Source organism: Pseudomonas sp. RA_105y_Pfl2_P56 (assembly GCF_963970845.1).
Taxonomy (GTDB): Bacteria; Pseudomonadota; Gammaproteobacteria; order Pseudomonadales; family Pseudomonadaceae; genus Aquipseudomonas; species Aquipseudomonas baetica_A.
On sequence record NZ_CAXAPL010000013.1, the window covers coordinates 56,078 to 113,748 of the forward strand.

A 57,671-nucleotide genomic window follows, 5' to 3' on the forward strand; every position below is an offset into this window, starting at 1 on the left:
GTCGCTGTACAACCACTGATCGCGACCGAGCACCACGCCCGGACGACCTTCGTTGAACAGTTTGAAATCCAGCGCGGCCCAGAGATTGGTGCCCAGACGCTTGATCGGGAATTCATCGTCGTAATGGGTTTCCACGGCTTTGGTCCAGCGGCCGTTGAGCACCGTTGCATCGGCATTGGTGCTAAAACCGAAAAAGCTGCGCACTGACCACAGACCCAAGACCAGCAGAGTCACCAGGAACAGGGCGATGTAGAAAATGCGTAATGAGCGGGTCATGTCAGATCCCTCAGAACTGGAAGTAAAGGAACGGCGAGAAGCTTTGCGCCGAGAGTTTGAGAATCGAGGCGATGAACAGCAGCAGGATCAAGCCGCGCATCACGTAGCGTGACCAGTCCGCCGTCCAGTAGGCCGCTTGCACCTGGGCTTCAACGCCGACGGTGTAGCCAGGCTCGTGGATGCTCGCCGGGTTTTCGCCGGGGGCAGCCTTGATCATTCCTGGGGTCGCAGCGGCCGGGCCGTCGGTTTCGACGTTGACCGCTGGCTTGGTTTTGACCGGAGGCTGGTTGGTGTACAGATCACGCAGACCGAAGAACGCCAGCGTCACGTAAGCCACCACCAGCGTCGCCACTTGCAGGCCGGTGAGGCTGGCCTGATTGAGTTCCGACAGCGACCAGTCGCCGAAGCTGAACATCGCGCCGTACATGCGCCCGGCAACGTGCAGGTTCTCGGCACGGAAGATCACCCAGCCCATCACCACCAGCAGGAAGGTCAGCGCCCAGCGGATCGGGTTGAGGCTGCGCGGCGAGGTACTCAGGCCCAGCGCTTTTTCAATCGCCAGCCACATGCCGTGCCAGGCGCCCCAAACGATGTAAGTGATGTTCGCGCCGTGCCACAGACCGCCCAAAAGCATGGTCAGGAACAGGTTGCGATAGGTCATCAGCGTGCCTTTGCGGTTACCGCCGAGGGTGATGTAGAGGTAGTCACGCAACCAGGTCGACAGGCTGATGTGCCAGCGGCGCCAGAACTCGGTGATCGACTGGCTGATGTACGGCTGTTTGAAGTTTTCCATGAAGCGGAAACCCATCATCAAACCCAGGCCGATGGCCATGTCGCTGTAACCGGAGAAGTCGAAATACAGCTGCGCGGTGTAGGCCAGCGCGCCGAGCCAGGCATCGCCCGTGGTCGGGTTTTGCAGGGCGAAGCAATGGTCGGCCACCACCGCGAGGGTGTCGGCGATGAAGACCTTCTTGATGAAACCCTGCATGAACCGCGTGCAGCCTTCGGAGAATTTGTCGAGGGTGTGCGTGCGGTTGTTGAACTGGTCGGCCAGGTCACGAAAACGCAACACCGGGCCGGCAATCAGGTGCGGGAAGATCGCCACGAACGCGGCAAAGTCGATCAGGTTGCGCGTGGCCGGGGTGTCGCCGCGATACACGTCGATGATGTAGCTGATCGACTCGAAGATGTAGAACGAGATACCGATCGGCAGCAGTACGTGGGTCAGGATGAACGGCTCAAGACCGACCGAGGTCATCATCGCGTTGATGCTGTCGACGCCGAAGTTGGCGTATTTGAAGTAGCCCAGGATGCACAGATCCACCGCGACGCCGGCCAGCAGCCAGCGCTGGGCCGGTTTGGTACGCACGCCGGCGGCACCGACTTTGAGGCCGATCCAGTAGTTCCACAGCGTCACCGCTGCAAACAGGGCGAGGAAGTCCACGCGCCACCAGGCATAGAACACGTAGCTGGCGATCAGCAGCAGCAGGTTGCGATAGCGTTGCCCGCTCAGGTAGTACAAGCCGAGAAAGATCGGCAAGAACAGAAACAGGAACACGTTGGATGAAAATACCATCCCGATCTCTCCATGTTTGAACCAACAGTCAAGGGCCAAAGCCCCCCCAAACCCCCCGTGAAAATTCAGGGGGCGACATCACTTCACTGTGAGAGCGAGCAAGCCCGCTCCCACAGGGGATTGCATTCCTTCTTACGAACCCTTGTTGCCCTTCTCATGCGCCGGGTCGTAGACCTTGGTCAGGTCGCCACCCAGGCGGAAGGTCTTGAACGGTTGCATCCCGTGCTTCTTCTCCAGCACATCCGCCGAGCAGGTGTAGAGGGTGCAGAACGGTTCGAGCCAAGCGAATTTCATGTCCTCTTTCAGGTCGGTCATGTCCTGTTTTTTGCCGTTCTTCTTCTCGAATTCATCCGGGTTTTTCACCCCGGACAGCACGCGATCAGCCAAGCGTTTCAGTGCGCCATTGTTTTCCTGGCGCAGATCGACACCGTTGACCTGGGCGAAACTGGCGATCATCGCCAGCGGCGGTAGGGCGTAGTTGTGATAGGCGAGGGCGCGTTGCTGGCGCTTGAGTTCGTTCGGCAGGTAGCCGTCGGCGTCGATCTGATTGGCGCCGACCTTGTATTCCTTCACTGCCCAATCGAACAGGTCGCGGCGGTTGGTCGCGACCGACGTCGCCATCACCGACCACGCCGCCCAGTAAGAGTGGTTGTTGGTTTTTTCCAGCGGCAGATTGTCCCAGTCGCTGACCACCTGATCGGCCATTTTGCTGAACCAGGCTTCGATCACCTGCGCTTGCTGCTGATGCTCCGCCAGTGGATGCGAGTCGGAGAATTTCAGGCGAATGTACGAAGAGGCCATGCTGCCCAGCGCCCATTTGCGCATCGATTTGCCGGTGTGGTTGAAGTCTTTCGACATCAAGGCGTCGGACTTGGCCCACGCGGCCAGCCAGTCCAGCGTGCAATCGAGCTGCTCCGGGCGACCATCACGCATGAACTGCATGACGCGTTTGGCGGTGCCGCGTTCCAGCGTGGTGATGTCTTTGGTGGTGTCGCGGAAGGCTTTTTCCGATTGCACATTGAGCGTCGCGCGGGCCTTGTCCGAGCCTTCGTATTTGCTGCGAAATTGCAGCGGGCCGGTGTACGGCGTCGGCATTGCGTCGCAGCCTTCGCTTTTGTCGCTGGTCTTGAATTTATCCACAGGGGCGAAGTAGCCCTGAGGTGGACGCAGTGGCGCCGCGGCCTGAGTCGCCCCGGCGAACATCGCCAGGGTGAGCAGGGATGGCGCAAGCAGGTGTTTGATCGTTCGATTTCGCATAGCAGACCTCATTGCCCGACCTGAGCGGTGTGTTGCCCAGCGCCCGGGAATACGTTGCGTTTGCAGATTTTCGCTTCGACTTTCTGTGGCGCGGTGCCCGCTTCGGGGCCCTGAACTTCGACTGCCAGCAGGTTTTGCGAGCCCCAGTCTTCGTCGGTGCGCAACTCAAAGGCGAAACGACCGTCGGTGTCGGAGGTTTCCGGTTTCTCGATCTTGATGTCCTCGTGGCGACCGTTCATGTACCAGAGGGTGGCTTGCAGGGTTTTCACCGAGGTGTCGGCGAAACGGATGTCGACCTGATGACTGCTGTTTTGCAGGTTCATGTTTTTGCTGTTGACCAGCAGTTCCTGTTTGCTGCCCGGTTTCAGCGTGGTGCTGGCGCTCATCTGAGCGTCTTTGCCTTCGCAGCCGTTATCGAGCAGCGCCATCATCTGGCGGTAGATGGTTTCCTGATCGAGGCGATACAGCGGCGAGAACTCCCAGATGAGAATTTTCGGCGGGCTCTTCTGGAATTCGTCGCTGCCCAGGTACTGCAACATCGAACCTTCCAGACCGCCGCCGGGGAAGGCAACGTTGAGAATGTCGGCACCGATGTCTTCTTGCAGGAAACCGGCGAAGTTGTAGTTCTTGCCGCTGTGAGACGTACCGACCAAGGTGATTTGCGGGTTGCCGGAATCGCCGAACAGATCGCCGTCAGCGGCCTCGCCTTTCGGCTCGGTGGTGAACTGATCCATGTACTGGATCGCGTAACTGGTGCCGCACAGTTGCCCGGCCATGTTATGCAAAGTGCCGGTTTTGCCCATGCGGCCGGACCGCTTGGTCTCGAACTCACGCTTGGGAATGTCGGCGAAGGCCGGGATCTGCTTGACCTTCTCGGCGACGATTTTTGCCGTGCGCTGCGCGCCGTATGGCGTCCAGTGCTGGTCGCCACGGAAATAGAAATCGTGGGCGGGCAGGGTGTCCGGCAGCGATTCGTTGGTCAGCGGCGACAGGTCCGGCACCACGTAGCCCATCTGCGCAAAACGGCCGAGCATGGTCTTGTAGTTGCCCAAAGCCTTCTCGTAATCGAACGCGGCTTTTTCCTGCGGGTTGAGTTTGTTGCGGTTCACCAGGCCCCGGGTCGGTTGATAAACGATCACCAGTTCCACGCCTTTGCTCTTGAACGCATCGTGCAACTGTTGCAGGCGCTTGTAGCCGGCCGGGGTGGTGTTGAATTCGGTGCGCAGGTCTTCCTGAGTCCGGAACAGCCAGTCGCCTTGCGCCTGCACCAGGGTGGTGAAGTTCTGCTGATAACGCGTGGTGTAGTTCTTCGCGTCATGGGCGGCCGGGCACAGGTTGCAGCACGGCTCGGCGGTGAACCTGGGCGGGGTGACACCGGCAGCCTCGTCGGCGCGAGCGCCATTGCTGGCGGCCAGAATGCCCACGGTCAGGGCCGACAGGCTGAGTAATCTGATCAAGTGTGGGTGCATAAAATTATCCTCAGTCCTGCAGTTCGGTCTGGCGTTCGACAGGGTCGATCAGCACGGCTTTCTGCTGGCGCACCAGCAGGTCGAGAATTTCATCCTGGCGCTCGCCGAGGATGCCGTTGAAGCTGATGCCGCTGGATTTGGTCGGCGCCAGCATCGACACGCGATACAGCTCGACACTCAAGGGCGAATCGATCGACAGCGGGCCGCTGCCGTTGGCCGCGAGTTCACCGCCCACCACGATCAGCGAGACCTGGGCGTCGAACGGGTCGAGCTTGATGTCACGGTCGGTGTCGGTCAGGTCTTTGATGTGGCCGTAGACGCCGGTCAGGCCGTTGGCCATGGCGATGTTCTCGTAGAGGCGGATGTTCACGCTGTTACGAATGCGGATGCCGTGGCGCTTGTTGCTGATGACCTTGTTGCCCCACAGCAGGTTGTCGGCGGACTCGTAGAGGGTGATGCCGTCGGTGTGGTTCTTGTAGATCTCGTTGTAGGCCACGATGTTGTTGACGCTGTTACGGTCGATCACCAGGCCCGAGAGGTGGTTGTCGTAGCTTTTGTTGTTGAAGATGAAGCTGTCGTTGACCTCACGGGAAATGATGATCCCGTGCTTCTTCTTCGTGCCGTGAACGGTGTTCTGGGCAATGATCAGGCCGTGCGAACGGTCATGCGGGTCGATGCCGTAGACGATGTTGTCTTTGTAGGTGTTGCCCTTGACCACGAAGTCGCGGGTCTCGTAGCAGTAGAAGCCGTACCACATGTCCGAGAACTCGGAACCGACGATCCAGCCGGTAGGCTCGGGACGCTTGAGTACCTTGGCCATGTTCGGCGTGTACTGGGAAATGCTCACCCCGTACGACTTACTGTTGGCGTAGCCGAAACTGGCCATTTTGCTGTTGACGATGTAGGTCTCGGTGCCACCCCAGGCGAGCAGGAACGGCCGGAATTCCTTCGGCGAACGGAAGGTCGCCGGGCCGTTGTCCTTCTCGCGCCAGCCCGTGACTTTGGTGTCACGCACAAACAACTGGCCGTCGTTGACCAGGAACGAACCGGCCTCTTGCGACAGGCGCAGCTCCTGGGTCTGGCCGTCGATTTCGAGGATGCCTTTACGGCCAACCACGATCGGCAATTTGGCCAGGTACACGCCCGGTGAGGTTTCGCTGAAGTACTGCTTGGGCAGCTTCTGCGCCAACTCTTTGAGGTTCATGTAGCCGTCGTCGACGAAGATCGCCTGCGGGATGCCGTGCTGACGCACCACCCATTCAGCCATTTTGTTGTCGCCGCCGATGAAGTCCTTCAGGGCGTCTTCCTGCATCATCCGGCGCACGCTGATCTTGCCCGGTTGGCTACGGACGATTTTCGCGGCGGCGGCTTCGGCGGTGTAGCCGGAGAGGTCGGGCAGTGTCGGCCTGGCCAGTTCCAGTTCCTCGGTCGGCGCGCTGCTGACGGTATAGGTCTTGGCTTGCTGCAACTCTTTGGCAACGGTGACAGGCTTTGCCGGCGCACCGGTGGCGAAGGCGCCAGCGGAGGACAGCAGCAGGGCGCCGGCCAACAGGCTGAGCGAGCCTTTCCTTGCGTTATTCATGTCGGGCACTCCCTTCGCGGTTTGCATCAGAAGCGCCAGATCACGTCGATGAACGCGCGGTGCATGTACGAATCAACCTGCTTGCCGTAGGCGTCGCCCGGCTTGAACACGCCACCACGCAAACGCACCAGCGCCGAAGGTTCGTCGATCGACTGGCTCAACGCCGCCGGCAACAGGCCTTGCTTGAAGTACTTGGTGACCACCAGATCCATCTCCTGACCCAGATCCTTGTTGCCGTCTTCAAGCGGCAAAGAGGTGCTGGAAAGGATCGCGCCAGTGACGTCGTCGGTGTTGTTTTGCACGGCGTTGATGCCGTTGCTGCCGACCGGTTTGCTACCGTCGACACGCCAGAACTTGTGGTAGATCAGGCTGGCGTCGTACTCGTCGTTGAGCATCCACGAACCGAACAGGGTGGCGGTCTGCATGTTGTTCATTTCGCCACGGAAGGCTTCGCCGAAACGGTGAACGCGCGAACGCGTACCGGTGTAGTTCGAGCGGTTGCTTTCCAGGCCGTTCTGTTCGTAATCGGCACTGGCGCGGGCATACGCGGCACCGACCTGCCATTGCGGATCGAGGCGCAGACGCACACCAATGTCTGTAGCCCAGCCGTTGACGTCATCGCTGCGTTTGGCTTGCGCCGGGCGTGAACCATCGGCGTTGAGGGCGTTGACCGTGTCGCGCTCGCCGCTCATGCCGGTGATGCTGCCCCAGTAGTTGACGGTGTTGGTGTTGCGCCAGTTGTAGGCGTCGCTGTCGGCGGTCAGGCCGAGCCAACTGATGTCGCCGTTCTCGGTCTTGTCCAGCGAGTCGCGGGGCACGCCCGGTTCGGCGTAATCGAGCTTGCCGTCGTCGTGGGTGTGGTGACCGCGAATGCCGACCCATTGCCCCGGTGTCCACTGGTAAGCGGCATCGGCGTAGGCGTGCAGGCGATCCTTGTCTTTGGGCGCCAGCTCTTTGAGGTCGGTGCGGTATTCGCTGAAGCGTTCGGCAACACCGGCGTTGGCGCGCAACAGGGTGGTGTCGAAGGTCCAGTTCAGCGCTTCGATGTTGGTGTCGCGCCATTGGCCGTCGTCATTGCGCAGGCGCTGGCGACCGAACTTGAGCATCTCGCCCGGGTAAGGGGTGAGGCCGCTGTAGCCGACCCAGAACTCGCGCATTGCCAAGTAGTTTTTCTTGGTCTTGCGGTCACCGTTGTCGGTGGTCTGCGTACCTTCGCTGTCGGACTGCTGCAGGGTGTCGGTCTCGATGATGTCGGTCGAGGTCACGGCCTGACCCATGGCGTAGGCGCTCCACGCGCCGCTTTCGCCGTAGACCCACGGACGCAGGTCGAGCCCGAGGCCGTTGACGTCGCCGCCACCGGCGGTGCCGAGGTCGCGGTCGTCTTCGGACTGGCCGGTGATTTTCACTTCCAGGCCGAAGTTTTTGCTTTCAGTCATCGCAGCCAGTGTCGGGCAAGACCAGATCAGCGCGAAAGTGAGGCCAATGCCGGCCTTCACGAATGGATTGAGCTTCATAGTTTTTCCTCGCCGTCTTCTTCTTGCAGGGCGTGCAGTTGCAGCGTGTTCGGGTTCAGGGCACCACGACTGGCCTGCTCTTGCTGCAGCAGGTGCTGGGCTTGGGCCAGATGCTCGGGCGGCAATTGCGCCTCGAGGGTGGCGGCCAGTTCATTGGCTTGCGGGGTGTTTTGCGCCTTGGCCAATTGGCTGAACACATAGGCGTTGACCGGGTCGGGCTGGGTGCCTTTGCCTTGGGAGAACAGTTGGGCGATGGCGAAGTCGGCGCTGTTCTGGCCGTTGCGCGCAGCGGTCAGCAAGTGGTCGAGAGCCTTCTGCGGATAGACCTTGCCCAGGTAACCACGGCGATAGATCTGGCCGAGGTAGTAATCGGCGGCGACTTCGCGGCCGACGGCTTTCTGGAAATGTTCCTCGGCGACTTTCGCATCGGGCGGGACCATTTTGCCTTCGTAGTAGAGCTTGCCCAGCAACAGTTCGGCACGCGGCTGGTCGGCGGCGCGGCCGTTATCCAGGTACTGCATCATCTGATCGATGTCGCCCAGTTCCGGGAAGTCGTAGAGCAATTGCGCAAGCGTCACCCACGATGCCGGGTAGCCCGGAGCAATCGGTTCGAGCAACGACTGCGCGGTTTTTTCGTCGGTCGTGCCCAGGGTCGGATCGGCCAGCACACGGGCGACCGAATCGACGCGTTGAGCGGTGACGGTGCCACGGCTGTAACCGGTCTGCATCTGCTTGATCAGCTCGGCCTGTTGTTCAGGCTGGGCACGTTTCTGATAGACCGTGGCCAGTTCGACGTAGCAGATGTCGGTGGTGTTGAGCGCGGCTTTGCAGATCCTTTCCACGTCATCCAGATGCTGGTCGTAAGTGCCTTGGGTGCGATAGAGCAGCACTTGGGCCAGACCCGCCTCGGGGTAACCGGATTGGCGCCACTGATCGATCTGTTGCTGAGCGTTGATGTTCGGAAAACTGTGCGGGTATTGCAGGTACAGCATCGCCAGCGGGATCAACGTGTTGCCTTCGCCTTGGGCGGCCGCCTTTTTCAGCAGGCTTTCGGCCTCCTGACGCTCGGCTTCGGTGGAACCGGGTTTGGCCACCAGCAAGCGGCCGAGCCGCGCCTGGGCTCGCGATGAAACACTGGCCGCTGCGCGGTAAGTCGCTTCGGCCTGTTTCATTTGCTCGGGGTCGTGGCTGTCGACCTGAATATCAGCCAGGCCCACTTGCGCTTCGCTGTAACCCAGATCGGCCAGTTGCTGATAGTTCTGCGCAGCGGTGGCGGTGTCGCCACGCTTGAGTGCTTCGTTGGCCAGGCGCTGGTCGGGCAGGCCGGCGCAACCGGCCAGACTGACCGCCAATGCCACTGCACACAGCGGCCCCATGTGGGAGCGGGCTTGCTCGCGAAAGCGGTGTGCCAGCCCACATTGATTTTGAATGTTCAACCGCATTCGCGAGCAAGCCCGCTCCCACAAGGGCTGCGGCGTGTTCAACAAAACAGGAATCGTCACAGGCATGTCCTCGACTTAAAGACCGGCAGCCATGGCTTTGTCGATCAGCCAGTTCAGGTTCGGGCCCCGGTCGCTGTTCACTTCCACCGGGCGGCCGGCGAAGCGGCTGTCGAGCGGCTCGTCAGGCTGGATCTGCACGCGGATGTCGGAGGACAGGTCTGCGCTTTTCAGGCTGGTGCTGCTGACAATCTTGCCGGTGCGGGTCTGGTCTTCGCCGGCGATCTGGAAGCTCACAGGCGTACCCGGACGCACGTCGCCGAACTGGCGATAGGAGAACCGCGCATCAACGGTGGCCTGGGTGTTGCGCGGCACCAGTTGGAAGATCACGTCGCCCTTGCTCGCGTATTGACCGTCGGCCACCAGTTGCTGAGCCACGGTGCAGTCGCACGGCGAAGTCAGGGTGCCGGTCATTTGCTTGCCGAACAGTTCCTCGACCTTGGCCGGGGTCAACTGGTCTTCTTCCAGGTGGCCCTTGAGCACGTCAAGCATGCTGGTGCTGAACGTCGCCAGTGGTGCACCTTTGGCGGCGACGCCGTCGGACTTGACCAGGCTCTGCACGGTGCCGTCACGCGGCATGGTGATGTTCATCCCCGGCACGCTGACCAGGCCAGCCTGCGCGTGGCTGACGAAGTACATGCCGTACACCGATTTGAAAATGAAACCGGCGGCGACCAGGCCGACGACAAAAACACCGGCGCTGAACGTCACGGCTTTCAAACGGCCGAACGGCGTCATGCCGGAGCCGCTGTCCTTGACCTTGCGGGCCTTGGTGAAGTTGTCGCGCTGCAGGGTCGCCAGCACTTCACCCATGCTGACGATGTCGCCAGCCAGGTGCGAGGTGATCAAGTGGCGCAGGGTGGAGATATCCTGCGGCTCAAGGTTCTGAAACTGGCAGCCAACGCGACCGCTCGGGCGGTCGTAAGAGCGAACCTGCAGTTCAACGTCCATGGCCAGGCCGAGGTTGTCGATGACAAATTGCAGGCGGGCCTTGTACACCTCGCCGATAGTCAGTGGCAGTTGCCCGGCGTTGAACGCCAGGCCGCCGGCCGAGAGGTCCAGGACCCGCGTTTCAACGGGCGCCCGGTCAGGGCCGAAGAAACGCAGTTTGGCCGGGATTTTCACGCGGGCGTGCTGACGCTGGGCTTCGGATTCATGCACTACATTGGCGTTGACGGCGGTATTCATAGGGGCGATTTCCTTGTTAATTCAAGAGGGGCGGGTCAGACCATCATCAGCAGCACGGCGACGAAAATGCTGCCGGCGGAGAAGGTCATGGTCCGAGACGACCAGGTGTTGAACCAACGTTGAAAGCTGGCGAGATCACGGGTCAGGGACGTGGGCTGGCGAGTCCAGGACTGTTGGTCGAGGCGGAAGAACACGTAGATCTTCACCAGCGCACCGACGATCTGGTTGTAATAAAGAATCGCCGGGTAGGCCGGGCCGATGCGGTGACCGGAGCAGGACAACAGCAAGGTCAGAATCAGGCGGGTGATGCCGATCCACAGCAGGTAAACCAGAATGAATGCAGTGCCGTACTTGAAGCTGGCGATGATCGCCACGGTCAGGCCGAGCAAGGACGTCCACATCGATACGCGCTGATCAAACAGCACCACCGAGGTGAAGGCGCCGAGGCGTTTCACACCCAGACCCAACGCGCGGGAGTTCTGCCGCAGGTTGTTGCCGTACCAGCGGAACATGAGTTTGCGGCTGGCCTTGATGAAGCTCTTTTCCGGCGGATGTTCAACGGTGTTGATCGCCGCGTCAGGCACGTAAAAGGTGTCGTAACCCAGACGCATCAGGCTGAACCAGCTCGACTTGTCGTCGCCGGTCAAAAACTTGAAACGACCCAGGCGCCAGTGCTGCAGCGAGTCGCTCTCCACGTCGGCGATGAATTCCGGGTTGGTCACCACGGTGGCGCGGAACACCGACATGCGCCCGGTCATGGTCAGCACGCGCTTGGACAGGGCCATCGAGCACATGTTGATGTGACGCTGGGCGAAGCGCAGCTTGTGCCATTCGCTCATGATGTAGCCGCCGCGCACTTCGCAGAACTCGTTGGTGGTCAGGCCGCCGACGTTGCCGAACAACTGGAACCACGGCACGGTCTTGCGCACGGTGCCTTCGCCGAGCACGGTGTCGCCATCGATCACGGCGACCACGGCGCGGTCGTCCGGCAGGTGACGGGAGATCGCGCGGAAACCGTAGGCCAGGCCATCACGTTTGCCGGTGCCGGGAATGCGCACGAAGTCGAGCTTGACGCGTTCGGGCGGATTCATCCGCGCCCACAACGCTTTCACCAACAGCTCATCGGACATTTCGACGATCGAGCAGACCACAGTGGTCGGCAGTTCGCAGTCGATGGCTTCGCGGATCACCGAGCTGTAGACCTGCGCGGTGGTGAGCGCGTCGATACGGAAACTGGTGACCATCAGAAACACATGCGAGGGGTCCGCTGCTTTACCCAGCTTGCGCACTTTACGGCGCAGGTGCGGATAAACGATGTAGAGAAAAATCATGCCGCGCACAAAGTGCGTTGCACCCATCGAGTAGCGCCAGATACCCACGGCGCCAATCAGGAAAATGAAGTCCTTCGACTCGGAGTCGAATGTGGACGCGGGCAGCATCAAGGCCAGGCCCATCAGCAGACTCAAATAGAAAAGCCAGCCGGCGGATTGCAGAAAAAAATGTTTGAGCTTGGTCATCAACGTCATCCGAAGGTATTGGAGGCTTCGAGCTGCAAGCCTCGAGCTGTAAGCCGCAGCTCGAGGCTTTTCGCTTAGGGCTGCGTTACCAGCAAATGCCTTCGGTGCGCGTGCCGGCGTCGGTGGCTTTGGCCATGAAACCGACCAGATCGATGACCTGTTTGCCGTGCGGTGCTTGCTGGGCCAGCGAACGGAATTTCTCGTCGCGGTTGCCGAGGATGATCACGTCGGAGTTATCGATGACCGAGTCGAAGTCCGCGTTGAGCAGGGACGACACATGCGGAATCTTCGATTCGATGTAGTCCTTGTTCGCGCCGTGAACACGGGCGTACTCGACGTTGCTGTCGTAGATGCTCAGGTCGTAACCCTTGCCGATCAGCATTTCAGCCAGCTCAACCAGCGGGCTTTCGCGCAGGTCATCGGTGCCGGCCTTGAAGCTCAAACCGAGCAGGGCGACTTTGCGTTTGTCATGGCTTTCAACGATGTCGAAGGCGTTCTGCACTTGCGATTCGTTGCTGCGCATCAGCGAGTTGAGCAGCGGCGCTTCGACGTCCAGGGAGCCGGCGCGGTAGGTCAGGGCACGCACGTCTTTGGGCAGGCACGAGCCGCCGAACGCGAAGCCCGGACGCATGTAGTACTGGGACAGGTTGAGGGTCTTGTCCTGGCAGACCACCTCCATCACTTCACGGCCATCGACGCCGACGGCTTTGGCGATGTTGCCGATCTCGTTGGCGAAGGTCACTTTGGTCGCGTGCCAGACGTTGCAGGTGTACTTGATCATCTCGGCGACGGCGATGTCCTTGCGGATGATTGGCGCGTCGAGTTCTTCATACAGCGCTTGCAGAACGTCGCCCGAAGCCTTGTCGAACTCGCCGATGACGGTCATCGGTGGCAGGTCGTAGTCGGCGATGGCGGTGGATTCACGCAGGAATTCCGGGTTGACCGCGACGCCGAAATCAACGCCGGCCTTCTTGCCGGAGCAGTCTTCCAGGATCGGGATCACCACGTTGGCGACGGTGCCTGGTAGCACGGTGCTGCGAACGACGATGGTGTGGCGGGTGGTTTTTTCTCGCAGGACAAAACCGATCTCGCGGCACACCGCTTCGATGTAGTTCAGTTCCAGATCGCCGTTCTTCTTGCTCGGCGTGCCGACGCAAATCATCGACAGATCGGTGTCACGAATCGCCTCGGCGAAGTTGGTCGTGCCACGCAGACGACCGGTCTGGACACCCTGTGCCAGAAGTTCGCCCAGGCCCGGTTCAACAATCGGCGATTTGCCGGCGTTGATCATGTCGATCTTGTCTTTGGCAACATCGACGCCAACCACGTCATGGCCCCGTGCAGACAGGCAACCGGCACACACTGCGCCAACGTAACCCAAACCAAATATGCTGATGCGCATCGCAATTACCTCTGTATATATCAGGCCGTTAGAGGGCCGGAGTTAATGGTGTTCAGCGTTCATTAGTGCACTCGAAAGTGCGGCATACAGGCGCCACAATGCCGTGTGCAGGCATACTAAGTTTCGAGTGTCTAAATAAGTGCACTCAAGATGTGCGCAACCAGGCCTTGTTGTTATGACGTGCCCTGTTTTGCAGCCAATCTTCATGTTTGAAGATCTTGGTACAGTCGTTTTTACGCGCTTGATCTCAGGTTTAAGCCTTGTGTATCAAGCGGTTGGGTGCTCAGACGAGCACGTTTACAGGGGCGCGGCCATGGCCTTGCAGGGGATGTTAATGGTGCTTATCTCCTGTCCATCAAGTTGCTTTCAGACTAGTTAGTCATCTAGGCAAGTTGCTGTGACAACTTGGTTACATGGCTATCTGCCTGGCGTAAGTTATCTCGTACAAACTCGGCGAGAATCGTTACCGGTGGTATGAGCTATGCATTTGGACATAGTTCCAGCCCGCTCATCGCGAAATCTGAAATTTCTTGAAATATTGTCAAAGATGGCACTAATCTCAATTTGATAGCACTTTCGTTTTCGACCTTTATTAACAGGCGAATAATCACGTTAGATAGTTTTGTGCCACTACCGTGAAAAAATTCAGGTGCCACTACTGAAAAAAATGAAGAGTGTCGAGTGAAACTAATATTAGAAAAGAGGGTGTTGATTTTATGGCGCCATTAAAATGGCGATATCGAGGGAGGGATTTTTGACATCGTGCTCAATGCACGACTCTTTATAGAAAGCGTCGTGCATTGAGCATGCTTTATTCGGGGGCGTGGTCGCGCAAGAACACCAGCGTGTCCGGTTTCGATTGCTCGGTACTGTAGCGATAACCCTGCACATCGAATTGCTTGAGCAGGGCTGGGTCGTTGATTTTTTCCTGGATCACGAAACGGCTCATCAGGCCTCGGGCCTTTTTCGCGTAGAAGCTGATGATCTTGTACTGGCCGTTCTTCTGGTCCTTGAACTCGGTGTTGATGATCCGCGCGTTCAGGGCGCTGCGTTTGACCGCCGAGAAGTACTCGTTGGAGGCCAGGTTGAGCAGCACGTCGTCGCCCTGATCTGCGAGCGCCTGGTTCAGCCATTCGCTGATGCGCGTGCCCCAAAAGGCGTACAGATCCTTGCCACGGGCGTTGGCCAGTTTGGTGCCCATTTCCAGGCGATACGGTTGCATCAGGTCCAGTGGACGCAGCAGGCCATAAAGGCCGGAGAGCATGCGCAGGTGCTTTTGCGCGTAGTCGAACTGGGCTTCGCTGAAGGACTGCGCGTCGAGACCGGTGTACACGTCACCCTTGAACGCGAGCAGGGCTTGCTTGGCGTTTTCCGCGGTGAAGGCGGGCGTCCAGCTGCCGAAACGCGCGGCGTTGAGGCCGCCGATCTTGTCGGAAACGTGCATCAGTTCGCTGATCTGCGCCGGGCTCAGTTCGCGCAACTGCTGGATCAGCTCCTGGGAGTGGTCGAGGTATTGCGGCTGGGTAAAGCGCTGGGTCGCCGGCGGTGTTTCGTAGTCGAGGGTCTTGGCGGGGGAAATCACCATCAGCATGAAGTCGTCTCCTTTAATCGTGGGGGCGATTCTAGGGGGTTGGAGCGGATGACTCCAGCTATCAAGTCCATAGGTGATCGACGGCCTGCAGCGTAACCCCGGTGGGAGCGGGCTTGCTTGCGAAGGGGATGGGGGAGTGCGGGAAGTCGGGCGGGATCAGCTATAGTGCCGCGCGGGTTTTGTTATGGAGACACCTCTTTGCGCATTGTTCTTTTATTCACCGCGTGGCTATTGAGCTTCGGTGCCGTCGCGGCGCCGGGCGATGTGGCGACGCTGGATCGCAGCACTTGGCCTGAGCAACTGACCAGCCCGACCCTGTTCGATGTCGCTTCGCGTGCGGAAATCCTTATGTTCGCTCGCGGTTTGCTCGGCACCGAGTCCATGGGCGAAGCTGCACTGGCTCAGCGCCTGGGGCTGCGTACAGTCAATATCGACGCGATCAACAGCCTGCGCCAGCGTCTCTGGCAGCGCTTGCTGAGCAGCTATAACTACGCCCAGCAAAGCTGCGATCAGGATGCCTCGTTCTGCTTCCTCGTTGAGGACTTGCCGACGTTGCGCGAGCAGGCCGCCAAGTTTGTGGTCAGTGACGACAGTTTTTACACCCAGTGGGCAGAGCCGAGCCGGATCTTCCATTTGCAGTATCTGAACGAGTTGATGCGCAAGGCTGCGCTGTCACCGCAGACCAGCAATGAATTCGATCGTTTTGGCGACTACGAGCGTAATGGCGACGAGATGCACGACCGGCTGTTTCTGCTGACGTTCGACAGCGCTGCCAATGTGCAACCGGACAACACCGACTGGCTCACCGAGTACCTGCGCAAGGCAAACTTGAGCGGTACTTTCTTCATGCTCGGCAAGGATATCCAGGCGCGGCTGGCCGATCGTTCGGTGAGCAGCCTGCAAGCGGCGTTCTCTCAACAGTGCGTAGGCGTGCAGGGTTGGGAGTTCCGCTCCCATAGCTACTGGCAGGACTGGCAGGATTCGGTGCGCCGCAGCGCCGATCTGGTGAGGAACAAGTTGCCGGAAAACTACGTGCCGCTGTTCCGTCCACCGGAAGGTCAGCGCCGCAGCGACGCACAAGGGTTCTTCAATACCCAGGGCCTGCACGTGGCGCTGTGGGACATCGATGCCCAGGACGGTGCGGGCAAGCTCAAGGGCAATCCAAGCGCGCAGCGAGTGCTTACCCTGATGTTGTTGTGGCGGCACGGGGTGATCAATTTCAACATGAAACAGGATGCAGTGAAGACCTCGCTACCGTGGCTGATCACGCAAACCGCGCAAAGCGGCATTGGTTGGGAAGACTGCCAGGACGGGTTTCGCTGAAAAACGGAAAAAGCCCGGAAACATTGGGCTAGAGGTGGTTTTTTTCGAGGAATCGATGCAGGCGGACTTCCGACTCTAACGGTGTCGACAGAGTCCGCCAAGGGCTTTTCGTCACTTTGCAAAATAAACTTAAAAAAACCGTCAAAGTGCTTTTTTATGTCATGGGTTTTGGAGTATTACGAAGACAGACCGCCGAAACCTGCAACACAGGTGGCGTCTTCCAAGACCCATTTTGTGTGCAGTTCATCTGCTCCTCACCGAGAGCTTCGCAGATGAATTCGGTAGTCACTTCGAGGCGCAGCACCGCCCAGGTATTGCGTCGAATGGCTCCCACAAAGGTGACCGAGTATGGATGATCACGGACGTAGCCCTTCTTCCAACCAGCCAATCCTTTATGTACTCGATACCAACGTATTGATTCACGATCCAAACGCCCTGCTTAACTTTGAAGAACATCACGTCGCCATCCCGATGACCGTGCTGGAAGAGCTCGACAAGCTCAAGAGCGGGCATCACAGCGTGGCCGCCGAATGCCGTCAGGCCATCCGGCTGATCGACAAGACCCTGGGCGATGCGTCCCCTGAAGACGTTGAACTGGGTGTGCCGATCCAGCGCGGCAAGGGCGGGCCGAAGGGCTTGCTGTCAATTTTGATGAGCAAGCACGCCGAGCCGCATCTGATTCTGCCCGAGCACCTGAACGACAACAAAATCATCAACCAGTTGATCGACCTGCACGCGCGCGATCCGAAAAAACCTGTGGTGCTGGTCACCAAAGACATCAACATGCGCCTCAAGGCGCGCGCCTGCGGCATTGCCGCCGAAGACTACAGCACCGACCAACTGGTCGATGACGTCTCCCTGCTGCCCAACGGCTATCACAACATGACCGGCTCTTTCTGGGACCGCGTGAGCAAGGTCGACACCCGCCAGGACCACGGCCGCACCTGGCATCAGGTGCAACTGATCGACAACCTGCCGGCGGTCCACATCAACGAGTTCATCATTGACGAACAGGGCTTTGTCGGCTGGATCAAGGAGATCGAAGAAGACAAGCTGCTGATCCTCGACCTGCATCAGGAACCGCTGCTCCATCAAGAGGCTTGGGGGCTCAAGCCACGGGACATCTATCAGAGTCTGGCGCTGTACGCGCTGCTGGACCCGGACATCCATCTGGTCAACCTGTCCGGGGCTGCCGGTTCGGGTAAAACCATTCTGGCGCTGGCGGCTGCGATCGAGCAGACCATGGTCAGCAAGCGCTATCGCCGCATTATCGCGACCCGCAGCGTACAAGGGCTGGATCAGGAAATCGGCTTCCTGCCCGGCACCGAAGCGGAAAAAATGGAGCCTTGGCTGGGTGCCATCACCGACAACCTCGAAGCCTTGCACATGGATGACGAAAACACCCATGGCAGCGTCGACTACATCCTCAGCAAAGTGCCGCTGCAATTCAAATCGCTTAACTACATTCGCGGTCGCAGCTTCCAGCAAAGCCTGATCCTGATCGACGAATGCCAGAACCTCACGCCGCACCAGATGAAAACCATCATCACCCGGGCTGGCGCCGGCTCCAAAGTGGTGTGCCTGGGCAACCTGGCGCAGATCGACACCCCTTACCTGTCCGCGACCAGCTCCGGGCTGACGTACCTGACCGAACGCTTCAAAGACTTCCCCAACGGAGTGCACATCACCCTGCAAGGGGTGCCTCGCTCGATCCTGGCCGAATACGCCGAATCGCACCTGTAACCCCGCAAACAAAACCGGGCGGCCCAACAGCCGCCCGGTTTTTTATGGGTAAACACAAAACCAAATGTGGGGCTTGCTCGCGAAGGCAGTGTCTCAGGTCATATTACTGGTGACTGACACTGCGCTTTCGCGAGCAAGCCCGCTCCCTCAGTAGATTTGCGGTGTGGCTGTAATCAAACTCGCGGAAATTTGACTCGCAGGTTTACAATCCCCGCTCCTGATCAGGAGTAATCCCGTGCTGACTCATCTCGATTCCCAAGGTCGCGCCAACATGGTCGACGTCACTGAAAAAGCCGTGACGTTCCGTGAAGCGACGGCCCAAGCGCTGGTGCGCATGCTCCCCGAAACCCTGCAAATGATCGTCAGCGGCGGCCATCCCAAGGGTGATGTGTTCGCCGTGGCGCGTATTGCCGGCATTCAGGCAGCGAAGAAGACCAGCGATCTGATTCCCCTTTGCCACCCGCTGATGCTGACCGGCGTCAAAGTCGAGCTCAGCGCTGAGGGCGATGACGCCGTGCGTATCGTTGCCCGATGCAAGCTCTCGGGCCAGACCGGTGTGGAGATGGAAGCGCTGACCGCTGCCAGCGTCGCCGCCCTGACCATCTACGACATGTGTAAAGCCGTGGATCGCGGCATGACCATCGAAAGCGTGCGCTTGCTGGAGAAAGTCGGCGGCAAGAGCGGGCATTTCCAGGCGGAGCAGCCATGAACCTGACCGTAAAGTTTTTTGCCCGATACCGTGAAGCGCTGGGTATGGACTCACTGCAGGTCGAAGGTGATTTCGCCACGATCGATGACGTGCGTGCGTTGTTGGTCCAGCGTGACGGCGCCGACGTGCTGGGCGAGCAGAACCTCATGTGTGCGCGCAACGAAGACCTCTGCCAGCTCGACGAACCGGTGGCCGAGGGTGACGAAGTGGCGTTCTTTCCCACCGTGACCGGAGGCTGAACCATGGCGATTCGCGTGCAGGCCACGCCGTTCGATCCGGGCGCTGAAGTCAATGCGATGCACGCGGCCAATGTCGGGGTCGGGGCCGTGGTGAGTTTTGTCGGCTACGTGCGCGACTTCAATGATGGGCTGGATGTAGCGGGGATGTTCCTCGAACACTATCCGGGCATGACCGAAAAGGCCCTTGGCAAAATTGCCGTCGAAGCCGAACAGCGCTGGCCGTTGTTGAAGCTGGAGGTGCTGCACCGCATTGGTGCTCTGGAACCGGGTGAACCGATTGTGTTCGTCGGCGCCGCCAGCGCCCACCGTGAAGCCGCGTTCGATGCTTGCGCCTTTGTCATGGACTACCTCAAAACCCGTGCGCCGTTCTGGAAGAAAGAAAACACCAGCGACGGACCACGTTGGGTTGAGGGGCGTGACAGCGATCATGCCGCCGCAGATCGCTGGAAGGTTTAAAACCGGCGTCACCCTCAAGTCAGTCTTCGCGAGCAAGCCCGCTCCCACATTGGAATGCGTTCCTTTGTGGGAGCGGGCTTGCTCGCGAAAAGGCCCTCAGTCTCACCGTATAAACATCCTGAATCACCCGACCACCGGCCGCTACGATCTGCGCACACCCGATTGACGATGTATACATTAAAGTCCAGTATGGAATTATAAGTACAAAAAAGGCATTCCCCTGTTTCAATTCTTTCTTCTGTCTTGCCAAACCAACAACAACCCGCGAGAGAACGAATATGAAGAAGCTCCCCCTCATCACCGGTCTGGCGTTCAGCCTGCTGGCGTGCAGCAACGTATTCGCTGCCGAGAAAACCCTGCGCATCGGCATCGAAGCCGCTTACCCGCCCTTCGCCTCGAAAACCGACAAAGGTGAAATCGTTGGTTTCGACTACGACATCGGTAACGCCCTGTGTGCGCAGATGAAGGCCAAGTGCGTGTGGGTCGAAGGTGAGTTCGACGGTCTGATTCCTTCCCTGAAGGTGAAGAAAATCGACATGGCGCTGTCGTCCATGACCATTAACGAAGATCGCAAAAAATCGGTGGATTTCAGCCACAAGTACTACTTCACGTCATCGCGTCTGGTGATGAAGGAAGGCGCCACGGTCGATGACCAGTACGCCAGCCTCAAGGGCAAAAACGTCGGCGTGCAGCGCGCAACCACCACCGACCGTTACGCGACCGAGGTGTTTGAACCCAAGGGCATCAACGTCAAGCGCTACAGCAACAACGAAGAAACCTACATGGACCTGGCGGCCGGGCGCCTCGATGCGATTTTTGCTGACACCATTCCACTGAATGACTTTCTGTCGATGCCGCGTGGCAAGGGGTATGCGTTTGTCGGGCCTGAGTTGAAGGATCCGAAGTACGTCGGCGAAGGCGCGGGGATTGCGGTGCGCAAGGGCAATAAGGAATTGGTCAGCGAGTTGAACAGCGCGATCGACGGGATTCGCGCCAGTGGCGAATATCAGAAGATTTCCGAGAAGTATTTCAAGTCCGATATCTACGGCGACTGATCATCCGCCTTCGGGAGCAAGCCGCCTCCCACAGTGATGGCGTCGTACATGAAACCTGTGTACGGCTCGGTCACTGTGGGGGCAAGCTTGCTCGCGAAAAGGCCGCTACGGTCTCTGCAAATCTTTAGCCCTTCAATTCCTTCAAATGCTTGTACACCGTCGCCCGCCCCATGTTCAGCACATTGGCCACGTAGTTCGAGGCGCTCTTGCCCTTGAACGCGCCTTCGGCGTGCAGTGCCAGCACCAGTTCTCGCTTGTGATCGCGGGTCAGCAGATTCAGGCTCAGTTGCCGTTCGCGCAGCCAGGCGTGCAGGAAGGTGTTGATGCGCTCCTGCCAGTCATCGCGAAACAATGAGTCTGGTTGCGGGATCAGTTTGCTCGGCGACAGAAACAGGTCCAGCGCGGCCTTGGCGTTCTCGAACAACGAAATATTCAGATTGATGCACAGCACCGCCTGCGGATGGCCTTCGCTGTCACGCAGCACGGTACTCAGGCTGCGAATTTTTTGACCGTCCCAATTCAACTTTTCGTACGGGCCAATATTGCGCTCGCTGACCTCCTCGCTGAGCATGTCCTCCAGTGATGAATCGTCGCCGATTTCCCGTTTCGACAGGTTGTTGGCGATGTAGTCGACTTTCTGCGTGCGCAGGTCGTGCAGCACCACTTCGGCGTGCGGGAAGAACAGGGTGGCGATGGCGTCGGCGATGGCGCGGAAGTTATCCAGTGCCGGATCGAGTTCGTTGGCGGTCATGACAGTGGAGCTCCAGGCAGCGTCAGCGCCCCCGTAAACAGGAGGCGCTGCGAGTTTGCCGGAATCGGTGGAGCGCGTCATCCGGGGTGTTGCTCAGACAGCCGGGCAGGGGAGAGCATGGCGCTGCTCAGACCGAACTGGTGCAGATGCTCAGGCAGTGGCTGACCGCGCACCAGCGCCGCACTGGCCTGACCCATCGCCGGTGAAGTCTGAATGCCGTAACCGCCTTGCGCCGCGACCCAGAACAGCCCTGGTACTTGCTGATCGAAGCCACTGATCAGGTCGCCGTCGGCGACGAAGCTGCGCAGTCCGGCCCAGGTGCGGGTCGGTCGGCGGATGGTCAGGGTGGTCGCTTCTTCGATCTGGTAGATGCCCATGGCAATGTCCAGTTCTTCCGGCTGTACATCGTGGGGTTCGACCGGGTCGGCATTGGCTGGCGAGCCGAGAAACATCCCGGCGTCGGGTTTCATGTAGAAGGATTCGTCGAGGCTGACCAGCATGGGCCAGTGATGAATGTCGACGCCTTCGGGACCGGCAAAGATGAACGCGGCGCGGCGCTTCGGTTGCAGGCCCAGCGGTTTTGCCCCGGCCAGTTCGCCGATCTTGTCGGCCCAGGCACCGGCGGCGTTGATGATCACTGGCGCGCTGAACGTCTGATCCTGGGTTTGCACTTGCCAGAGGCCATCGGCATCGCGGTTCAGACTGAGCACTTCGCAATCGGTGTGCACTTCGCCATTGTTCCGGCGGATACCGCGCAGATAGCCCTGATGCAATGCGTCAGTATCAATGTCGCTGGCGCTCGGATCGTAGATCGCGCCGTGGACTTTTTCTCGGCGCAGGATCGGCAGCCGTGCACACGCTTCGTCGGCGCTGAGCAGTTGCATCTGCGGCACTGTCGCTTTTGCGCTCAGGTACTGGTTGCTCAGTTCGGCGGCGTCACCGGTGAAATCCACGGTCATTTCGCCGCGTGGCGTGAGCAATGGGTGCTCGCAGAAACCGGCGGGCGGGTGGTCGAAGAATGCGCGGCTGGCTTGCGTCAGAGCGCGTACTTGCGGCGTGCCGTAAGCGGCGGTGAACAGCGCCGCGGAGCGTCCGGTGGAGTGATAGGCCGGGTGCGATTCACGTTCCAGCACAATCACTTTGGCATGCGGCGATAGCCAGAAACCGGTGGAGGCGCCGGCAATCCCGCCGCCGATGATGATGAAATCTGCCTGGCTCATGAATGTCTCCAGTAAGGCGCAATATCGGGAAGTTCGACGATTTCCCTGTGGGCGCGAGCAAGCCCGCTCCCACGGAGAGGCGAGGTGTCAGTGCTGCAGGTGGTAAACCGCATTGGCCACGGCGATATCTTCCAGACCCAGGCCGATTGAACGGAAAAATACGTGACGTTCGTAACCGGGGCGCTGCACTTTTCCACTCAGCAGATCTGCCAGATCGCCGATGATCGAATCCTTGTCCCAGCCATGCTGTTCAGCGGCAATCAACATCTCACCCGCCGAGTCTGGCGTGGTCAGTCGATAGTCGCAGAACACCTGCATGTCGTTGAGGCTCTGCGGCGGTATTTCATGGGCGCGCGGGGCGTTGGTGCTGATCGAGGTGATCAGCGCCGGTTTGCTCAAGGTTGCCGGGTCGATCACGGGGCCTGCGGACGAGGTGCACAGCATGATCACGTCCGCATCGGCGATGGCGGCTTCACGGTTGTCGGCGATCTTCAGGCTTGGGGCAAGGGCTTTCAACACGGCCTGTGTTTCAGGATCTTCACGCAGGCTCGGCGAGTAAAGGCTGATACTCTGCCAGTCGCGCAACGATTTGACGTCATGCAGATGCGCCTGGGCGACCTTACCGCTGCCGATAATCGCCAGACGCCGCGCATCCAGCGGGGCGAGCGCATCGACGGCGACAGCGGTGGTCGCGGCCGTGCGTGCGGTGGTCAGTTGACCGGCATCGCAAAGCAGCAACGGTTGACCGGTTTTCATCGACATCAGCAGCGTCCACGCCGTGACCAGCGGCCCTTGCTCGTGGACGATGTACGGCGACGTCTTCACGCCGTACACACCGTCCTCGGCCAGCACGCCCAGATAGTTGATGAAGTCTCCGGCGCCCTGCGCGAATTCCACCCGTTGCTGGGCCGGTTGCACCGCATGGCCAGCAGCGAGATCGCGGAACAGCTTGCGCAGAATCTGCGGTACATCGATGCGGGCCAGCAGTTCCTGAGCCTGGGCTTGGTCGATCACGTAAGGCGTACTGGACATATCTGGCTCCGGAGACAAGAGTTAAACTAATTTGTCCATTATGGACTTTTAGTTCTGCCTAGCAAGCGCCTGTTGAAAAAAATCAGGCGAAAAAAAAGCGCAGTCCGTTACCGGCTGCGCTTCTTTTATGGCGTCGCTTACTGTGGACGCTTGCGCTCAACGGCGCGCAACAGATGCGTTGGCGGCGTTTCACAACTGATCTTGCGGCCCAGTTTTTCTTCGATGGACGGCAATTGATAGGAGTCGTCCTCGCCGGCGAAGCTGATCGACACACCATCGGCGCCAGCACGACCGGTACGGCCGATGCGGTGCACGTAGTCGTCCGGCACTTCCGGCAGGGTGAAGTTGATCACATGGCTGATACCGTCGATGTGGATGCCGCGACCGGCAACATCGGTGGCCACCAGCACGCGAATCTTGCCTTCGCGAAAGCCTTCCAGCGTCTTGATGCGTTTGTGCTGCGGCACGTCGCCGGACAGTTGCGCGGCGTTGATGCCATCACGCACCAGGCGTTCTTCGATGCGGCGTACTTCGTCCTTGCGGTTGGCGAACACGATCACGCGTTCCCAGCCGTTATCGTTGACCAGGTTGAAGAGCAGTTTGTACTTGTCGGCGCCGGCCACGGCATAAATGTGCTGTTCGACGTTTTCGTTGGCGACGTTCTGCGACTCGATCTCGACGATGGACGGGTCGGTGGTCCACTGCTTGGCCAGGTTCATCACGTCTTCGGTGAAGGTCGCGGAGAACAGCAGCGTCTGGCGTTCGCTTTTCGGTGGCGTCTGGCGAATGATCTGGCGTACTTGCGGGATGAAGCCCATGTCGAGCATGCGGTCGGCTTCGTCCAGCACCATCACTTCGACCATGTCCAGGTGCACGTCGCCGCGCTGGTTGAAGTCAAGCAGACGGCCCGGTGTGGCGACGAGAATGTCGCAATGGCGCGCTTCGAGGTGTTTGAGTTGCTTGTCGAAATCCATGCCGCCCACAAACGTCATCACGTTCAGACCGGTGTATTTGGTCAGGTCGGCGGCGTCCTTGGCGATCTGCACCACCAGCTCGCGGGTCGGCGCGATGATCAGCGCGCGGGGTTCGCCCATGTAGCGCTCTTTCGGCGGCGGCGTCTGCAACAGCTGAGTGATGATCGAGATCAAAAACGCGGCCGTCTTGCCGGTGCCGGTCTGGGCGCGACCGATGGCGTCTTTGCCGGCGAGGGTGAAGCCCAGCACTTGCGCCTGAATCGGCGTGCAATACGGGAAGCCCAGGTCCTGGATGGCGTGCATCAGTTCCGGGGACAGCTTGAAATCGTGGAAGCGGGTTTTGCCTTCCTGAGGCTCGACGACGAAGTCTTCGAGTTTCCAAGGGATGACCGGTGCCTTGGGCTTGGGCTCGCGACGCGCTCTGGCCGGTTTTGGCGCTTCGCTCATTGCCGGCGTTGCGACAACGGGTACGGTCGGGGCAGGTTTTGGCACTTGCTTGGGTGGCGCTACAAAAGCCTGGCGGTCGACCGCAGGCACATCGGTGCGATGACCGGGGGCGCTCGAGGGCGCACTGGGAACTGGCGCGAGCTGCTCAGCCTCGCTTTTACCGAACATTTTCTTGAGTGCTTTGAGCACGGTCATCTCATCAATTGGTTAAGGAATGTACGCCGGCCAGTGTAATGCAAGAATCGGGCGCGGCGTAGTGGGATGATCAAAGGGCAGGGCTTGCGCGCAAAATCAGCGCAGGCGCTCGCTCAACCAGACGCCGATGTCGCGAATTTCTTCGGGTAACACTTCGTGCTCCATTGGGTATTCCTGCCATGTCACGGTGACACCATGCTGCTTTAAATACTCAAATGCGCTACGCCCCATCGAGTTCTGCACCACACCGTCGAATTGACCGTGCAGGCAAAGCGCCGGGATGCGCTGCTGGCTGGCGGACAACTCCAGTGCATCGCTGAACGTTGGCGCATACGTCGACAGCGCCAGCACCCCGCCCAATGGGCCCTGCCATTTCAAAAACGCGGTGTGTAAAACCACGGCGCCGCCCTGGGAAAAACCGGCAAGAAAAATTCGCGAGGCGTCTATTCCGCTGGCTCGCTCGCTTTCTATCAGTTCGATGATGCGTTCGGCAGAGGCTTCCAGTTCATCGCGGTCGATCGCTCGCGCCGGGCTCATGGCTTTGATGTCGTACCAGCTCGGCATGGCATATCCACCATTAATGGTAACGGGCCGGGTCGGCGCCTGAGGCAGCACGAAACGCGTGCTCAAGAGGCTTTCCTGCAACGCTTCAGCCACCGGCAGGAAGTCATAGCGATCGGCGCCGAGGCCGTGCAGCCAGATCACGCAGGCGTCTGCGGGCTTAACAGGCTGAAGAATCAAGGGCTCGGTCATGGCTGCTCCAATTGTGTGCGGGCGCTCTCATTGAGTGCGCGATTTGCGTGCGCGCCCGGTTTATCTGTTAAGAATATGTCGCAAGGCTGCAAGTTTTGCTATTGACCTGTCGCTCAATCGCTTCAGCGGCCGGTGTGGTACGGGCTTTGCTTTGAGGTAGTCGTGCAATCGATCTCGCGCCTGGCGGTAACACTATCAGTGAACGCCTGATGACGGGATAGCAAAGAATCCGGTGATGGATGTTCGCCAATGGCCGCTTCGGGCTTAGCGAACGTGAAAGGGCTACAGCCCGTTCGGCCGACTGGTGAGAAGTGAGTTGTCCATGATGTGGATTTTCTCCTACTAGACTCATAGCGAAGGTCATACGTCGGTTGACCCCAAAAAAGCCAACACGGGTCAACAACGCCTCAAAAGGGTGCGACAGGACTCAAGCTCCGACACAACAAGAGCAAAACTGGAGGTTTGAATGAAGATGTTGAAATCCACTCTGGCGATCGTGACTGCAGCAACGGTTCTCGGCGTCAGCGGGTTCGCTCAGGCGGGTGCAACGCTGGATGCCGTGCAGAAGAAAGGTTTCGTGCAGTGTGGCGTGAGTGACGGTCTGCCGGGCTTCTCGGTGCCGGACTCTACCGGCAAGATCCTCGGGATCGACGCTGACGTCTGCCGCGCTGTGGCCGCTGCTGTTTTCGGCGACGCGACCAAGGTCAAGTTCAGCCAGTTGAATGCCAAGGAGCGCTTCACCGCGCTGCAATCCGGCGAGATCGACGTTCTGTCGCGCAACACCACCATGACCAGCTCGCGTGATGCCGGCATGGGCTTGAAGTTTCCTGGTTTCATCACTTATTACGACGGTGTCGGCTTCCTGGTTAACAAGAAGCTGGGCGTGAAAAGTGCCAAGGAACTGGACGGTGCGACCATCTGTATTCAAGCCGGTACCACCACCGAATTGAACGTTTCCGATTACTTCCGTGGCAATGGCCTGAAGTACACCCCGATCACTTTCGACACCTCCGATGAAAGCGCCAAATCGCTGGAATCCGGTCGTTGCGACGTGCTGACTTCCGACAAGTCGCAGCTGTATGCACAACGCACCAAGCTGGCCTCGCCGAAGGATTACGTAGTTCTGCCGGAAACCATTTCCAAAGAGCCTCTGGGTCCGGTCGTGCGTAACGGCGACGACGAGTGGCTGGCCATCGTTCGTTGGGTTGGCTATGCAATGCTCAACGCTGAAGAGGCCGGCATCACTTCGAAAAACGTTGAAGCCGAAGCCAAATCCACCAAGAACCCGGACGTTGCCCGTCTGCTGGGCGCTGACGGTGAATACGGCAAAGACCTGAAACTGCCCAAAGACTGGGTCGTGCAAATCGTCAAGCAAGTCGGTAACTACGGCGAGATCTTCGAGAAAAACCTCGGCAAGAGCACTCCGCTGGAAATCGACCGCGGCCTGAACGCCCTGTGGACCAACGGCGGCATTCAATACGCACCACCAGTGCGCTGATGGTTCTATCACCCGGTGGGCCAACCACCGGGTGATGTTCTGTTCCATTCTTTGCGGGGCACTTCATGCAAAATTCAATCGGCGCACCAAAGCAGAGGTTCAGCCTCAGCGATCCACGTGTGCGTGCGTGGCTGTTTCAGATCATCACGGTTATCGCGGTGGTCAGTATGGGTTGGTATCTGTTCGATAACACGCAAACCAACCTTCAACACCGGGGCATTACTTCCGGTTTCAGCTTTCTGGAACGCAGTGCCGGGTTCGGCATCGCACAACACCTGATCGACTACACAGAATCGGACAGCTATGCCCGGGTCTTTGTCATCGGCCTGCTCAACACCTTGCTGGTGACCATCATCGGCGTGATCCTGGCGACAATCCTGGGCTTCATCATCGGTGTGTCGCGGCTGTCCAAGAACTGGATCATCAACAAGCTGGCGACAGTTTACGTTGAGGTTTTCCGTAACATCCCACCGCTGCTGCAAATCCTGTTCTGGTACTTCGCGGTGTTTCTGACCATGCCAGGGCCGCGCAACAGTCATAACTTCGGTGACACCTTCTTTGTCAGCAGTCGCGGCTTGAATATGCCCGCGGCGTTGGCGGCGGACGGGTTCTGGCCGTTTGTGGTCAGCGTCGTCGTGGCCATCGTTGCTGTTGTGCTGATGTGCCGCTGGGCCAACAAGCGCTTTGAAGCAACCGGTGTGCCGTTCCACAAGTTCTGGGCCGGGGTGGCGCTGTTCTTTGTGATTCCTGCGTTGTGCGCACTGATCTTCGGCGCGCCGCTGCGTTGGGAATTCCCCCACCTGCAAGGTTTCAACTTTGTCGATGGCTGGGTGCTTATTCCGGAACTGCTGGCCTTGACCCTGGCCCTGACGGTCTACACGGCGGCCTTTATTGCCGAGATCGTGCGGTCGGGTATCGCCTCTGTCAGCCACGGGCAAACCGAAGCGGCGCACTCTCTGGGTTTGCGAAACGGCCCAACCCTGCGCAAGGTGATTATCCCGCAGGCTTTGCGCGTGATCATTCCACCGCTGACCAGCCAATACCTGAACCTGGCGAAGAACTCTTCGCTGGCGGCCGGTATCGGTTATCCGGAAATGGTTTCGCTGTTCGCCGGCACCGTGCTCAACCAGACCGGTCAGGCGATCGAAGTCATTGCCATCACCATGAGCGTCTACCTGGCGATCAGTATCAGCATTTCCCTGCTGATGAACTGGTACAACAAGCGCATTGCGCTGATCGAGCGGTAAGGAAAAGCGCATGAGTACTCATACTTTCAAACCCGACATGCCTCCACCGAGCAGTAGCATCGGTGTGATTGCATGGATGCGCGCGAACATGTTCTCCAGCTGGCTCAACACCCTGCTGACCCTGTTTGCGTTCTATCTGATCTATCTGGTGGTTCCTCCGATTCTCAGTTGGGCGATTCTCGATGCCAATTGGGTCGGCACCACTCGCGCCGATTGCACCAAGGACGGCGCCTGCTGGGTGTTCATTCAGCAGCGTTTTGGCCAGTTCATGTATGGCTATTACCCGACGGCCTTGCGCTGGCGGGTGGATCTGACCGTATGGCTGGCGGTCATTGGCGCGGCACCGCTGTTCATCTCGCGTTTTCCGCGTAAAGCGGTGTACGGGCTGAGCTTTCTGGTGTTGTACCCGATCATTGCCTACTTTCTGCTGCACGGCGGACTCTTCGGCCTGATCAACGTCCCGACGCCTAAATGGGGTGGTCTGATGCTGACGTTGGTGATCGCCACCGTCGGTATTGCCGGTGCGTTGCCACTGGGGATCATTCTGGCACTGGGCCGTCGTTCGAACATGCCGGCGATTCGTGTGGTCTGCGTGACCTTCATCGAGTTCTGGCGCGGCGTGCCGTTGATCACGGTGCTGTTCATGTCTTCGGTGATGCTGCCGCTGTTCCTGCCTGAAGGCATGAACTTCGACAAGCTGCTGCGGGCGCTGATCGGCGTGATCCTGTTCCAGTCAGCCTATGTCGCTGAAGTGGTGCGCGGCGGTCTGCAAGCGATCCCCAAAGGTCAGTACGAAGCCGCTTCGGCGATGGGCCTCGGTTATTGGCGGGCGATGGGCCTGGTGATCCTGCCCCAAGCCCTGAAAATGGTGATTCCCGGGATCGTCAACACCTTCATCGCGCTGTTCAAGGACACCAGCCTTGTGATCATCATCGGCCTCTTTGACCTGCTCAACAGCGTCAAGCAAGCCGCTGCCGATCCAAAATGGCTGGGCATGGCCACCGAAGGCTACGTGTTCGCCGCCCTGGTGTTCTGGATTTTCTGTTTTGGTATGTCGCGCTATTCCATGCACCTGGAACGCAAGCTCGACACTGGCCACAAGCGTTAGGAGTTGTGTAATGACTGAAGCAAGCAAAAAGCCTGTGAGCCCTGAAGGCATCATTCAGATGCAGGGCGTCAACAAGTGGTACGGCCAGTTCCACGTGCTCAAGGACATCAACCTCAACGTCAAGCAGGGCGAGCGTATCGTCCTGTGCGGCCCGTCGGGTTCCGGCAAGTCGACCACCATTCGTTGCCTCAATCGCCTGGAAGAACACCAGCAGGGCCGCATTGTTGTCGATGGCGTAGAGCTGACCAACGACCTCAAGCAAATCGAAGCGATCCGCCGTGAAGTCGGCATGGTGTTTCAGCACTTCAACCTGTTCCCGCACCTGACCATTTTGCAGAACTGCACCCTGGCGCCGATGTGGGTACGCAAGATGCCCAAGCGCAAGGCCGAAGAAATCGCCATGCATTATCTGGAGCGCGTACGCATTCCGGAACAGGCGCATAAATTTCCGGGGCAATTGTCCGGCGGTCAGCAGCAGCGTGTGGCGATCGCCCGCGCCCTGTGCATGAAGCCGAAAATCATGCTGTTCGACGAACCGACCTCGGCGCTCGATCCAGAGATGGTGAAAGAAGTTCTGGATACCATGATCGGCCTCGCCGAAGACGGCATGACCATGCTCTGCGTGACCCATGAAATGGGCTTCGCCCGTACCGTGGCCAATCGCGTGATCTTCATGGACAAGGGCGAGATCGTAGAGCAGGCTGCGCCGAACGACTTCTTCGATAATCCGCAGAATGAGCGGACGAAGCTGTTCTTGAGTCAGATTTTGCATTGATCGAGTCCAGGCATTGAATTAAACCCGGATTGAGTTCCGGGTTTATTTTGTCCGGGGTCAGGAGGTCAATACAGGTTCGTGTTCTGGGTAACGCGCAGCCATTAGCTGCTTGAGATCGTTACCTTGATTGACTGCCTGTACGTCGGCCAACAAATGCGGGTGGCGATCCAGTAGTTGCATCAAGGTGAGCAGCGGTTGAGGAGGAGAAAGCTCGCCCCGCTCGTAGCGTGAAAATGCATTGTGTCCTCCACCCGATAACAACTTCACCGCGTTCCTTTGGGTGAGATGAAGCTTAAGTCGGATGCGTTTCATCTCGGCGCCAATAAGTCGAAGGGAGTCTTCGAGCAAACGATCCCCGGCATCCACGTAGCGTTCAGCGCTGTCGTTGTCAAAAATGATTTCACCGCAAGCCCTGCACTCCCAACCGGCAAGAGTGTGCACGAGCCGCGAAAACTGTTTGTAATTGACGGTGAGACTGCGATTTCGAAAATGACTCATTCCGTCTTCGGTGCCGCAACTGATGCACGGTCTTTTGCTCATGTGTTTTTCTCCTTGAAGGAGATTCCCGGGGGCCCACCGCCAGAGCAGTAAGTCACTTTGATGTAAATCTCCAAACCACGAAACGAGGTGTGATAAACGTCGTGCCAGTTGCGATGGTTGGCGTAGGACGTCATGGATTTGTAAAGCATGCGCCGCTCAAGCGAGCAGACGATATGCGTCATTGATTCATATGACATGCCCATTTCCCTGCCAGTCTCCAGCGCGCGTCGGGTGAAGGCTTCTTTGCCGCGTCGCACGACATCCGCCTTAATCACCGCCACGTCGTAATGGGGTGTGTTCTTTTCCATAAGAAAGCAAAACCCTGTCCCTAAAATTACCCTTAAAGGGTAATTTCACCAATCGAAAATGCCGCTCCATGTGTCTCCGATTGACCCTAGGTGGTTGCCGTCCCACAAGGGTCTGACTAACATGTCAGAAAATTCATCCTATGATTGGATGAAATGGCGAATCCTATGTCAGATATTTCTCCACTCATCAAACGATCCCTGGTCGATCAGGCCCTGGATCAGCTTCGCCAGCGTATCAACAGCGGCGTCTGGCAGGTCGGTGAGCGTCTGCCCACCGAACCTGAGCTGTGCGCCGAACTGGGCATCAGTCGTAACACCGTGCGTGAAGCCATGCGCGTGCTGGCGTTTTCCGGGCTGATCGAAATCCGTCAGGGCGACGGCAGTTATTTGCGCGCGGTGGTCGACCCGATGGACACGCTCAAGGCGCTGTCGCGCTGCTCACTGGAGCAGGCCCGGGAAACCCGGCACATCCTTGAGGTCGAGGCCATTGGTCTGGCGGCGTTGCGCCGCAGCGACGAAGACCTCGTCGCATTGCGCGAGGCGCTTGGCACCAGCGGCAGCCATTACCACGGCGATCTCGATACCTACATTGCCTGCGATCTGGTGTTCCATCGTCGGCTGGTGGACGCCGCGCACAACCCGACCCTCAGCGAGCTGTATCGCTATTTTTCCAGCATCGTCGGCGCGCAATTGCGCCAGACCCTGAACATCTCCCCGCGTCGTCAGGAAGTGTTCGATCTGCACATCGAATTGCTCGATGCGGTCGAGCGACGTGACCCGGAGCGGGCCAAAGCCATATCGAGGCAGTTGATCAATGAATCTTGAAAGCGAAATAAACCTGTCCGCTCCCAAGCGAACAGCCGAACTTGAAGAGCTGCTGATCGACGCCGAGGCCGATGACGAGCAGGTGCAACAAAGCCACCCCCTGGTACGTCGGCCGTGGCTGTTGCTGCTGGGCTTGATTCTGGTGGCGCTGAACCTGCGCCCGGCGCTGTCGAGCATGGCACCGTTGCTCAGCGATGTTTCCAAAAGCCTCGGGCTGTCGGCGGCGCAGGCGGGTTTGCTGACCACGCTGCCGGTGCTCTGCCTCGGATTGTTTGCACCGCTGGCACCGATTCTGGCGCGGCGTTTTGGTGCAGAACGGGTGGTGCTGGGGATTCTGCTGACACTGGCTGGCGGGATCATTTTGCGCAGCAACTTTGGCGAGATCGGCTTGTTCGCCGGCAGCGTATTGGGCGGCGCCAGCATCGGCATCATCGGCGTTTTGCTGCCAGGCATCGTCAAACGCGACTTCGCCAAACACGCCGGCACCATGACCGGTGTCTACACCATGGCCTTGTGCCTGGGCGCAGCAATGGCGGCAGGTTCGAGCGTGCCGCTGAGCGAACATTTGGGTCACAGCTGGACCATGGGCCTGGGCTTTTGGGTCATTCCGGCGCTGGTCGCCGCGGTCTTCTGGTTGCCGCAAGTCGGACGCAAACACGGTGCGCATAACGTCGCCTACCGCGTGCGTGGTTTGCTGCGTGACCCGCTGGCCTGGCAGGTGACTTTGTACATGGGCCTGCAATCGTCGCTGGCCTACATCGTTTTCGGCTGGTTGCCCTCGATCCTCATCGGTCGTGGGCTGACACCGACTCAGGCCGGCCTGGTGCTGTCCGGCTCGGTGATCATCCAGCTCGCCAGTTCGCTGGCCGCGCCCTGGCTGGCGACCCGTGGCAAGGATCAGCGTCTGGCCATCGTGGTGGTGATGGCGCTGACCCTCGGCGGTTTGTTCGGTTGCCTGTATGCACCGATCGAAGGCCTGTGGGGCTGGGCGATTCTGCTGGGGCTGGGGCAGGGCGGTACGTTCAGTCTGGCGTTGACGTTGATTGTGTTGCGCTCGCGGGATGCTCATGTAGCGGCGAATCTGTCGAGCATGTCCCAGGGCTTCGGCTACACGCTGGCGTCGATGGGGCCGTTCGCGGTCGGTGTGGTGCATGACTGGACCGGCGGCTGGAATGCGCTGGGCTGGATCTTCGGCATCATTGGCTGTGGCGCGATCCTCGCCGGCCTGGGGGCCGGTCGTGCGTTGTACGTTCAGGTCACAAGCGAAAAAATCTGAATGCGCTGATTTCAAATGTGGAACCGAGCAGGCTCGCACATAGGTTTTGTGTGCTGCGGGTATTCGGTTTACGAATGCCGATAGTGTTTGCGCACTTTGCGGATTATCGTACTGGCAATCTGTCCATATTTTGGAGTTTGCCCATGAGTGAAGCCCACGCCGCGCTGATCACCCGGTTCTACCAGGCCTTTGAGAACCTCGATGCCGACGCCATGGCCGCGTGTTACACCGATGACGTCGTGTTCAGCGATCCGGCCTTCGGCGAACTGCGCGGGCGCGATGCCGGCGACATGTGGCGCATGCTCACCACGCGGGCCAAAGACTTCTCCCTGACCTTCGACAACGTTCGCGCCGATGAGCGCAGCGGTGGCGCGCACTGGGTCGCGACCTACCTGTTCAGCCAGACCGGCAATGTCGTGGTCAATGATATCCAGGCGCGCTTCGTATTTCGCGACGGCAAGATCTGCGAACACCACGACCACTTCGACCTGTGGCGCTGGTCACGTCAGGCGCTGGGCTTCAAAGGCTTGCTGCTGGGCTGGACGCCGCTGGTGCGCAACGCCGTGCGCGCCCAGGCGCTGAAGGGACTGAAGGCATTTCAGGCTGGTCGCTGATAAGATCGCCGCCTGTTTTCTACACGCCTAAATCCCAAAGTGACCAACCTTAGCGAAAAATCTGTCGATGTTGGCGAGCCGGTGAGCAAGTCCTGGTTCGTCTACCTCGTGCGCGCCGCCAATGGTTCGTTGTATTGCGGGATCAGCGATGATCCCGTGCGCCGTTTTGCCAAGCATCAGAGTGGCAAAGGCGCGCGATTCTTCCTCTCCAGCCCGGCCATGGCGCTGGTTTATACCGAGCTGTGCCGCGATAAAAGCGATGCGTTGCGCCAGGAGCGGTTGATCAAAAAGCTCAAAAAAAGCGCCAAGGAATGCCTGGTGGCGTCTTATCAGTCTGACTGATTGCAACAAAAGACGAGTTCGAGCGCATCAAGAGCATCACGCGCAATGACGTGATCGCGGCGTGGCGAATGAACCCAGCGCTGGGGGGATGCCAGAGAATGCGGCGGGGTTTGGTGATATCGAGAAAATAGATCGGGTTTATACAAATAATTAGATACGACCGATTAGCCAGTTGTTTAAGCAGATGAACAGATCGCTGCGACATGACAGGCAAATTTATTGGTCGGATTTATAGTAAATCAATTGTATAAATAGCATTTTAAATCGCAAAATCAATTAAAGACCTGTCAGGTTTGACAGTGGTGTTGATCTTCTTTTAATGACAGGCTAAAGGCTCCAGTCTTACCAATACTAAGACTCTAATTTAACTGGCTAGTGCTTAGGAGCTTCAAAATGTCGAAGACAGCAGAGTTCCCGATCGTGAAAACAATTGATACGGAGGTGTCCGTTAGGGATAAGTTTGCGAAAGAATATGGGTTGTCTACTCCAATAGTTGAGGTTCGTCTCGACTGGGCGCGAAACATGGCCACGGTTGTTTATAATGATATTCAGCTTGGCGCGCGTGGCGTTGAAACTTACAGTGCGTCCTCAATAGAAAAAACGACAACTATTAAAAGATGATTGTATTCTTGTCTTTTGGTGTTGGTTTGTCGGTGGGTGCAGAGTTTGCATTTATCAATTAGCGTGTGCTGCTGTTTTTAAAGGCTTTAGGGGTGAGTTGGCGAGGAGTGGATTTAATGGTGTTAGAATTTAGGTTTGGTCATGTCTGAGTCGGTCTAAATGACGGTGAACTGCAAAGCCTGTGATGAGAAAGGTCGGATTGTTTCTCGAGAAGAGCTTTCATTGGAGTTCGCTCGACTTTACTGTCAATGCGGCTCGACTGCATGAGGGCATACTTTGGTCACTAATCTTACATTTTCACACACACTCAATCCGCCTGCTCAAGCGGTTCATCGCCTACTGTTCGACCGACTACGAGCTTTGCCACGCGAAAAAACAACATGATTTATTTGAGCAACTTAGGTCTTTACCATAGTGGCGAGAGTACACCTCTCGCCACTAATTTCATTTACTCAGTGGGTACTAATTTATCCACAACCGGATTGACTGCCATCTCGCCACCATGACGATTTGCGCTATGCCTTGCAGTGTTTTACGGCGGGGCCCTTCTAACTGGCGGGCAAAATCATTGAGCATCACACTCGCCGATCCCAAGGTTTCGCACGCGTCGACCAACAGGGATTCGGCGTCCGATTGCGGGTTGGCCATGTAGAGACGGTTGGGTTGATAGGGGGGGGGCCATGATCCGGGCCTTCGGTGGACCTAAATAATGGTCGAGTGCGCGTTCGGCGGCTTCGTTGAGTTTTCTCGAATCGGGGGATTCGTATGGCGACGTCGGATGGGTGATGGTTGCCGGGTCTATGATCGGTGGGTTTAGCGTTAATTTAAACATCGTGACTAACTTCTGTGAGGCCGCAAGCCCTAAGCCGCTAAGCGAAAGGGTGGCGGCTATGCGCAAGTTAGCGGACCGGTAGTCACCAAAACCCGGCGCACCCGAAGGTGCCATGCGCACACCCACCATCAAGTGCAGGCGAATGCCCGACTGGATAGACATGTGCAACCGTAGTGACTAGCTGAGCCGCTAAGCTCGATCACTGGAAATCAGTGACGGTTCCAAGTTACGCAGCCAGTCCAAGGCGCACAAGCCGGCGGATTCTGGCGTACGCGTAGGCAGCGGCGCAAGAATTTGTGGGCCTTTGCGCGTAACACTGAGTGTCTTTAAACGAGCTCGAAATATTGCGTGTAACTACCGACGAGTTCCATGGCGTTATCTGTCAGGCAATGCCCTGATGCCATGTATCGATGACGCGATCACGTCAGAGCTCTTATCAATCCGACTGATTGGTTCCCATCAGCCAGACCTGTAGGCTGCCAAGCCAATGCGCGCTAAGCTGCCGACTCATTATCTGAGCGGCGGAGCCGAGCATGTCCGAGTTGATTCTGCATCATTACCCGACCTCCCCATTTGCCGAAAAGGCCCGCCTGCTGTTGGGGTTCAAAGGCTTGTCGTGGCGCTCGGTGCATATTTCGCCGGTGATGCCCAAGCCTGACCTGACGGCCCTGACCGGTGGTTACCGTAAAACGCCGGTGCTGCAGATTGGCGCTGACATCTACTGCGACACTTCGCTGATCGCCCGTCGTCTGGAGCAGGAGAAAGCCCTGCCGGCATTTTTCCCTGAAGGTCAGGAAATGATTACCGCCAGTTTCGCTGCATGGGCGGATTCGGTGGTATTCCAACATGCGGTCAGCCTGGTGTTTCAACCTGAATCGGTGGCGGTGCGTTTCGGCAAACTGCCGCCGGAAGCCATCAAGGCCTTTCTGGCAGACCGTGCCGGGTTGTTCAGCGGTGGCAGCGCTACGCGTTTGTCTACCGAACTGGCCAAACACCAATGGCCGACGATCATGGCGCGCCTGGAGCAGCAGTTGCAGCGCGAGCAGGGTGACTATCTGTTTGGTGAGCCATCGATTGCTGACTTCGCCCTGGTGCACCCGATGTGGTTCCTCAAGGCGACGCCTGTCACCGCGCCGCTGGTGGATGAGTATCCGGCGGTGTCAGCATGGGTGGGCCGCGTCTTGGGCTTTGGCCATGGCGCCGCGAGCGAGATGACGGCCGAGGAGGCGCTGGAGGTTGCACGTAACTCGACGCCACAAGCGCTGCCAAGTGAGCAATTCGAAGACCCGAACGGCTTCAAGGCCGGGCAGCCAGTGGCAATTGCCGCGACGGATTACGGGGTTGATCCGGTGGTTGGGGAGTTGTTGTTTGCAGGCAGTGAAGAGTTGATCCTTCGTCGCGAAGACCCACGCGCTGGTGTGGTGCATGTGCACTTCCCACGCTTGGGTTTCCGTATCGAAGCGCGCTGATTCACCCCGTCATCTGCAAAACCCGTGGGAGCGCGTTTGCTCCCACATTCATTTCAGGGCAGCGAGGATTTCGTCCGGGTCGAATCCGCGAATCAACGTGCCATTCACGTCGATCAATGGAATCCCGCGCCCACCCAATGCCTCATACGCCTTGCGCGCTTCGGCATCCTTCTCGATATCGAATTCCTTGAACGCAATGCCCTTGCTGTCGAGAAAGCGCTTGGTCTGCTTGCAGTAGCCGCACCAGTCGGTCGCATACAGCACGACATGGGCACTGGCACGGGTCTGCTCGGAAACCATTTGTGACGGATTGAAAACCCGCTCGATCTTGCCCCAGTTCTGATAGACCACCACCACGAGCAGAACCAGCGCGACCTTCTTCAGTACATTGGCGAGCATCAGTTGCGGCGCTTCAGCTGATCGGTGAGCGACGTCGGCAGGCCCTTGATGACCAGGGTGCCGGCCTCTTCGTCGTACTCGATCTTGGAGCCCAGCAAGTGCGCTTCGAAACTGATCGACAGGCCCTCGGCGCGGCCGGTGAAACGGCGGAATTGATTCAAGGTGCGTTTGTCTGCCGGAATCTCCGGCGAGAGGCCGTAATCCTTGTTGCGGATGTGATCGTAGAAGGCCTTCGGACGTTCTTCGTCGATCAACTCCGACAGCTCTTCCAGGCCCATCGGTTCGCCGAGCTTGGCCTGGCTGCTGGCGTAATCCACCAGTGTCTTGGTTTTCTCTCGGGCCGAATCTTCCGGCAGGTCTTCGCTCTCGACGAAGTCGCTGAACGCCTTGAGCAGGGTGCGGGTTTCGCCCGGGCCATCGACGCCCTCCTGGCAGCCAATGAAGTCGCGGAAGTATTCCGAGACCTTCTTGCCGTTTTTGCCTTTGATGAACGAGATGTACTGCTTGGACTGTTTGTTGTTCTGCCACTCGGAGACGTTGATCCGCGCCGCGAGGTGCAGTTGACCGAGGTCGAGGTGGCGCGACGGCGTCACGTCCAGCTCATCGGTCACCGCCACGCCTTCGCTGTGGTGCAGCAGGGCGATGGCCAGGTAGTCGGTCATGCCTTGCTGGTAGTGGGCGAACAGCACGTGGCCGCCGACTGACAGGTTCGACTCTTCCATCAGCTTTTGCAGATGTTCGACCGCGACTTTGCTGAACGCGGTGAAGTCGTGAGCGCCCTCCATGTATTCCTTCAGCCAGCCGCTGAACGGGAATGCACCGGATTCCGGATGGAACAGGCCCCAGGCTTTGCCCTGTTTGGCGTTATAGCTCTCGTTGAGGTCGGCGAGCATGTTCTCGATGGCCGCGGACTCAGCCAGTTCAGAGTCACGGGCGTGCAGAACTGCGGGCGTGCCGTCGGGTTTTTTGTCGATCAGGTGGACGATGCAATGACGGATCGGCATGGGCTTCTCGGCTGTTGGAAGGGAGGAGGGCAGGCTCCCCCGAAAAAGCGCCCAGTGTACCGCAACCACTGGTTTTGGCGCGGGCTGAAGGGCAAAACCGGGGGGCTCGAAGGTGGTTATGCAGTTTTTTGCCGATTTAGAGCAATAAAGCTGACCAAATGGGTAGCTAGAAGCGGATATTTCCCCGCCTCTGTGCTAGTTTTGCCCGGTCTTACGCGAAGTCACTGCGTTAAGCGTGCATTCAGCATTTGTCAGGTCGAACCAAACCCTGATTTCGGTATCTATAACCCCGACTCGTCGTGGTTATCGCCGAGGGTGCCAGATCCAGAAGATCGGGCTCGATGGCTGACACTGCACTCTGCAATCCATATGAATTTGATAGGGAAGGAACACTACATGGCTCTTACTAAAGACCAACTGATCGCCGACATCGCTGAAGCTATCGACGCGCCGAAAACCACCGCGCGTAACGCTCTGGACCAACTGGGCCAAATCGTTGCTGATCAGCTGGAAAACGGCGGCGAAATCACCTTGCCAGGTATTGGCAAGCTGAAAGTGACCGAGCGTCCTGCCCGCACTGGCCGTAACCCTTCGACTGGCGCTGCCATCGAAATCCCTGCCAAGAAAGTGATCAAGCTGGTTGTGGCCAAAGGCCTGACCGACGCTGTGAACAAGTAAGACGCAGCGATAAAAAAACCGTGCACCGGAGCAATCCGGGCACGGTTTTTTTGTGTCCGTTTTTTACTGACACCATAAATCAAATGTGGGAACGGGCTTGCTCGCGAAAGGGCAGTGTCAGTCGACATGTTTATTGACTGATCCACCGCATTCGCGAGCAAGCCCGCTCCCGCAAGTAGAGCAGTGTTAGCGCGTCCAGCGCTCGCGGCGCCAGATCTGCTGCTCGGATTTGGTCTGGAAGGTCCACGCGACGAAGCGGCTCTGTTTCTGCCCTTGGGACATTTCCACCACCTGGCTTTCCAGCGCGCCGGCCTTTTTCAGCGCTGTCTCTATGGCGGGCAGGTTCGAGGCTTTCGAAACAAGGGTGCTGAACCACAGCACTTTGTGCTGGAAGTTCGCGCTCTCGGCGATCAGTTGCGTCACGAAGCGTGCTTCGCCGCCCTCACACCACAACTCCGCCGACTGGCCGCCGAAGTTCAGCACCGGCAATTTGCGTTTCGGATCAGCGCGGCCCAGCGCACGCCATTTGCGCTCGCTGCCCTTGGTCGCTTCATCCATCGAGGCATGGAACGGCGGGTTGCACATGGTCAGGTCAAAGCGCTCACCCGGCTCCAGCAGACCAATCAGGATGTGCTTGCGGTTCTCCTGCTGGCGCAGCTTGATGACCTTGTTCAGGTCGTTGGACTGGACGATAGCCTTGGCAGCCGCCACGGCGGTCGGATCGATTTCAGAACCGAGGAAGTGCCAGCGGTATTCGCTGTTGCCGATCAGCGGATAAACGCAGTTGGCGCCCATGCCGATGTCCAGCACGTTGACGATCGCACCGCGTGGCACCTTGCCGTCGTTCATGCTGGCCAGCAGGTCAGCGAGGAAGTGCACGTAATCGGCACGGCCCGGCACCGGGGGGCAGAGGTAGTCCGCCGGAATGTCCCAATGCTCGATGCCGTAGAACGACTTGAGCAGCGCCCGGTTGAACACGCGCACTGCATCGGGATTGGCGAAGTCGATGCTTTCCTTGCCGTACGGGTTGATGATCACGAACTTCGCCAGTTCCGGCGTGGTTTTGATCAGTGCCGGGAAGTCGTAACGACCCTGATGGCGATTGCGCGGGTGCAGGCTGGCCTTTTCACGCGGCTCAACGGCTTTGGCCGGGGTCGCGGATTCAGGCTTCTTGCGCGCAGGTTTCGGGGGGCGGGGGGCGTTCATGGGTGTGGTCGATTCGGGTATGGCTGAAAGTGGCGGCTATTGTCCCACATCTAAAGACAACACCGTTCAAACTGTGGGAGGGGGCTTGCTCGCGAAGGCGGTATGTCAGTCCATAAATAGGTTGGATGTGGAATTGCTTTCGCGAGCAAGCCCGCTCCCACAGAGGGGTATCGTGCTGCAGAAATAAAAAAGGGAGGCCAATGTGGCCTCCCTTTTTCATTGCGATGTGCCGTTACAAACTGGCAATCCGCGCGCGTTGCTCAGCCAACTTGCCCAAAGCCTGTTCCGCTTCAGCCAGTTTGGCGCGTTCCTTGTCGATGACTTCGGCCGGGGCCTTGTCGACGAAACCTGCGTTGGACAGCTTGCCGCCAACACGCTGGACTTCGCCCTGCAGGCGCAGGATTTCCTTGTCCAGACGCGCCAGTTCAGCAGCCTTGTCGATCAGGCCGGCCATTGGCACCAGCACTTCCATCTCGCCGACCAGCGCGGTGGCGGACAGCGGTGCTTCTTCGCCAGCGGCCAGAACGGTGATCGATTCCAGACGCGCGAGCTTCTTGAGCAGCGCTTCGTTCTCGGTCAAACGGCGCTGGTCTTCGGCGCTGACGTTCTTCAGGTAGATCGGCAGTGGCTTGCCCGGGCCGATGTTCATTTCGCCACGGATGTTACGCGTGCCGAGCATCAGCTCCTTGAGCCACTCGATGTCGCTCTCGGCAGCCGGATCGATGCGCTCTTCATTGGCCACTGGCCAAGGTTGCAGCATGATCGTCTTGCCCTGAATACCGGCCAGCGGCGCGATGCGCTGCCAGATTTCTTCAGTGATGAACGGCATGAACGGGTGCGCCAGACGCAGCGCCACTTCCAGTACGCGCACCAGCGTGCGACGGGTGCCGCGCTGACGTTCAACCGGAGCGTTTTCGTCCCACAGCACAGGCTTGGACAATTCCAGATACCAGTCGCAGTACTGGTTCCAGATGAACTCGTACAGCGCTTGCGCGGCGAGGTCGAAACGGAACTGATCCAGTTGACGGGTGACTTCGGCTTCGGTGCGTTGCAGTTGCGAGATGATCCAGCGATCCGCCAGCGACAGCTCGTAGGCCTCGCCGTTCTGGCCGCAGTCTTCGCCCTTGTCCAGAACATAACGCGCGGCGTTCCAGATCTTGTTGCAGAAGTTGCGATAGCCTTCGACGCGGCCCATGTCGAACTTGATGTCGCGACCGGTCGAGGCCAGCGAGCAGAAGGTGAAGCGCAGTGCGTCGGTGCCATAGCTGGCGATGCCGTCGGCGAACTCGTCGCGGGTCTGCTTCTCGATCTTCTTCGCCAGTTTTGGCTGCATCAGGCCCGAGGTGCGTTTGTGCACCAGCGTTTCCAGGTCGATGCCGTCGATGATGTCCAGTGGGTCAAGGACGTTGCCCTTGGACTTGGACATCTTCTGGCCCTGGCCATCGCGCACCAGACCGTGCACATAAACGGTCTTGAACGGCACTTGCGGCGTGCCGTCCTCGTTCTTCATCAAGTGCATGGTCATCATGATCATCCGGGCCACCCAGAAGAAAATGATGTCGAAACCCGTCACCAGTACGTCGGTGGAGTGGAATTTCTTCAGGAATTCGGTCTGCTCAGGCCAGCCCAGCGTGGAGAACGTCCACAGACCGGAACTGAACCAAGTGTCGAGCACGTCGTTGTCCTGTTGCAGCGCCACGTCCGGGCCAAGGTTGTGCTTGGCGCGCACTTCGGCTTCGTCGCGGCCGACGTAGACCTTGCCCGATTCGTCGTACCAGGCTGGAATGCGGTGGCCCCACCACAGCTGACGGCTGATGCACCAGTCCTGGATGTCGCGCATCCAGGAGAAGTACATGTTTTCGTACTGTTTCGGCACGAACTGGATGCGACCGTCTTCAACGGCAGCAATCGCAGGCTCGGCCAAAGGCTTGGTGGAAACGTACCATTGGTCGGTCAGCCACGGCTCGATCACGGTGCCCGAACGGTCGCCTTTGGGCACTTTCAGGTTGTGGTCGTCAACGCTGACCAGCAGGCCGGCGGCGTCGAACGCAGCAACGATTTGTTTGCGCGCTTCGAAACGGTCGAGACCGACGTATTCAGCCGGGATCTTGCCGTCGATGCTTTCGTTCAGCGTGCCGTCGAGGTTGAACACCTGACAGGCCGGCAGTACGGCGGCGTTCTTGTCGAAGATGTTCAGCAGCGGCAGGTTGTGGCGCTTGCCGACTTCGTAGTCGTTGAAATCGTGGGCCGGGGTGATTTTCACGCAACCGGTGCCGAATTCAGGATCGCAGTAATCGTCGGCGATGATCGGGATGCGGCGGCCAACCAGTGGCAGCACGACAAACTGGCCGATCAGGGCTTTGTAGCGCTCATCGTTCGGGTTAACCGCGACGGCGGAGTCGCCGAGCATGGTTTCCGGACGGGTGGTCGCGACGATCAGGAAATCGTTGCCTTCAGCGGTTTTCGCGCCGTCGGCCAGCGGGTACTTGAGGTTCCACAGGAAGCCTTTCTCGTCGTGGTTTTCCACTTCGAGGTCGGAAATCGCCGTGTGCAGCTTGGTGTCCCAGTTGACCAGACGCTTGCCGCGGTAGATCAAGCCGTCCTCGTGCAGGCGCACAAAGGCTTCTTTGACCGCTTCCGAGAGACCGTCGTCCATGGTGAAGCGCTCGCGGCTCCAGTCCACGGATGAGCCGAGGCGGCGGATCTGACGGCTGATGTTGCCACCGGACTGATCCTTCCACTCCCAGACTTTCTCGAGGAATTTTTCGCGGCCCAGGTCATGACGGTTCTGACCGGTGGCTTCCAGTTGACGCTCCACCAGCATCTGCGTGGCGATACCGGCGTGGTCGGTGCCCGGCTGCCACAGGGTGTTGCGACCCTGCATGCGGCGGAAACGGATCAGGGCGTCCATGATCGCGTTGTTGAAACCGTGCCCCATGTGCAGGCTGCCGGTGACGTTCGGCGGCGGGATCATGATGGTGTAGGAATCGCCCGCGCCTTGCGGTGCGAAATAGTTCTCGGACTCCCAGGTGTTGTACCAGGAAGTTTCAATGGCGTGCGGCTGGTAGGTCTTATCCATGCGCGGCGGGACCCTATTGGCATTTATTCAGGAAAAGCCGGGAAGTATAGCGGGGCATGGGGCCGAGGGCGAGCGGGGGAGGGTGGTGTGCGTTTCAAATGTGACAGGGGGCTTGCTCGCGAATGCGGTGTGTCAGGCGCCCTCATCACTGGCCGATACACCGCATTCGCGAGCAAGCCCGCTCCCACAGGGGATTTGTGGTTATTCGTATTGGCTCAAAAGCCGTTCCATTCGCGCATCGAGGCGACGTTTGATCTCGGTTTCGATGTGGGGAGCGAAGTCGTCGATCACGTCTTGCATGATCAACTGTGCGGCGGCGCGCAGTTCGCTGTCCAGGTGCAGCAGGGCATCCGGGCCTTTGTCGAGGGTCGCCGAAGGTTGCGCGGCAGGTGTCGCAGAGGGAGCCGGTGGCGGTTCGACGGCTGGCGGCTGGGTGCCGGCTGAGTCGAACAACATCGGAATCTGTTCCTGTTCACCGTCGTCGACCGTGTCGGTCAGCAGCGGTGGCTGCAGGTTGTCATCGCCGAGCAACTGGCGGATTGATTCAAGATCGTCCAGCAGGTGTGCGGACTTTTGCTGCGGTTTTGGAGTGTCCATCGCAATGCTCAGAGTCGCTGTAAACGGTGATCTTGCAGAGGATAGCCCTGTTCGCGGTAGAAACGGAAACTCTCCCGCGCAGCCGCCCGTATGGTTGGGTCCTCCACCACCACTTCCGCCACCCGGGCGAATTTGCTGGCGAAAGTCGGGACTTTCAGGTCGAGATTGACCAGCAGGTCCTGATGCTCGCCGCAGTCAGCGCCCAGTCCCAGCACGATCAAACCGTCAGGTTCGCTGTCGGCCGGGCCGTGGGGCACGAAGGTTTCGCCCTTGAACGCCCACAAGCGAGCATCTAGATCGTCACGCTGAGCGGCATCGCTGCAATGCAGGTAGATGCGGTGGCCCATGCGCCAGGCTTTTTCAGTGAGCTTGCAGGCAAAGTCCAGACGAGCCGAAGGATCGGCGCTGGGCAGGATATAAAAGTCGACTTTGGTCATTGCGGTTCCAGAGCGGCAAACGGCGTCACCTGAAAGTGACGCCGCCGCCCGTCAGCGGTTTCAGGCTTTGGCGCGATCGAGCAGGTACTGGGTCAGCAGTGGCACCGGGCGGCCGGTGGCGCCCTTGTCCTTGCCGCCGCTGGTCCACGCGGTGCCGGCGATGTCCAGGTGCGCCCAGTTGAGGTTCTTGGTGAATCGCGACAGGAAGCAAGCTGCCGTGATGGTGCCGGCCTTTGGGCCACCAATGTTGGCGATGTCGGCGAACGGGCTGTCCAGTTGCTCTTGATACTCATCGAACAGCGGCAGTTGCCAGGCACGGTCGTCGGCCGTTTTGCCGGCGCTGAGCAGTTGCTCGATCAGTTCGTCGTTGTTGCCCAGCAGGCCGGAAGTGTGTGCACCCAGCGCCACGACGCAGGCGCCGGTCAGGGTGGCGATGTCGATCACCGCTTGCGGCTTGAAGCGCTCGGAGTAGGTCAGGGCGTCGCACAGCACCAGACGGCCTTCGGCGTCGGTGTTGAGGATTTCCACGGTCTGGCCGCTCATGGTGGTGACGATGTCGCCCGGACGCGAGGCATTGCCGCTCGGCATGTTTTCGGCGCAGGCGAGGATGCACACCAGGTTGATCGGCAGTTTCAACTCGAGCACGGCACGCAGGGTGCCGAAGACGCTGGCAGCACCGCCCATGTCGTACTTCATTTCGTCCATGCCGGCGCCCGGCTTCAGGCTGATACCGCCGGTGTCGAAGGTGATGCCTTTGCCGACCAGTGCGTATGGCTTCTCGGATTTCTTGCCGCCGTTGTATTGCATGACGATCAGGCGCGGCGGTTGGGCGCTGCCCTGGCCGACGGCGTAGAACGAACCCATGCCCAGCGCCTTGATCTTCTTCTCGTCGAGGACTTCGACTTTCAGATCCTTGAACGCTTTGCCCAGATCCTTGGCTTGCTCGCCGAGGAACGTCGGGTGGCAGATGTTCGGCGGCAGGTTGCCCATATTACGGGTAAAGGCCATGCCGTTCGCGATCGCTGTCGCGTGAGTCACGGCGCGCTGCACTTCGGCCTGGGCAGCCTTGATGGTCAGCAGGGTGATTTTCTTCAGGGCGCGGGGTTCGGCTTTCTGGCTCTTGAACTGGTCGAAGGTGTATTCGCCGTCCAGCAGGGTTTCTGCCAGCAGACGGGTTTTGCCGTAGCTGTCGCGGTTTTTGACAATGATTTCATCCAGCGCCAGTACGGCATCACTGCCGCCCAGGCCCTTCAGCGTGTTGAGGATGCCGGCAACGATTTTGCGCAGCGGGCGGTCGCCCAGTTCTTCATCCTTGCCCACACCGACCAGCAGCACGCGCTCGGCTTTGAGGTTCGGCAGGCTGTGCAGCAGCAGGCTTTGGCCGACTTTGCCGGCCAGATCGCCACGCTTGAGTACCGCGCTGATCGCGCCGCCGCTCAGTTCATCGAGCTGCTTGGCGGCGACGCCGAGCTTGCGGCCTTCACCGACGGCAACCACTAGGGTGGCGGTTTTCAACGTTTCTGGGCTAACGCTTTTTACAACCAGTTCCATGTCCGGATCCCTGAATGAATGATCAACACACAGGCGTTCGACGGTGTTCGCAGTCGCCTGCTTATAGATAGAAGAGGCGCAGGCCAAGGCCTGCGACAAGGGCCGCAGTTTGAACCTCGCTCACCGCGCCTGACAACCCTCGGTTGTACGATCTTCAACCGATTGCACGCGCGGATGAGTGTGCGCAGTGACAGGCGCCCTCAATCACAGGATAATGCCGCATCTTTTTTCGACGGCTCTGCCTTGCGGGCCGGTTGATGTGTTTGCTTGTTTGGCCGCCTTAGCCTGACAACCCTGGAGTGTCTGGTTTGATCGTCTTCCGTTATCTGTCCCGCGAAGTCCTGTTGACCCTCAGCGCTGTGAGTGCTGTGCTGCTGGTCATCATCATGAGCGGTCGCTTCATCAAATACCTCGCTCAGGCCGCTGCCGGCCAGCTCGATCCGGGTTCTCTGTTCCTGATCATGGGCTATCGTCTGCCGGGGTTCATGCAACTGATTCTGCCGCTGGGCCTGTTCCTCGGGATCCTGCTGGCCTACGGTCGCCTGTACCTCGAAAGCGAAATGACCGTGCTCTCGGCCACCGGCATGAGCCAGCAGAAGCTGTTTCGCATCACGCTGTTTCCGGCCACCCTGGTTGCACTGGTCGTGGCATGGCTGAGCCTGGGCCTGGCCCCGCAAGGTGCCAACCAGTTCCAGTTGCTGCTCAACAAGCAGGACGCGCTTACCGAATTCGATACGCTCGAGCCAGGTCGCTTCCAGGCGCTGCGTGACGGCACCCGCGTGACCTACACCGAAACGCTGAGCGATGACCGCGTCAATCTGGGCAGCGTGTTTATCTCGCAGAAGAACCTCGGCGCCGATCAGAAGGATCGCGGGATTTCCGTACTGGTGGCCGAGAAGGGCCGTCAGGAAGTTCGTCCTGACGGCAATCGCTATCTGATTCTCGAAGACGGCTATCGTTATGACGGCAGCCCAGGGCTGGCCGATTACCGCGCCATCCATTACGAAACCTATGGTGTTTTGCTGCCCAAGCCGGACGTCAGCGAAGAAGTCACTGACCGCGATGCGATGCCGACATCGACCTTGCTGGGCAATGACGACATCCGCTCCAAAACCGAACTGCAATGGCGTCTGTCCCTGCCGTTGCTGGTGTTTATCGTGACCCTGATGGCGGTGCCGCTGTCGCGAGTCAACCCGCGTCAAGGGCGTTTCCTCAAGTTGCTGCCGGCGATTCTTCTTTATATGGCTTACCTGACCATCCTGATTGCCGCCCGCGGCGCCCTTGAAAAAGGCAAGATTCCACCCGCCCTCGGCTTGTGGTGGGTGCATGCGATCTTCCTGTTCATCGGTATCGGCCTGCTGTACTGGGAGCCGTTGCGCCTGAAGATGGCCAGCCGTCGCGCCGCTGCACTGGAGGTGGCTCGTGGTTAAACTCGACCGCTATATCGGCAGCAGCGTCTTCATGGCGATCATCGCCGTGCTGGCAATCATTCTCGGTCTGGCGACCCTGTTCGCCTTTATCGATGAGATGGGCGACGTCAGCGATACCTACACCCTGGTTGATGTCCTGGGGTTCGTTTTGCTGACCGCGCCACGCCGGCTCTATGAAATGCTGCCGATGGCAGCGTTGATTGGTTGCCTGATCGGCCTCGGCAGTCTGGCCAGCAGCAGTGAGCTGACCGTGATGCGCGCCGCCGGCGTGTCCATCGGCCGGATCGTCTGGGCGGTGATGAAGCCAATGCTGGTGCTGATGCTGGCCGGCGTGCTGATCGGTGAGTACATAGCCCCTGCCACCGAAAGCATGGCCCAGGCCAACCGCTCGCTGGCTCAGGGCAGTGGCGACGCGCAAAGCGCCAAGCACGGTATGTGGCACCGCCAGGGTGAAGAGTTCATTCACATCAACGCCGTTCAACCCAATGGCCTGTTGTATGGCGTGACGCGCTATCGCTTTGACAAAGAGCGCCATCTTCTGAGTTCGAGCTTCGCCAAAAAGGCCGAGTTCGATAAAGATCACTGGGAGCTCACCGACGTAGCAACCACCGTTTTCCATGACCGCAGCACCGAGGTTGTAAACACGCCCACTGAGCGTTGGGATGTGTCCCTGAGCCCGCAATTGCTGAGCACAGTGGTCATGGCTCCGGAATCGCTGTCAATCACCGGCCTGTGGGGTTACATCCACTATCTGGCGGAGCAGGGCCTGAGCAACGGCCGTTACTGGCTGGCATTTTGGGTCAAGGTGTTGCAGCCATTGGTCACCGCCGCACTGGTATTGATGGCCATTTCCTTCATCTTCGGCCCGCTGCGTTCGGTGACCCTGGGGCAGCGTGTCTTCACTGGCGTGCTGGTCGGCTTCACCTTCCGCATCGTTCAGGATTTGCTCGGCCCATCGAGCCTGGTGTTCGGTTTCTCACCGCTGTTTGCGGTGCTGGTGCCGGCCGGAGTCTGTGCGCTGGCCGGTGTCTGGCTGCTGCGACGAGCGGGTTAATGAACAAGCTTTCATCCGCCGTTTAACCCTGAAAACGCCTCGATCAACCGATCGGGGCGTTTTTGTATGCAGTCCGGGTGACAGGTGAACGTGACGCTTGCGCCGTGTATCAGGTACAATTCCCGGCTATTTTTCGGCGGGCCAAGCCTGCAGCCTTTTTGAGTGTTGATCCGTGAGTGATTTGAGTCATATCCGCAATTTCTCCATCATCGCCCACATTGACCATGGCAAGTCGACGCTGGCCGATCGCTTTATCCAGATGTGCGGCGGCCTGGCCGAGCGTGAAATGGAAGCCCAGGTACTGGATTCCATGGATCTGGAGCGTGAACGCGGGATCACCATCAAGGCCCACAGCGTTACCCTCTATTACAAAGCCAAAGATGGCGTCACCTACCAGCTGAACTTCATTGACACCCCTGGCCACGTCGACTTCACCTATGAAGTCAGCCGTTCCCTGGCGGCGTGTGAAGGTGCCTTGCTGGTGGTCGATGCCGGTCAAGGTGTTGAAGCCCAGTCCGTGGCCAACTGCTACACCGCGATCGAGCAGGGCCTTGAGGTCATGCCGGTCCTGAACAAGATCGACCTGCCACAGGCCGAACCGGAACGCGTCAAGGACGAGATCGAGAAGATCATCGGCATCGACGCCGCCGACGCCGTCACCTGCAGCGCCAAGACCGGTCTGGGTGTCGACGAAGTGCTCGAGCGTCTGGTGCACACCATTCCTGCGCCGACCGGCAACATCGAAGATCCGCTGCAGGCGTTGATCATCGATTCCTGGTTCGACAACTATCTGGGCGTTGTCTCCCTGGTTCGCGTGCGCCACGGCCGTGTGAAGAAGGGCGACAAGATTCTGGTGAAGTCCACCGGCAAGATCCACCTGGTCGACAGCGTCGGCGTGTTCAATCCGAAACACACCGCCACGGTTGACCTGAAGGCCGGCGAAGTGGGCTTCATCATCGCCAGCATCAAGGACATCCACGGTGCCCCGGTCGGTGACACCCTGACCCTCAGCTCCACCCCGGATGTTCCGGTACTGCCGGGCTTCAAACGCATCCAGCCACAGGTTTACGCCGGTCTGTTCCCGGTCAGCTCCGACGATTTCGAAGATTTCCGCGAAGCGCTGCAGAAGCTGACCCTCAACGACTCGTCGCTGCAATACACCCCGGAAAGCTCTGACGCACTGGGCTTCGGCTTCCGTTGCGGCTTCCTCGGCATGCTGCACATGGAGATCATCCAGGAGCGCCTGGAGCGCGAGTACAACCTGGACCTGATCACCACGGCGCCGACGGTAATCTTCGAACTGGTGCTCAAAACCGGTGAAACGATTTACGTCGACAACCCCTCCAAGCTGCCGGATGTCTCGGCCATCGAAGACATGCGCGAGCCGATCGTGCGTGCCAACATCCTGGTTCCGCAAGAACACCTGGGCAACGTCATCACCCTGTGCATCGAGAAACGCGGTGTACAGGTCGACATGCTGTTCCTCGGTAATCAGGTGCAAGTCACTTATGACCTGCCGATGAACGAAGTGGTCCTGGACTTCTTCGACCGTCTCAAATCCACCAGCCGCGGCTATGCTTCGCTGGACTACCATTTCGATCGTTACCAATCGGCTAATCTGGTGAAACTGGACGTGCTGATCAACGGCGACAAGGTCGATGCTCTGGCGTTGATCGTGCACCGTGACAACTCGCACTACAAAGGTCGCCAGTTGACCGAGAAGATGAAAGAACTGATTCCGCGACAGATGTTCGACGTGGCCATCCAGGCCGCCATTGGCGGTCAGATCGTTGCACGGACAACCGTCAAGGCGCTCAGAAAGAACGTATTGGCCAAATGCTACGGTGGTGACGTCAGCCGTAAGAAGAAACTGCTCGAGAAGCAAAAGGCCGGTAAGAAACGCATGAAGCAGGTCGGCAACGTGGAAATTCCACAAGAAGCCTTCCTTGCCGTGCTCAGGTTGGAATAGTCAGGTCCTATGTCACTAAATTTCCCGCTGTTGCTGGTCATCGCCGTGTTCGTCTGCGGCCTGTTGGCGTTGCTTGATCTGTTGATCCTCGCGCCGCGTCGACGCGCTGCCATTGCCTCTTATCAAGGCAGTGTCGGCGAGCCCGATGTGGTGGTGGTCGAAAAACTGAACAAAGAGCCGCTGCTGGTGGAATACGGCAAGTCGTTCTTCCCGGTGTTGTTCATCGTGCTGGTGCTGCGTTCGTTCCTGGTGGAGCCGTTCCAGATCCCGTCCGGTTCGATGAAACCGACCCTTGATGTCGGTGACTTCATTCTGGTGAACAAGTTTTCTTACGGGATCCGCCTGCCGGTGATCGACAAGAAAATCATCGAAGTCGGTGATCCGCAGCGGGGCGATGTGATGGTGTTTCGCTACCCAAGCGACCCGAGCGTCAACTACATCAAGCGTGTAGTCGGCCTGCCGGGCGACACCGTGCGTTACACCGCTGACAAGCGTCTGTTCGTCAACGGCGAATCGATTGCCGAGCAGTTGGTTGGCTCCGAGCCGGGCACCCTGGGCAGCGCTGAGCTCTACCAGGAAAAACTCGGCGCCGCCGAGCACTTGATCCGCAAGGAAATGAGCCGCTACCGCGCGACCCCGGATCATTCGTGGACCGTGCCGGCCGGGCACTACTTCATGATGGGCGACAACCGCGACAACTCGAACGACAGTCGCTACTGGGATGATCCCAACATTCCCAAGGACATGTTGGGCATGGTTCCCGACCAGAATATCGTCGGCAAGGCCTTTGCAGTCTGGATGAGCTGGCCGGAACCGAAACTCAGCCACCTGCCGAATTTCTCGCGGGTAGGCCTGATCAAGTAATCACACACGGCGCTGTTGACCACAGCGCCGAATGCATTTCTGGAGTCGACACAATCGGCTTCGTAATAGTCAGGATGTAATTTTTGAACACAGCGTTAATTGTCCCAGACCTGCGCCGTACCCCGGCGATGGCGGTGGAATCCAGCTTTGATCTCAGCGTGGGTAAACCGTGAGCGCCTCATTAAGCCGTCTCGAGCGTCAGCTCGGTTACACCTTCAAGGATCAGGAGCTGATGCTCCTGGCCCTCACGCACCGCAGTTTCGCCGGGCGTAACAACGAACGCCTGGAATTCCTCGGTGATGCCATCCTCAACTTCGTGGCGGGCGAGGCGCTGTTCGATCGTTTCCCGCTCGCCCGTGAAGGCCAGTTGTCGCGTTTGCGCGCACGCTTGGTGAAAGGTGAGACGCTGGCCGTGCTGGCTCGCGGTTTCGACCTGGGGGATTATCTGCGTCTGGGGTCCGGCGAGTTGAAAAGTGGCGGTTTCCGTCGCGAATCGATTCTGGCCGATGCCCTCGAAGCCTTGATCGGTGCGATTTACCTCGACGCCGGCATGGACATGGCTCGCGAGCGCGTACTGGCCTGGCTGGCGGGTGAGTTCGAAGGTCTGACCCTGGTCGACACCAACAAGGATCCGAAGACCCGCCTGCAGGAATTCCTGCAATCACGCGGTTGCGACCTGCCTCGTTACGAGGTGGTGGATATCCAGGGCGAGCCGCACTGCCGAACCTTCTTCGTCGAGTGCGAAGTTGTCTTACTGAATGAAAAAAGCCGAGGTCAGGGTGTGAGCCGTCGTATTGCCGAACAGGTAGCGGCCGCCGCAGCACTGATTGCCCTGGGCGTGGAGAATGGCAATGACTGATACAAACGCAACTCGCTGTGGCTACGTTGCCATCGTCGGCCGTCCCAACGTGGGCAAGTCCACGCTGCTGAACCACATTCTTGGTCAGAAGCTGGCGATCACCTCGCGCAAGCCACAAACCACTCGTCACAACATGCTCGGGATCAAGACCGAGGGTGGCGTGCAGGCGATCTACGTCGACACCCCCGGCATGCACAAGGGTGGCGAAAAGGCGCTGAACCGTTACATGAACAAGACCGCTTCGGCGGCGTTGAAAGACGTCGACGTGGTGATCTTCGTGGTCGATCGCACCAAGTGGACCGAAGAAGACCAGATGGTGCTGGAGCGTGTGCAATACGTGACCGGCCCGCTGATCGTCGCACTGAACAAGACCGACCGTATCGAAGACAAAGCCGAGCTGATGCCGCACCTGAGCTGGTTGCAGGAACAGCTGCCGAACGCGCAGATCATCCCGATTTCGGCGCAGCACGGGCATAACCTCGACGCGCTGGAAAAGGTGATTGCCGATCACCTGCCGGAAAACGATCACTTCTTTCCCGAAGACCAGATCACCGACCGCAGCAGCCGTTTCCTCGCCGCCGAACTGGTGCGCGAGAAAATCATGCGCCAGATGGGCGCTGAGCTGCCATACCAGATCACCGTCGAAATCGAAGAGTTCAAGCAGCAGGGCAAGACCCTGCACATCCATGCGCTGATCCTCGTCGAACGTGACGGCCAGAAGAAGATCATCATTGGCGACAAGGGCGAGCGCATCAAGCGCATCGGCACCGAAGCGCGCAAGGACATGGAGTTGCTGTTCGACTCCAAGATCATGCTCAACCTGTGGGTCAAGGTGAAGGGCGGCTGGTCCGACGACGAGCGTGCGCTGCGTTCGCTGGGTTACGGCGACCTGTAATACCGGTTTTCTGATACTCCAGAGAACCCCCCTGTGGGAGCGGGCTTGCTCGCGAATGCGCAGTGTCAGTCGACATTCACTTCGACTGATTCACCGCTTTCGCGAGCAAGCCCGCTCCCACAGTAGTTTTGGGTTGTGAGTAAAAACGCGTTTCTTCATCGAGAATTCCATGTCGCAAACTCCACCTCCTGCCCAACCCGCCTACGTCCTGCATTCGCGCGCCTACCGCGAAACCAGCGCGTTGGTGGATTTCCTCACGCCGCAAGGTCGGCTGCGAGCGGTGCTGCGCAGTGCGCGGGGAAAGGCCGGGACGTTGGCGCGGCCGTTCGTGGCGCTGGAAGTCGAGTTTCGCGGCAAGGGCGAGTTGAAGAATGTCGGGCGCATGGAAAGTGCCGGCACCTGCGCCTGGCTCAATGGCGAGGCGCTGTTCAGCGGTCTTTACCTCAACGAGCTCTTGATCCGCCTGCTGCCTGCCGAAGATCCGCACCCGGCGGTGTTCGATCACTACGCAGCAACCCTGCTGGCTCTGGCCGAAGGCCGGCCGCTGGAACCGTTGTTGCGCTCTTTCGAATGGCGTCTGCTCGATGACCTCGGTTACGGCTTTTCCATGAATACCGATATTCACGGCGAGCCTGTTGCGCCCGATGGTCTCTACCGTCTGCAAGTGGACGCCGGCCTTGAGCGCGTTTACTTGCTGCAACCCGGCCTGTTCAACGGCGTTGAATTACTCGCCATGGCCGAAGCCGACTGGTCGGCTCCCGGCGCACTCTCCGCCGCCAAGCGTTTGATGCGTCAGGCCTTGGCCGTTCACCTCGGCGGTCGCCCTCTGGTCAGTCGCGAGCTGTTTCGCAAGCCCTAGCCCCGTGTATGCTGTGCGCCGAATCTTTCCATTCAGGAGCGCATCCGTGACCACCAGCAATCGCATTCTTCTTGGCGTGAACATCGACCACGTCGCCACCCTGCGTCAGGCCCGTGGCACGCGCTACCCGGATCCGGTCAAGGCTGCGCTGGACGCGGAAGAGGCGGGCGCCGATGGCATCACGGTGCATCTGCGCGAAGACCGTCGGCACATTCAGGAGCGCGACGTACTGTTGCTCAAGGACGTGCTGCAAACCCGCATGAACTTCGAAATGGGCGTCACCGAAGAAATGATGGCGTTTGCCGAACGCATCCGTCCTGCGCACATCTGCCTGGTCCCGGAAACCCGTCAGGAGCTGACCACCGAAGGCGGTCTGGATGTGGCAGGGCAGGAAGAACGCCTCAAAGCGGCGGTTGAGCGTCTGTCGAAGATCGGCAGCGAGGTGTCGCTGTTCATCGATGCCGACGAGCGTCAGATTGCGGCCTCCAAGCGCGTCGGTGCGCCGGCCATTGAGCTGCACACCGGGCGTTATGCCGATGCCGAAACCCCGACCGAAGTCGCCGAAGAACTGAAACGAGTGGCGGACGGTGTGGCGTTTGGTCTGGCTCAGGGGTTGATCGTCAATGCCGGTCATGGTCTGCATTACCACAACGTTGAGGCCGTGGCCGCGATCAAGGGCATCAACGAACTGAACATCGGCCATGCGCTGGTGGCGCATGCGTTGTTCGTTGGGTTCAAGTCTGCCGTCTCTGAAATGAAAGCGCTGATTCTGGCGGCTGCAAAAGCTTAAGCCTCATCGCAAAACCAATGTGGGAGCCAGCAGGCTGGCTCCCACATTTGATTGAAGGTATCTGGGCTAGAGCGGGGCTGGCTCTTGAGTTGGCTTGGACTTGTCGATCCCCGGCACATGAAGGTTGCCTTCAGCCACCTGATCACCTTCAAGCTGCGGCTGGGTCACCCAAGTGAGGATGTCGTAGTAGCGACGAATGTTCGCGACAAAATGCACCGGTTCGCCGCCCCGGGCGTAGCCATAGCGGGTCTTGCTGTACCACTGCTTCTGCGCGAGGCGCGGCAGCATTTTCTTCACATCCAGCCACTTGTTCGGGTTCAGGCCTTCTTTGGAGGCCAGTTTGCGGGCGTCGTCCAGGTGGCCGCTGCCGACGTTGTACGCCGCCAGGGCAAACCAGGTGCGATCCGGCTCCTGAATCGAATCGTCGAGCTGATCCTTCATGTTAGCCAGGTACTTCGCGCCGCCCATGATGCTCTGCTTCGGATCGAGTCGGTTGGACACACCCATGGCCTGAGCGGTGTTCTGGGTCAGCATCATCAGCCCCCGCACGCCGGTTTTGGAGGTGACCGTCGGTTGCCACAGTGATTCCTGATAACCGATGGCCGCGAGCAGGCGCCAGTCGACTTTCTCTTTTTTGGCGTAGGTCTTGAAGTGCTGTTCGTATTTGGGCAAGCGTTGCTGCAAGTGCTGGGCGAACGTGGTGGCACCCATGTAACCGAGGACGTCGACATGCCCGTAGTAGCGGTCTTTGAGGCGTTGCAGGGTGCCGTTCTTCTGCACCTTGTCCAGATAGCTGTTGATCTCGTTGAGCAGGCTGTTGTCTTCGCCCGGTGCGACGGCCCAACTCTGGCTGCGCGCATCGCCGAGGTCGAAGGCCACGCGGATGTTGGTGAAGTACACCTGGTTCATTGCCACTTCGTTGGAGTCGACCAGGGTCAGGTCGATCTGGCCTTCATCAACCATGCGCAGCAGGTCGACCACTTCAACCGCGTCGGACTCTTCGTATTCGATGGCGGGGTATTTCTGTTTCAGTTCGGCCAGTTGTTCGGCGTGGGTGCTGCCCTTGAGCACCATGATCTTCTTGCCCACCAGGTCACCGGCGTCGGTGGGCCGTGACTGGCCGTTGCGATAGATGATCTGCGGGGTGACTTCGAGGTAGGGGTGGGAAAACCTCACCTGTTTCTTGCGCTGTTCACTGCTGACCAGCCCGGCGGCAGCCAGGACCGGGCCGTTTGGTTTGCCGATCTGGTCGAAGAGGTCGTCGAGGTTGTCGGCGGTCTCGATTTTAAGCTCGACACCCAAATCTTCGGCAAAGCGCTTCACCAGCTCGTATTCGAAGCCGGTTTCACCGCTGCGATCCTGAAAGTAGGTGGCGGGGCTGTTCCGGGTAATCACCCGCAGCACACCATCCTCCTTTACGCGCTCGAGTGTGTTGGGTTTATCAACACAGCCACCGAGCAACAGGAAGAGTCCGGTTGCGATCAGCCATTTGGCGTACCGCGGACGCAAAGCCTTTGGGAAAAACATTTGCGCAGTATACGCAAAGGACCGCGGACGCCATATCTCGACAGTGCAGGGCTTGTCTGCTAGCGATCACAAAACCGAACGAAACCCCTCATAAACGGGCCTTCCGGGCATTTTGTTACAGCAAAAATAAGCCATTGTCGCAGGCTGGGTAAATTTGACTTGCGAATCAGAAACACAGATCGACGTCCGGGTGCAACCGTGCGTAGCGTTTCGGGTGATGTTGAGGGCGGTTTAGGCTAGAATGCACGGCCTCAAAGCACACCCCTTCCCGAGGCTGTCCCGAAGATGTTGATCCTGCGCGGCGCTCCTGCCCTTTCTGCCTTTCGCCACAGCAAACTCCTTGAGCAACTGAGCCAGAAGGTTCCGGCTGTCAGTGGCTTGTATGCTGAATTCGCTCACTTCGCCGAAGTCACCGGCGTCCTGACCGGCGACGAACAGCAGGTGCTTGCGCGCCTTCTGAAGTACGGTCCAAGCGTTCCGGTTCAAGAGCCGACCGGCCGTCTGTTCCTGGTGTTGCCGCGTTTTGGCACCATCTCGCCATGGTCGAGCAAGGCCAGCGACATCGCTCGCAACTGCGGTCTGAGCAAGATCCAGCGCCTGGAGCGCGGCATCGCGTTCTACGTGGCCGGTCAGTTCAGCGACGCCCAAGCCCAGCAGATTGCCGATGTCCTGCATGACCGCATGACCCAGATCGTTCTGGCCAATCTGGAGCAGGCCGCCGGCCTGTTCAGCCACGCCGAACCGAAACCGCTGACCGCCATCGACATTCTCGGTGGCGGTCGCGCCGCGCTGGAAAAAGCCAACACCGAGCTGGGCCTGGCCCTGGCCGAAGACGAGATCGACTATCTGGTCGACGCCTTCAACGGTTTGCAGCGCAACCCGCACGACATCGAACTGATGATGTTTGCCCAGGCCAACTCCGAGCACTGCCGCCACAAGATCTTCAACGCCAGTTGGGACATTGACGGCCAGAGCCAGGAAAAAAGCCTGTTCGGCATGATCAAGAACACCTATGTGATGCACAGCGAAGGCGTTCTGTCGGCTTATAAGGACAACGCCTCGGTGATCGTCGGCAACGTGGCCGGCCGCTTCTTCCCGAACCCTGAAACCCGTCAGTACGGCGCGGTTCAGGAGCCGGTGCACATCCTGATGAAGGTCGAGACCCACAACCACCCGACCGCGATTGCCCCGTTCCCGGGCGCGTCCACCGGTTCCGGTGGCGAGATTCGCGACGAAGGTGCAACCGGTCG

General features: G+C 59.0%; 52 protein-coding genes and 2 pseudogenes (2 of these 54 running past the window's edge). 27 read left to right on the forward strand and 27 right to left on the reverse strand.

Going from position 1 to position 57,671, the window contains the following annotated elements; all coding sequences use genetic code 11:
- The 11 genes from AACY11_RS11380 to yaaA all read right to left on the reverse strand — a co-directional run.
- Positions 1–276: the 5' end (the start) of an alginate O-acetyltransferase gene (locus tag AACY11_RS11380; protein ID WP_339494789.1), read on the reverse strand. 900 nt of this gene lie to the left of the window's left edge; only the first 276 of its 1,176 coding nucleotides appear in the window; it begins with the start codon at positions 274–276; its stop codon lies off the left edge, out of view.
- A gap of 10 nt (positions 277–286) precedes the next feature.
- A complete protein-coding gene (locus AACY11_RS11385) occupies positions 287–1,852 on the reverse strand; it encodes an MBOAT family O-acyltransferase (protein WP_339494791.1) in 1,566 nt (521 codons plus the stop codon).
- A 132-nt stretch (positions 1,853–1,984) separates the two neighbouring features.
- Positions 1,985–3,109, reverse strand: a complete 1,125-nt coding sequence (locus tag AACY11_RS11390; protein ID WP_221729955.1) for a mannuronate-specific alginate lyase — start codon at positions 3,107–3,109, stop codon at positions 1,985–1,987.
- A gap of 8 nt (positions 3,110–3,117) precedes the next feature.
- Complete coding sequence (locus tag AACY11_RS11395; protein ID WP_339432066.1) at positions 3,118–4,578, reverse strand: alginate O-acetyltransferase; 1,461 nt, start codon at positions 4,576–4,578, stop codon at positions 3,118–3,120.
- 10 nt (positions 4,579–4,588) lie between these two features.
- The gene (algG, locus tag AACY11_RS11400; RefSeq protein ID WP_339465855.1) at positions 4,589–6,160 is read right to left on the reverse strand and encodes a mannuronan 5-epimerase AlgG; all 1,572 of its coding nucleotides are present in this window, start codon (positions 6,158–6,160) and stop codon (positions 4,589–4,591) included.
- Positions 6,161–6,186: 26 nt separating this feature from the next.
- Positions 6,187–7,674, reverse strand: coding sequence for an alginate export family protein (locus tag AACY11_RS11405; protein ID WP_339494793.1), 1,488 nt, complete (start codon positions 7,672–7,674; stop codon positions 6,187–6,189).
- On the reverse strand, positions 7,671–9,176 hold the full coding sequence (gene algK / locus AACY11_RS11410; protein WP_339494795.1) for an alginate biosynthesis TPR repeat lipoprotein AlgK: 1,506 nt from the start codon (positions 9,174–9,176) through the stop codon (positions 7,671–7,673). The genes AACY11_RS11405 and algK overlap by 4 nt, the downstream gene beginning before the upstream one ends.
- A 15-nt stretch (positions 9,177–9,191) precedes the next feature.
- Positions 9,192–10,361 carry an alginate biosynthesis protein Alg44 gene (locus tag AACY11_RS11415; protein WP_339432070.1) on the reverse strand — a complete coding sequence of 390 codons (1,170 nt, stop codon included), beginning with the start codon at positions 10,359–10,361 and terminating at the stop codon, positions 9,192–9,194.
- A 35-nt stretch (positions 10,362–10,396) separates the two neighbouring features.
- Positions 10,397–11,878, reverse strand: a complete 1,482-nt coding sequence (gene alg8, locus AACY11_RS11420) for a mannuronan synthase (protein WP_339432071.1) — start codon at positions 11,876–11,878, stop codon at positions 10,397–10,399.
- A gap of 85 nt (positions 11,879–11,963) precedes the next feature.
- Positions 11,964–13,280 (reverse strand): nucleotide sugar dehydrogenase, encoded by a 1,317-nt coding sequence (locus AACY11_RS11425; RefSeq protein WP_339432072.1) that lies wholly within the window; start codon positions 13,278–13,280, stop codon positions 11,964–11,966.
- An 811-nt stretch (positions 13,281–14,091) separates the two neighbouring features.
- Positions 14,092–14,871 carry a peroxide stress protein YaaA gene (yaaA, locus tag AACY11_RS11430; RefSeq protein ID WP_339432073.1) on the reverse strand — a complete coding sequence of 260 codons (780 nt, stop codon included), beginning with the start codon at positions 14,869–14,871 and terminating at the stop codon, positions 14,092–14,094.
- A gap of 198 nt (positions 14,872–15,069) precedes the next feature.
- Between yaaA and AACY11_RS11435 the strand changes: the two genes are divergently transcribed.
- The 6 genes from AACY11_RS11435 to AACY11_RS11460 all read left to right on the forward strand — a co-directional run bounded on the left by AACY11_RS11435 (position 15,070) and on the right by AACY11_RS11460 (position 20,396).
- The gene (locus AACY11_RS11435; RefSeq protein ID WP_339494796.1) at positions 15,070–16,194 is read left to right on the forward strand and encodes a polysaccharide deacetylase family protein; all 1,125 of its coding nucleotides are present in this window, start codon (positions 15,070–15,072) and stop codon (positions 16,192–16,194) included.
- 348 nt (positions 16,195–16,542) lie between these two features.
- Positions 16,543–17,937, forward strand: coding sequence for a PhoH family protein (locus AACY11_RS11440; RefSeq protein WP_339432075.1), 1,395 nt, complete (start codon positions 16,543–16,545; stop codon positions 17,935–17,937).
- Between the two features lie 235 nt (positions 17,938–18,172).
- Complete coding sequence (moaC, locus tag AACY11_RS11445; protein WP_221729944.1) at positions 18,173–18,646, forward strand: cyclic pyranopterin monophosphate synthase MoaC; 474 nt, start codon at positions 18,173–18,175, stop codon at positions 18,644–18,646.
- The gene (locus tag AACY11_RS11450) at positions 18,643–18,885 is read left to right on the forward strand and encodes a MoaD/ThiS family protein (RefSeq protein ID WP_339494797.1); all 243 of its coding nucleotides are present in this window, start codon (positions 18,643–18,645) and stop codon (positions 18,883–18,885) included. The genes moaC and AACY11_RS11450 overlap by 4 nt, the downstream gene beginning before the upstream one ends.
- 3 nt (positions 18,886–18,888) lie before the next feature.
- Complete coding sequence (gene moaE / locus AACY11_RS11455; RefSeq protein ID WP_339432077.1) at positions 18,889–19,341, forward strand: molybdopterin synthase catalytic subunit MoaE; 453 nt, start codon at positions 18,889–18,891, stop codon at positions 19,339–19,341.
- Between the two features lie 278 nt (positions 19,342–19,619).
- Entirely contained in the window at positions 19,620–20,396 is a 777-nt protein-coding gene (locus AACY11_RS11460; protein WP_339494798.1) for an ABC transporter substrate-binding protein, read from the forward strand.
- 124 nt (positions 20,397–20,520) lie between these two features.
- Here the strand turns inward: AACY11_RS11460 and AACY11_RS11465 are convergent, their stop codons facing one another.
- The 5 genes from AACY11_RS11465 to AACY11_RS11485 form a co-directional block, all read right to left on the reverse strand.
- Positions 20,521–21,147, reverse strand: coding sequence for a helix-turn-helix transcriptional regulator (locus AACY11_RS11465; protein WP_339432079.1), 627 nt, complete (start codon positions 21,145–21,147; stop codon positions 20,521–20,523).
- A 77-nt stretch (positions 21,148–21,224) separates the two neighbouring features.
- Positions 21,225–22,367 carry an NAD(P)/FAD-dependent oxidoreductase gene (locus tag AACY11_RS11470; RefSeq protein ID WP_339465859.1) on the reverse strand — a complete coding sequence of 381 codons (1,143 nt, stop codon included), beginning with the start codon at positions 22,365–22,367 and terminating at the stop codon, positions 21,225–21,227.
- Between the two features lie 87 nt (positions 22,368–22,454).
- Complete coding sequence (locus AACY11_RS11475; RefSeq protein ID WP_339465860.1) at positions 22,455–23,399, reverse strand: ornithine cyclodeaminase family protein; 945 nt, start codon at positions 23,397–23,399, stop codon at positions 22,455–22,457.
- 137 nt (positions 23,400–23,536) lie between these two features.
- Positions 23,537–25,015 carry an ATP-dependent RNA helicase RhlB gene (rhlB, locus tag AACY11_RS11480; protein WP_339465861.1) on the reverse strand — a complete coding sequence of 493 codons (1,479 nt, stop codon included), beginning with the start codon at positions 25,013–25,015 and terminating at the stop codon, positions 23,537–23,539.
- Between the two features lie 96 nt (positions 25,016–25,111).
- Positions 25,112–25,768, reverse strand: a complete 657-nt coding sequence (locus tag AACY11_RS11485; RefSeq protein ID WP_339494799.1) for an alpha/beta hydrolase — start codon at positions 25,766–25,768, stop codon at positions 25,112–25,114.
- Positions 25,769–26,234: 466 nt separating this feature from the next.
- Between AACY11_RS11485 and AACY11_RS11490 the strand changes: the two genes are divergently transcribed.
- From AACY11_RS11490 to AACY11_RS11505, 4 genes are all read left to right on the forward strand, one after another.
- Positions 26,235–27,266: an amino acid ABC transporter substrate-binding protein gene (locus tag AACY11_RS11490; RefSeq protein ID WP_221729935.1), complete on the forward strand. Its 1,032-nt coding sequence runs from the start codon at positions 26,235–26,237 to the stop codon at positions 27,264–27,266.
- Positions 27,267–27,331: 65 nt separating this feature from the next.
- Positions 27,332–28,513, forward strand: coding sequence for an amino acid ABC transporter permease (locus AACY11_RS11495; RefSeq protein ID WP_339432084.1), 1,182 nt, complete (start codon positions 27,332–27,334; stop codon positions 28,511–28,513).
- A 10-nt stretch (positions 28,514–28,523) separates the two neighbouring features.
- Positions 28,524–29,621, forward strand: coding sequence for an amino acid ABC transporter permease (locus tag AACY11_RS11500; protein ID WP_339432085.1), 1,098 nt, complete (start codon positions 28,524–28,526; stop codon positions 29,619–29,621).
- Positions 29,622–29,631: 10 nt separating this feature from the next.
- Entirely contained in the window at positions 29,632–30,396 is a 765-nt protein-coding gene (locus tag AACY11_RS11505; protein WP_221729932.1) for an amino acid ABC transporter ATP-binding protein, read from the forward strand.
- Positions 30,397–30,453: 57 nt separating this feature from the next.
- Here the strand turns inward: AACY11_RS11505 and AACY11_RS11510 are convergent, their stop codons facing one another.
- Complete coding sequence (locus AACY11_RS11510; protein WP_339494800.1) at positions 30,454–30,936, reverse strand: type II toxin-antitoxin system MqsA family antitoxin; 483 nt, start codon at positions 30,934–30,936, stop codon at positions 30,454–30,456.
- The gene (locus AACY11_RS11515; RefSeq protein ID WP_339494801.1) at positions 30,933–31,244 is read right to left on the reverse strand and encodes a type II toxin-antitoxin system MqsR family toxin; all 312 of its coding nucleotides are present in this window, start codon (positions 31,242–31,244) and stop codon (positions 30,933–30,935) included. Before AACY11_RS11515 ends, AACY11_RS11510 begins: the two co-directional genes overlap by 4 nt.
- Positions 31,245–31,409: 165 nt before the next feature.
- Between AACY11_RS11515 and AACY11_RS11520 the strand changes: the two genes are divergently transcribed.
- From AACY11_RS11520 to AACY11_RS11545, 6 genes and pseudogenes are all read left to right on the forward strand, one after another.
- Entirely contained in the window at positions 31,410–32,069 is a 660-nt protein-coding gene (locus tag AACY11_RS11520) for a FadR/GntR family transcriptional regulator (protein WP_339432088.1), read from the forward strand.
- Positions 32,059–33,345 (forward strand): CynX/NimT family MFS transporter, encoded by a 1,287-nt coding sequence (locus AACY11_RS11525; RefSeq protein ID WP_339494802.1) that lies wholly within the window; start codon positions 32,059–32,061, stop codon positions 33,343–33,345. The genes AACY11_RS11520 and AACY11_RS11525 overlap by 11 nt, the downstream gene beginning before the upstream one ends.
- Positions 33,346–33,488: 143 nt before the next feature.
- Positions 33,489–33,959, forward strand: coding sequence for a nuclear transport factor 2 family protein (locus AACY11_RS11530; protein ID WP_339432090.1), 471 nt, complete (start codon positions 33,489–33,491; stop codon positions 33,957–33,959).
- 39 nt (positions 33,960–33,998) lie between these two features.
- A complete protein-coding gene (locus AACY11_RS11535) occupies positions 33,999–34,301 on the forward strand; it encodes a GIY-YIG nuclease family protein (protein WP_339432091.1) in 303 nt (100 codons plus the stop codon).
- An 8-nt stretch (positions 34,302–34,309) separates the two neighbouring features.
- A pseudogene (locus AACY11_RS11540) lies at positions 34,310–34,536 on the forward strand (phage portal protein); the annotation flags it as partial.
- Between the two features lie 158 nt (positions 34,537–34,694).
- Positions 34,695–34,922: a hypothetical protein gene (locus AACY11_RS11545; RefSeq protein WP_339432092.1), complete on the forward strand. Its 228-nt coding sequence runs from the start codon at positions 34,695–34,697 to the stop codon at positions 34,920–34,922.
- A 448-nt stretch (positions 34,923–35,370) separates the two neighbouring features.
- Here AACY11_RS11545 and AACY11_RS11555 read toward each other — a convergent pair.
- Positions 35,371–35,754: pseudogene (locus tag AACY11_RS11555) on the reverse strand (DUF6124 family protein).
- Positions 35,755–36,287: 533 nt separating this feature from the next.
- Here AACY11_RS11555 and AACY11_RS11560 point away from each other — a divergent pair.
- Positions 36,288–37,223, forward strand: a complete 936-nt coding sequence (locus AACY11_RS11560) for a glutathione S-transferase family protein (protein ID WP_339494803.1) — start codon at positions 36,288–36,290, stop codon at positions 37,221–37,223.
- A gap of 48 nt (positions 37,224–37,271) precedes the next feature.
- Here the strand turns inward: AACY11_RS11560 and AACY11_RS11565 are convergent, their stop codons facing one another.
- Positions 37,272–37,622: a glutaredoxin family protein gene (locus AACY11_RS11565; RefSeq protein ID WP_339432094.1), complete on the reverse strand. Its 351-nt coding sequence runs from the start codon at positions 37,620–37,622 to the stop codon at positions 37,272–37,274.
- Complete coding sequence (gene yejK / locus AACY11_RS11570; protein ID WP_339432095.1) at positions 37,622–38,626, reverse strand: nucleoid-associated protein YejK; 1,005 nt, start codon at positions 38,624–38,626, stop codon at positions 37,622–37,624. The genes AACY11_RS11565 and yejK overlap by 1 nt, the downstream gene beginning before the upstream one ends.
- A 396-nt stretch (positions 38,627–39,022) precedes the next feature.
- Between yejK and AACY11_RS11575 the strand changes: the two genes are divergently transcribed.
- On the forward strand, positions 39,023–39,304 hold the full coding sequence (locus AACY11_RS11575) for an HU family DNA-binding protein (protein WP_003221909.1): 282 nt from the start codon (positions 39,023–39,025) through the stop codon (positions 39,302–39,304).
- Between the two features lie 186 nt (positions 39,305–39,490).
- Here the strand turns inward: AACY11_RS11575 and rlmF are convergent, their stop codons facing one another.
- The 5 genes from rlmF to AACY11_RS11600 form a co-directional block, all read right to left on the reverse strand.
- Positions 39,491–40,510, reverse strand: a complete 1,020-nt coding sequence (gene rlmF, locus AACY11_RS11580; RefSeq protein ID WP_339432096.1) for a 23S rRNA (adenine(1618)-N(6))-methyltransferase RlmF — start codon at positions 40,508–40,510, stop codon at positions 39,491–39,493.
- A gap of 232 nt (positions 40,511–40,742) precedes the next feature.
- The gene (locus AACY11_RS11585) at positions 40,743–43,589 is read right to left on the reverse strand and encodes a valine--tRNA ligase (protein WP_339494804.1); all 2,847 of its coding nucleotides are present in this window, start codon (positions 43,587–43,589) and stop codon (positions 40,743–40,745) included.
- A 201-nt stretch (positions 43,590–43,790) separates the two neighbouring features.
- Positions 43,791–44,186 (reverse strand): DNA polymerase III subunit chi, encoded by a 396-nt coding sequence (locus AACY11_RS11590; protein ID WP_339432098.1) that lies wholly within the window; start codon positions 44,184–44,186, stop codon positions 43,791–43,793.
- An 8-nt stretch (positions 44,187–44,194) separates the two neighbouring features.
- Positions 44,195–44,623, reverse strand: a complete 429-nt coding sequence (locus AACY11_RS11595) for a DNA polymerase III subunit chi (protein WP_221729919.1) — start codon at positions 44,621–44,623, stop codon at positions 44,195–44,197.
- A gap of 60 nt (positions 44,624–44,683) precedes the next feature.
- Complete coding sequence (locus tag AACY11_RS11600) at positions 44,684–46,174, reverse strand: leucyl aminopeptidase (protein WP_339494805.1); 1,491 nt, start codon at positions 46,172–46,174, stop codon at positions 44,684–44,686.
- A gap of 308 nt (positions 46,175–46,482) precedes the next feature.
- On the opposite strand from AACY11_RS11600, the gene lptF reads away from it, so the two are divergent.
- The 8 genes from lptF to pdxJ all read left to right on the forward strand — a co-directional run bounded on the left by lptF (position 46,483) and on the right by pdxJ (position 54,894).
- Positions 46,483–47,604: an LPS export ABC transporter permease LptF gene (lptF, locus tag AACY11_RS11605; RefSeq protein WP_221729917.1), complete on the forward strand. Its 1,122-nt coding sequence runs from the start codon at positions 46,483–46,485 to the stop codon at positions 47,602–47,604.
- On the forward strand, positions 47,597–48,658 hold the full coding sequence (lptG, locus tag AACY11_RS11610; protein ID WP_339432100.1) for an LPS export ABC transporter permease LptG: 1,062 nt from the start codon (positions 47,597–47,599) through the stop codon (positions 48,656–48,658). The genes lptF and lptG overlap by 8 nt, the downstream gene beginning before the upstream one ends.
- Positions 48,659–48,830: 172 nt before the next feature.
- Complete coding sequence (lepA, locus tag AACY11_RS11615; protein WP_339432101.1) at positions 48,831–50,627, forward strand: translation elongation factor 4; 1,797 nt, start codon at positions 48,831–48,833, stop codon at positions 50,625–50,627.
- Positions 50,628–50,636: 9 nt separating this feature from the next.
- Positions 50,637–51,491, forward strand: a complete 855-nt coding sequence (gene lepB / locus AACY11_RS11620; RefSeq protein ID WP_339432102.1) for a signal peptidase I — start codon at positions 50,637–50,639, stop codon at positions 51,489–51,491.
- A gap of 169 nt (positions 51,492–51,660) precedes the next feature.
- Positions 51,661–52,350 carry a ribonuclease III gene (gene rnc, locus AACY11_RS11625; protein WP_221729913.1) on the forward strand — a complete coding sequence of 230 codons (690 nt, stop codon included), beginning with the start codon at positions 51,661–51,663 and terminating at the stop codon, positions 52,348–52,350.
- Positions 52,343–53,245 (forward strand): GTPase Era, encoded by a 903-nt coding sequence (gene era / locus AACY11_RS11630; protein WP_221729912.1) that lies wholly within the window; start codon positions 52,343–52,345, stop codon positions 53,243–53,245. The genes rnc and era overlap by 8 nt, the downstream gene beginning before the upstream one ends.
- 169 nt (positions 53,246–53,414) lie before the next feature.
- Positions 53,415–54,104 carry a DNA repair protein RecO gene (gene recO / locus AACY11_RS11635; protein WP_339432103.1) on the forward strand — a complete coding sequence of 230 codons (690 nt, stop codon included), beginning with the start codon at positions 53,415–53,417 and terminating at the stop codon, positions 54,102–54,104.
- Between the two features lie 46 nt (positions 54,105–54,150).
- Positions 54,151–54,894, forward strand: coding sequence for a pyridoxine 5'-phosphate synthase (pdxJ, locus tag AACY11_RS11640; protein WP_339494806.1), 744 nt, complete (start codon positions 54,151–54,153; stop codon positions 54,892–54,894).
- 66 nt (positions 54,895–54,960) lie between these two features.
- Here pdxJ and mltF read toward each other — a convergent pair whose 3' ends face one another.
- Entirely contained in the window at positions 54,961–56,421 is a 1,461-nt protein-coding gene (gene mltF / locus AACY11_RS11645; RefSeq protein WP_339432104.1) for a membrane-bound lytic murein transglycosylase MltF, read from the reverse strand.
- Positions 56,422–56,706: 285 nt separating this feature from the next.
- Between mltF and purL the strand changes: the two genes are divergently transcribed.
- Positions 56,707–57,671: the start of a phosphoribosylformylglycinamidine synthase gene (gene purL / locus AACY11_RS11650; protein WP_339466157.1), read on the forward strand. Its footprint extends 2,932 nt past the window's final position; the window shows 965 of its 3,897 coding nt (coding positions 1–965); its start codon is at positions 56,707–56,709; the stop codon falls past the right edge of the window.

Bases quoted from the DNA above. Each gene is read 5' to 3' on its own strand.
- AACY11_RS11460 (WP_339494798.1), top strand. From the start codon at position 19,620: ATGAAGAAGCTCCCCCTCATCACCGGTCTGGCGTTCAGCCTGCTGGCG.
- yejK (WP_339432095.1), bottom strand. From the start codon at position 38,626: ATGCCGATCCGTCATTGCATCGTCCACCTGATCGACAAAAAACCCGAC.
- AACY11_RS11485 (WP_339494799.1), bottom strand. From the start codon at position 25,768: ATGACCGAGCCCTTGATTCTTCAGCCTGTTAAGCCCGCAGACGCCTGC.
- algG (WP_339465855.1), bottom strand. From the start codon at position 6,160: ATGAATAACGCAAGGAAAGGCTCGCTCAGCCTGTTGGCCGGCGCCCTG.
- AACY11_RS11495 (WP_339432084.1), top strand. From the start codon at position 27,332: ATGCAAAATTCAATCGGCGCACCAAAGCAGAGGTTCAGCCTCAGCGAT.
- AACY11_RS11515 (WP_339494801.1), bottom strand. From the start codon at position 31,244: ATGGAAAAGAACACACCCCATTACGACGTGGCGGTGATTAAGGCGGAT.
- AACY11_RS11505 (WP_221729932.1), top strand. From the start codon at position 29,632: ATGACTGAAGCAAGCAAAAAGCCTGTGAGCCCTGAAGGCATCATTCAG.
- AACY11_RS11395 (WP_339432066.1), bottom strand. From the start codon at position 4,578: ATGCACCCACACTTGATCAGATTACTCAGCCTGTCGGCCCTGACCGTG.
- AACY11_RS11450 (WP_339494797.1), top strand. From the start codon at position 18,643: ATGAACCTGACCGTAAAGTTTTTTGCCCGATACCGTGAAGCGCTGGGT.
- AACY11_RS11510 (WP_339494800.1), bottom strand. From the start codon at position 30,936: ATGAGCAAAAGACCGTGCATCAGTTGCGGCACCGAAGACGGAATGAGT.
- AACY11_RS11390 (WP_221729955.1), bottom strand. From the start codon at position 3,109: ATGCGAAATCGAACGATCAAACACCTGCTTGCGCCATCCCTGCTCACC.
- era (WP_221729912.1), top strand. From the start codon at position 52,343: ATGACTGATACAAACGCAACTCGCTGTGGCTACGTTGCCATCGTCGGC.
- alg8 (WP_339432071.1), bottom strand. From the start codon at position 11,878: ATGACCAAGCTCAAACATTTTTTTCTGCAATCCGCCGGCTGGCTTTTC.
- AACY11_RS11595 (WP_221729919.1), bottom strand. From the start codon at position 44,623: ATGACCAAAGTCGACTTTTATATCCTGCCCAGCGCCGATCCTTCGGCT.
- AACY11_RS11425 (WP_339432072.1), bottom strand. From the start codon at position 13,280: ATGCGCATCAGCATATTTGGTTTGGGTTACGTTGGCGCAGTGTGTGCC.
- yaaA (WP_339432073.1), bottom strand. From the start codon at position 14,871: ATGCTGATGGTGATTTCCCCCGCCAAGACCCTCGACTACGAAACACCG.
- AACY11_RS11590 (WP_339432098.1), bottom strand. From the start codon at position 44,186: ATGGACACTCCAAAACCGCAGCAAAAGTCCGCACACCTGCTGGACGAT.
- AACY11_RS11470 (WP_339465859.1), bottom strand. From the start codon at position 22,367: ATGAGCCAGGCAGATTTCATCATCATCGGCGGCGGGATTGCCGGCGCC.
- AACY11_RS11560 (WP_339494803.1), top strand. From the start codon at position 36,288: ATGTCCGAGTTGATTCTGCATCATTACCCGACCTCCCCATTTGCCGAA.
- AACY11_RS11545 (WP_339432092.1), top strand. From the start codon at position 34,695: ATGTCGAAGACAGCAGAGTTCCCGATCGTGAAAACAATTGATACGGAG.
- AACY11_RS11525 (WP_339494802.1), top strand. From the start codon at position 32,059: ATGAATCTTGAAAGCGAAATAAACCTGTCCGCTCCCAAGCGAACAGCC.
- AACY11_RS11575 (WP_003221909.1), top strand. From the start codon at position 39,023: ATGGCTCTTACTAAAGACCAACTGATCGCCGACATCGCTGAAGCTATC.
- AACY11_RS11405 (WP_339494793.1), bottom strand. From the start codon at position 7,674: ATGAAGCTCAATCCATTCGTGAAGGCCGGCATTGGCCTCACTTTCGCG.
- rhlB (WP_339465861.1), bottom strand. From the start codon at position 25,015: ATGACCGTGCTCAAAGCACTCAAGAAAATGTTCGGTAAAAGCGAGGCT.
- AACY11_RS11530 (WP_339432090.1), top strand. From the start codon at position 33,489: ATGAGTGAAGCCCACGCCGCGCTGATCACCCGGTTCTACCAGGCCTTT.
- AACY11_RS11385 (WP_339494791.1), bottom strand. From the start codon at position 1,852: ATGGTATTTTCATCCAACGTGTTCCTGTTTCTGTTCTTGCCGATCTTT.
- AACY11_RS11565 (WP_339432094.1), bottom strand. From the start codon at position 37,622: ATGCTCGCCAATGTACTGAAGAAGGTCGCGCTGGTTCTGCTCGTGGTG.
- lepB (WP_339432102.1), top strand. From the start codon at position 50,637: ATGTCACTAAATTTCCCGCTGTTGCTGGTCATCGCCGTGTTCGTCTGC.
- AACY11_RS11500 (WP_339432085.1), top strand. From the start codon at position 28,524: ATGAGTACTCATACTTTCAAACCCGACATGCCTCCACCGAGCAGTAGC.
- AACY11_RS11465 (WP_339432079.1), bottom strand. From the start codon at position 21,147: ATGACCGCCAACGAACTCGATCCGGCACTGGATAACTTCCGCGCCATC.
- AACY11_RS11490 (WP_221729935.1), top strand. From the start codon at position 26,235: ATGAAGATGTTGAAATCCACTCTGGCGATCGTGACTGCAGCAACGGTT.
- moaE (WP_339432077.1), top strand. From the start codon at position 18,889: ATGGCGATTCGCGTGCAGGCCACGCCGTTCGATCCGGGCGCTGAAGTC.
- AACY11_RS11440 (WP_339432075.1), top strand. From the start codon at position 16,543: ATGGATGATCACGGACGTAGCCCTTCTTCCAACCAGCCAATCCTTTAT.
- AACY11_RS11415 (WP_339432070.1), bottom strand. From the start codon at position 10,361: ATGAATACCGCCGTCAACGCCAATGTAGTGCATGAATCCGAAGCCCAG.
- AACY11_RS11520 (WP_339432088.1), top strand. From the start codon at position 31,410: ATGTCAGATATTTCTCCACTCATCAAACGATCCCTGGTCGATCAGGCC.
- rlmF (WP_339432096.1), bottom strand. From the start codon at position 40,510: ATGAACGCCCCCCGCCCCCCGAAACCTGCGCGCAAGAAGCCTGAATCC.
- recO (WP_339432103.1), top strand. From the start codon at position 53,415: ATGTCGCAAACTCCACCTCCTGCCCAACCCGCCTACGTCCTGCATTCG.
- AACY11_RS11475 (WP_339465860.1), bottom strand. From the start codon at position 23,399: ATGTCCAGTACGCCTTACGTGATCGACCAAGCCCAGGCTCAGGAACTG.
- AACY11_RS11600 (WP_339494805.1), bottom strand. From the start codon at position 46,174: ATGGAACTGGTTGTAAAAAGCGTTAGCCCAGAAACGTTGAAAACCGCC.
- AACY11_RS11585 (WP_339494804.1), bottom strand. From the start codon at position 43,589: ATGGATAAGACCTACCAGCCGCACGCCATTGAAACTTCCTGGTACAAC.
- mltF (WP_339432104.1), bottom strand. From the start codon at position 56,421: ATGTTTTTCCCAAAGGCTTTGCGTCCGCGGTACGCCAAATGGCTGATC.